This window comes from uncultured Pseudokineococcus sp., assembly GCF_947495735.1.
Classification (GTDB): domain Bacteria; phylum Actinomycetota; class Actinomycetes; order Actinomycetales; family Quadrisphaeraceae; genus Pseudokineococcus.
In genome coordinates this window covers 1-57,159 of record NZ_CANMAA010000004.1, presented here as the reverse complement: position 1 = coordinate 57,159, position 57,159 = coordinate 1, and the positions used below count along the sequence as shown (strand labels likewise).

Below are 57,159 nucleotides of genomic sequence, written 5' to 3'. Positions count from 1 at the left end.
CTGCAGCCCCCGGACCCGCCGGCGTGCCCGGAGGCGGTCGAGGCGGTCCTGGAGGCCGACTGGGTCGTGCTCGGCCCCGGCTCCTGGTTCACCAGCGTCCTCCCGCACCTGTGCGTGCCGGAGCTGGCGTCGGCGCTCACGACGACGACGGCGCGCCGCTGCGTCGTGCTCAACCTCACCTCCTCCCAGCAGGAGACCGCGGGTCTCACCGCCGCCGACCACCTGCGCGCCCTGGCGGCCCACGCCCCCGACCTGGGCGTGGACGCGGTCGTGGCGGACCCGCGCGCCGTCGGCGACCCCGAGCCCCTCGAGCGCCTGTGCGCCGACCTGGGGGCGCAGCTGCTGCTGCGCCGCGTCGCCCGCTCGCGGCGGGACGACGCGCACGACCCCCTGCGCCTGGCCGCCGCCTTCCGCGACGCCTTCGAGGGCCCGGCGACGACCGGCCGGCCCTAGCCGGGCGGCCGCGGCCGGGCGGCTCCCGGCTGCCCGCCGCGCGTGCCGGCGGACCGCGCGGCGGTGGGAGGATGGCGGCATGGCACTGACGGCCCAGGTCAAGGACGAGCTCAGCCGCCTCCCCGTCACGCGCTCGTGCGACCGCAAGGCCGAGACCTCGGCGATGCTGCGCTTCGCCGGAGGCCTGCACATCGTCTCCGGGCACGTGGTCGTGGAGGCCGAGCTCGACACGGGAGCCGCCGCGCGGCGGCTGCGCAAGGACATCACCGAGGTCTTCGGGGCCTCCTGCGACGTCGTCGTCCTGTCGCCCGGCGGGCTGCGCCGCGGCACCCGGTACGTCGTGCGCGTGGTCCGGGAGGGCGAGGCCCTCGCGCGGCAGACGGGCCTGCTCGACGGCCGCGGGCGCCCCGTGCGGGGGCTGCCGCCCCAGGTGGTCGGCGGCGCCGCCTGCTGCGCGGAGGCGGCCTGGCGCGGGGCCTTCCTGGCGCACGGGTCGCTCACCGAGCCGGGCCGCAGCTCCTCCCTGGAGATCACGTGCCCCGGACCCGAGGCCGCGCTGGCGCTCGTGGGCAGCGCCCGGCGCCTCGGCATCACGGCGAAGGCGCGCGAGGTGCGCGGCGTCGACCGCGTCGTCCTGCGCGACGGCGACGCCATCGGCGCCCTGCTCACCCGGCTCGGGGCCCACGACGCCGTCATGGTGTGGGAGGAGCGCCGGATGCGGCGCGAGGTGCGCGCCACGGCCAACCGCCTCGCCAACTTCGACGACGCCAACCTGCGGCGCTCGGCCCGCGCGGCCGTGGCGGCCGGCGCCCGCGTCGAGCGGGCGCTGGAGATCCTCGGCGAGGACGTGCCCGAGCACCTGCTCGTGGCCGGGCGCCTGCGGACCGAGCACCGCCAGGCCTCGCTCGAGGAGCTCGGGGCCATGGCCGACCCCGTCATGACCAAGGACGCGGTCGCGGGCCGCATCCGCCGCCTGCTCGCGATGGCCGACCGCCGCGCCACCGAGCTGGGCGTCCCGGGCACCGAGGCCAGCCTCACGCCCGACATGCTCGAGGCCTGACTCCCACGACCCCCGTCTCGGATGTGACCCGCGTCACACCGGGCGGTGGGTCGCCGCGTCCGCGCACCGGCCCATCCCCTAGGGTCGGAGGCGGAACCCAGCGACCCAGCAGGCAGACCAGCACGACCGTCGGCCCGCCCTCTGCGGGCCCCACCGACCCCAGGGAGACCTGACGTGACCATCCGCGTGGGCATCAACGGCTTCGGCCGCATCGGCCGCAACTTCTTCCGGGCCGCCATGGCCTCGGGCACCGACATCGAGGTCGTCGGCGTGAACGACCTCGCCGACAACAAGTCCCTGGCGCACCTGCTCAAGTTCGACTCCGTCCTCGGCGTGATGGCCGAGGACGTGACGGCGGACGAGCAGGGCATCACCGTGGGCGGCAAGCACGTCCGCGTGCTGTCCGAGCGCAACCCGGGCGACCTGCCCTGGGGCGAGCTCGGCGCCGACATCGTCGTCGAGTCGACGGGCCTGTTCACCGCGGCGTCCAAGGCGCGCGCCCACGTCGAGGCCGGCGCGAAGAAGGTCATCATCTCGGCGCCGGCGTCCGACGAGGACCTCACCGTCGTCATGGGCGTCAACGACGACCAGTACGACGCCGACAAGCACACGATCATCTCGAACGCGTCCTGCACGACGAACTGCCTCGCGCCGATGGCCAAGGCCATCCACGACGCGTTCGGCATCAAGCAGGGCCTCATGACGACGATCCACGCCTACACGGCCGACCAGAACCTCCAGGACGGCCCGCACAAGGACCTGCGCCGCGCCCGCGCCGCGGCGCTGAACATCGTCCCGACCTCCACGGGCGCCGCGAAGGCCATCGGCCTCGTCATGCCCGAGCTCAAGGGCCGCCTCGACGGGTACGCCCTCCGCGTGCCGGTGCCGGTGGGCTCGGCGACCGACCTCACGGTCACGGTCGGCCGCGAGACCACGGTCGACGAGGTCAACGCCGCCGTGCAGGCCGCCGCCGACGGCAGGTTCCTCAAGTACTCCACCGACCCGCTGGTGTCCACCGACATCACCCAGGACCCCGCCTCCTGCATCTTCGACTCGGGCCTGACCAAGGTGATCGGCGACCAGGTCAAGGTCGTCGGCTGGTACGACAACGAGTGGGGCTACTCCAACCGCCTCGTCGACCTCGTCGACCTGGTCGGCTCCAGCCTGTGAGGTCGCTCGACGAGCTCGCCGCGCAGGTCGACGGCCTGCGCGGCAAGCGCGTCCTGGTCCGCAGCGACCTCAACGTGCCCCTCGACGGGCCCGACGACGCGCGGCGGATCACCGACGACGGGCGCATCCGCGCCTCCCTGCCGACGTGGCGGCAGCTGCTCGACCAGGGCGCCCGCGTGGTCGTGTGCGCCCACCTTGGCCGCCCGAAGGGCGCTCCGGAGGCCAAGTACTCCCTCGCCCCGGTGGCCGAGCGGGTGCGCGAGCTGCTCCCCGGCGTGACGGTGCGCTTCGCCACCGACACCACGGGGGAGTCGGCGCGCGCCGAGGCCGACGCCCTGGAGGACGGGCAGCTGCTGCTGCTGGAGAACCTGCGGTTCTCGGCGGCGGAGACCTCGAAGGACGACGACGAGCGCGGGCGCTTCGCCCGCGACCTGGCCGACGCGGCCAGCGCCTACGTCGGCGACGGCTTCGGCGCGGTGCACCGCAAGCACGCCTCGGTGTACGACGTGCCGCAGCACCTGCCGGCGGCCGCCGGCGGCCTCGTGCTCGCCGAGGTGGAGGTGCTGCAGCGCCTGACCACTGAGCCCGCGCGCCCCTACGTCGTCGTCCTCGGCGGCTCCAAGGTCTCCGACAAGCTCGGGGTGATCGAGGCGCTGCTCGGGCGGGCCGACCGCATCCTCGTCGGCGGCGGGATGGTCTTCACCTTCCTCGCCGCCCAGGGGCACGACGTCGGCTCCAGCCTCCTGGAGGCCGACCAGCTGGAGACCGTGCGCGGCTACCTCGCGACGGCCGCCGAGCGCGGCGTGGACGTCGTCCTGCCGACGGACGTCGTCGCGGCGACGGCCTTCTCCGCGGACGCCGAGCACGACGTCGTCGCGGCGGACGCCATCCCGTCCGACCGCATGGGCCTCGACATCGGTCCCGAGTCGTCGGCGGCCTTCGCGGCCGCGCTCGCGGACGCGGGCACGGTCTTCTGGAACGGCCCGATGGGCGTCTTCGAGATGGAGCCGTACGCGGCGGGGACCCGCGCCGTGGCCGAGGCCATCGCGGGCTCGGACGCCTTCTCGGTGGTCGGGGGCGGCGACTCCGCCGCCGCCGTCCGCGCGCTCGGCCTGTCCGAGGAGGACTTCGGGCACATCTCGACCGGCGGGGGGGCGAGCCTGGAGTACCTCCAGGGCGAGGCGCTCCCCGGCCTGCAGGCTCTGGAGGGCTGAGGCGATGGCGAGCACGGCACGGACCCCGCTCATGGCGGGCAACTGGAAGATGAACCTGGACCACCTCCAGGCGGCGTCCACGCTGCAGAAGCTCGCGTGGACCCTGCAGGACGCCAAGCACGACCCGGCCTCCGTCGAGGTCGTCGTCCTCCCGCCGTTCACGGATCTGCGCACGGTGCAGACGCTCGTGGACGGCGACCGGCTGGACCTGCGCTACGGCGCCCAGGACCTCTCGCCGCACGACAGCGGCGCCCGGACCGGCGACGTGTCCGGCGCCATGCTGGCGCGCCTCGGCTGCACCTACGTCGCGGTGGGCCACAGCGAGCGGCGCGAGGGCCACGGCGAGACCGACGAGGTGGTCGCCGCCAAGGCGGCAGCCGCCCTGCGGCACGGCATCACGCCGGTCGTCTGCGTCGGCGAGGGGCTCGACGTCCGGCAGGCCGGTCGCCAGGTCGAGCACGTCCTGGCCCAGGTGGACGGCTCGCTGGCCGGGCTGGACGCCGCGGCCGTGGCCGGCCTCGTGGTCGCCTACGAGCCCGTGTGGGCCATCGGCACCGGCGAGGTGGCGACCCCCGCCGACGCCCAGGAGGTGTGCGGGGCGATCCGCGCCCGCCTCCGGGAGGTGCACGGCGACGCCGCCGCCGACGGCGTGCGGGTCCTGTACGGCGGCTCGGTGAAGCCGAGCAACGTCGCGGCCGTCATGGCCGAGGCCGACGTCGACGGCGCCCTGGTGGGCGGCGCGAGCCTCGACCCCGGCGACTTCGCCGCGATCGTGCGCTACCAGCACCACCACGGCGGCCGCTGAGCCGTCCTCGCGGGGGCGTGGCGCAGCGCGTGCTGCGCCACGCCCCCGTCCGACGTCCGGGGGAGTGGGACGTCCGGGGGAGTGGGACGTCCGGGGGACCCGCGCGGACGCGGCCCGCGGACGCCGTCCGGGGTCTGGCCGCCGCGACCGCCCGTCGCGGGCCCGGGAGGCACCGGGAGTCCCGTACCCTGGGCCCTTCCGCGGGTGCCCGCGCCCCGAGGCGCCGAGACCCGCCGCACCGCTGGTACGCCGACCACAGACCGCCGCCGCCGCGCGCCGGGCACCACCTGCGAGGAGAACCGCCGTGATCGACGTCCTGAGGGTCGTGCTGCTGGTCCTCCTCGGCATCACCGGTCTCTTCCAAGTCCTCCTGGTGCTGCTGCACAAGGGCAAGGGCGGGGGCCTGTCGGACATGTTCGGCGGCGGGATGTCCGCGAGCGTCGGCAGCTCCGGCGTCGCCGAGCGCAACCTCAACCGCCTGACCATCGGCATGGCCCTCCTGTGGGCCGCCGTGGTGATCCTGCTGGGCCTCGTGGAGCGCTTCGACCCCAGCACCTGACCCGCCTCCCGGCGCGGCCGGGGAGCACCGCCGGCCTCCTGGCCGGCTCGCACGGACCAGTGGACGAGCGCGCCCGCAGCGGCGCAGCGAAGGAGGAGGGCCAGGTGGCAGGAGGGAACGCGATCCGGGGCAGCCGGGTCGGTGCCGGACCGATGGGCGAGGCCGAGCGGGGTGACAGCGCCCCCCGCGTCGTCATCTCGTACTGGTGCGCCAACGAGCACGAGACGCGCCCGAGCTTCGCCCAGGACTCCGGTGCGCCGGTCCCGGAGACGTGGGACTGCCCGCGCTGCGGCTTCCCCGCCGGCCAGGACCGCGCGAACCCCCCGCAGCCGATGCGCAACGAGCCCTACAAGACGCACCTGGCCTACGTGAAGGAGCGGCGCAACGACGCCGACGGCGCGGCCATCCTCGAGGAGGCGCTCGAGTCGCTGCGGGCCCGGCGGCTCGTGCCCTGATCGACCTGACGTGATCGTCGACCGGACGTGCTGACCGACCGCTCGTCCTAGGCCGACGCAGAAGGCCCGCTCCCCGAGGGGAGCGGGCCTTCTCGCGTCTCGCGGACCGGCGGGTGCGGCCGGTCAGCCCCGCAGCTGCGAGGCCGCGGCGCGGTCCACGAGCCAGCGCGTGGCGCTGCGCCCGCGGGCGGCCGCGGCCGGCGTCCGGTGCGGGTCCTCCTCGGGGTCGAGCCCGCGCGCGACCGCCTCGGCCTTGTCCTCGCCGGAGACGACGAGCCAGACCTCGTCCGCCGCGCGCACGGCGTCCAGGCCCAGGCTGAGCCGCAGGGGCGGGGGCTTGGGAGCCTCCTCCTCCACCAGGACGGTGGCACCGCGCTGGTCCAGGGACGGGCGGCCGGGGAACAGCGAGGCCACGTGCCCGTCGGGCCCCACCCCGAGCAGCAGGACGTCGAAGACGGGCACGCCGGGCACCGAGACGCCCTGCGGACCGAGGTCGTCCGCGTGCTCGGCGAGGTCCGCCGCGTAGCGCGCTGCGGCGTCCACCGCCTCGCTGCTGCCGCCGGCACCGGCGGCCGGCATGGGGTGCCAGTGCACGGCGTGCAGCGCCGGGGCCCGTCGCAGCGCCGAGCGCGCCTGCACGTCGTTGCGCTCGTCGCTCGTGGCCTCGACGAAGCGCTCGTCGCCGAACCACAGGTGCACGCGCGTCCAGTCCAGCGCCGCCGGTCCCTCGCCGGCGGCGCCGCGGGCGGCCGCGGCGTCGTCGTCGGCAGCGCCGACCGCGTCCGCCACCGCCTCCAGGGCACGGCCGCCGATGCGTCCGCCGGTGAGGACGACGTGGACCGGCGCAGGCGCGGGGCGCGCGTCGAGCGCCGCGGCCACCGACGCCAGCAGGCGGTCGGCGACGTGCTGCGCCAGGGCGTCGGCGTCCTCGAGGACGGCGACCTCCGGCTGCCCCGCGGCCTCCCCGGCGCTCACGCGGAGCCCCCGCGACCGCCGTCGACGCCCAGGACGTCGGGCACGTCCGCGGCCGAGGCGCCGCCGTCGTCGGGCACCGCCCCGCCGCCGGAGCCCTCGACGGCGCGGGCGCCGTCGGTGGAGCCCTCCGGTGCGGGCGGCACCGGCGCCTGCGTCACGACCTCGGAGTCGTCCGTGGGCTCCTCCGCGGGGGGCGCCCCCTGCGGGTCGGCGCCGCGGACGGCGTCGGCCGTCTCGCGCTCGGACGCCCGGTGCCCGGCGAGGCGCTGCTGCGCCTCCCCGCGGGACGTGGCGGCGCCGCGCTCGGCGGCGGCGCCCTCGGTGAGCCGGCGCGCGCGTCCCAGGCGGCGCATCCCCTCGGTGAGCACGTCGCCGTAGACCTCGTCGGGGTCCAGGCGGCGCAGCTCCTCGGAGAGGCAGTCGCGCACGCTGCGGTGCGGCAGGGCGACCTTGCGCTCCGGCTGGCCCGGCGCGGTGAGCAGCGCCGTGTCGCCCTCGGGGCGCACGAGCTCCACGGCCCCGCTGCGCCGCTCGAGACGCACCCCGACCACCCCGGTGCCGCCGGCGCTGCGCACCCGGGTCACCGGGCAGCCCAGGGCGAGCCCCAGCCACGCGGCGAGCAGGTCGGCGCTGGGGGAGTCCTCGGCGCCGGTGACGACGGCGGAGTCCACCGCGTCGTACGGCGCCTGGTCGAGCGCGGCCGCGAGCAGGCCGCGCCACAGGGTCACCCGGCTCCAGGCCAGGTCGGTGTCGCCGGGGGAGTGCCCCGCCGCCAGCGCCTGGAGGGCCTTGAGCGGGCGCCGGGCCGCGCCGGAGTCGGTGATCCGCCGCTGCGCCATGGACCCGATCGGGTCCTGCGACGGCACGGCCGGGGGCTCGCCGGGCCACCAGGCGACGACCGGGGCGTCGGGGAGGAGCAGCGGCACGACGACGGCGTCGCCGTGGCGCGCGAGCTCCCCGTACAGACGGGCGACGACGACCTCGCTCGCGCCGGCGTCCCCGCCGACGCGGATCTGGCCGTCGAGCCGGCTGGCGCCGCGGCGGCTGCCGCGGGCGACGACGAGCACGCGGCACGGGTGCTCGCGGCTGGCGTCGTTGGCGGCGGCGATGGCCTCCTCGGCCTCCTCGTCACCGGTGCAGATGACGAGCGACAGCACCCGGCCGAGCGCCACGGCGCCGCCGGTCTCGCGCAGGTCGACGAGGCGGCGGTTGATGGCGCTCGTCGACGTCGAGGGCAGGTCGATGATCACGGGCGCCTCCACTCACGGCCGTCGCGCGCCATCATGGCGAAGGCGCTCTCGGGGCCCCAGCTCCCCGACGGGTAGCTCTCGGGCTGGCCCTGGGCGGCCCAGTGCTCGATGACCGGGTCCAGGATCCGCCAGGACAGGTCGACCTCCTCGTGGCGCGGGAACAGCGGCGGGTCGCCCAGGAGCACGTCGAGGATCAGGCGCTCGTAGGCCTCCGGGCTCGACTCCGTGAAGGCGTGCCCGTAGCCGAAGTCCATCGTGACGTCGCGGACCTCCATCGCCGTGCCCGGCACCTTGGAGCCGAAGCGCAGCGTCACGCCCTCGTCGGGCTGGACCCGGACGACGAGGGCGTTCTTGCCCAGCTCCTCCGTCGCGGTCTGCTCGAAGGGCAGGTGCGGCGCGCGCCGGAAGACGACGGCGATCTCGGTGACCCGGCGCCCGAGCCGCTTGCCGGCGCGCAGGTAGAACGGCACGCCGGCCCAGCGCCGGGTGTCGATCTCGACCTTGACGGCGGCGAAGGTCTCCGTCGTGGAGTCCGCGGAGATGCCGTCCTCCTCCTCGTACCCCCGCACCGGCGTGCCGCCCTGCCAGCCGGCGGCGTAGCGCCCGCGGGCCGTGGAGCTGTCGAGCCCGGCCGCGGGGTGGCGCACCGCCGAGAGGACCTTCTCCTTCTCGGCGCGCAGGTCGGAGGCCCCGAAGGAGACGGGCTCCTCCATCGCCGTCAGCGCCAGGAGCTGGAGCAGGTGGTTCTGGATGACGTCGCGCGCCGCGCCGATGCCGTCGTAGTAGCCGGCCCGGCCGCCGATGCCGATGTCCTCGGCCATGGTGATCTGCACGTGGTCGACGTGCTGGGCGTTCCAGATCGGCTCGAACAGCTCGTTGGCGAAGCGCAGCGCCAGGAGGTTCTGCACCGTCTCCTTGCCGAGGTAGTGGTCGATCCGGAACACCGAGTCCGACGGGAAGACCCGCTCGACCACGGCGTTGAGCTCCTGCGCCGAGGCCAGGTCGTGCCCGAAGGGCTTCTCGATGACGACGCGCCGCCACGAGCCGTCCTGGGCCCGCGCGAGCCCCGAGCGGTCGAGCTGCTCGCAGACCACGGGGAAGCTCGACGGCGGGACCGAGAGGTAGAACGCCACGTTGCCGCCGGTGCCGCGCGCCTCGTCGAGGTCGTGCACCGTGCGGGCGAGGGCGTCGAACGCCTCGTCGTCGCCGAACTCGCCGGGGATGAAGCGCAGGCCCTCGGCCAGCTGGCGCCACACCTCCTCGCGGAACGGGGTGCGGGCGTGCTCGCGGACGGCGTCGTGCACGACCTTGCCGAAGTCCTCGTCGCGCCAGTCGCGGCGCGCGAAGCCGACGAGGGAGAAGCCCGGCGGCAGCAGGCCGCGGTTGGCCAGGTCGTAGACCGCCGGCAGCAGCTTCTTGCGGGCGAGGTCGCCGGTCACCCCGAACATCACCAGGCACGAGGGCCCGGCGATGCGCGAGAGCCGCTTGTCGCGCGGGTCGCGCAGGGGGTTGGCCTCCCCCCGGGGGCCGAGGCTCCGCCCCGCCCCCCGGGCACCCGTGGTCGGTGCGGTCATCGGCCCCCGCCGTCTCCGCCGGCCAGGGCGGCCCGCACGCGACCCAGCGCCGAGCGCTCGGTCAGGTGCAGGCGCAGCACGGGGCGGCCGTGGTCGGCGAGGACGCCCGCGTCACCGGCGGCCTGCGCGAGCTGGAGACCGCCGAAGGTGAACGGGCGGTCGGGGATGGGCAGGTCCTCGCCGGCGGGGGCGGAGGTGATCTGGAGGTAGACGCCCGTCGCGGGACCGCCCTTGTGGTACTGGCCGGTCGAGTGCAGGAACCGCGGGCCCCAGCCGAAGGTGACCGGTCGCCCGGTGCGGGCGGCGAGCTCCTCGCGGACCTCCTCCAGGTCGGCGTCGGCCTCGCGGTCGAGGTAGGCCATGACCGCGAGGTACCCGCGGTCGTCCTCCACCTGCGAGAGCTGGGACAGCAGCGCCTCGACCGCGGCCTCGAGCGTGGTGGCGCCCTCGAGCTCGGACGTGCCGCGGAGCTCCACGTCGCCGTCGACGGCGAGGGGCTCCTCGGTCTCCGGCGAGCCCTCGAGGAGCTCGCGGGTCGCGTTCTTGGCGCTCTCCACGTCCGGCTGGTCGAACGGGTTGATGCCCAGCAGTCGACCCGCGACGACGACCGCCGTCTCCCACAGCGCCATCTGGGCGCCCAGCGAGCCGGCGACGCGGACCTCCGCCGCCGAGGTCCGGGCCGAGGAGGGGTCCTCGTCCGGGGCGGCGTCGTCGCTGCCGCCCGGCCCGACGAGCCGGACGACGACGGCGTCCGCGGGGGAGGAGGCCACCTCGGGCGAGGACGTGCCGGCCACGACCACGGGCAGCAGCCCGGTGCCGAGCTTCCCGGTCGACTCGGCGACCAGCTGCTCGGCCCAGGCGCCGAAGCCGCGCAGCGGCGTCCCGTCCTCGACGAGCACGAGCTTGTCCCGCAGGGGGTCGGTGCCGCCGAGGGCCGCACCGAGCTGCAGGCCCGGGTTGCCGTCGTCGTCGGCGGCCAGCAGGGCGAGGGCCTCGGCGGCGTCGTCGAGCAGGCCGCGCACGTCCGCACCCGCCAGGCCGGAGGGGACCAGGCCGAAGGCGGTGAGGGCGGAGTAGCGCCCGCCGACGTCGGGGTCGGCCTCGAACAGCGCCCGGTAGCCCTCGTCCCGCGCCATCTGGGAGAAGGGGGAGCCCGGGTCGGTGACGACGACGACGCGGCGGGCCGCGTCCACACCGGCCTCGGTCATCGCCGCCACGAACGCGCGGCGCTGGGAGTCGGTCTCCACCGTCCCGCCGGACTTGCTCGAGACGACCACGACGGTGCGCTCGAGGCCCTCGGCCAGCGCCCGGCGCACCTGGCCCGGGTCGGTGCCGTCGAGGACGACGAGCGGGACGCCCGCGGTCGCGGTGATGACCTCGGGCGCGAGCGAGGAGCCGCCCATGCCGCACAGGACGACGCGGTCGACGCCCTCGGCGGCGAGCTCGGCGCGCAGCTCCTCCACGCGGGCCGGGAGGTCGCCCGAGCGGGCGGCGACGTCCACCCAGCCGAGGCGCTTGCCGGCCTCGTCGGCGGCGTCGGGGCCCCAGAGGTCGGCCTCCTGCGCCGCGACGCGGCTGGCCACGCGGTCCGCGACGAGCGCGGGCACGTGCGCGGAGACGGCGCGGGCGGCGTCGCCGGTGGCCGCGACGGACAGCTCGGGCGCGGGCGCCCCGGTCGCCTCTGCGGTCACTTCTGGTCCTGCGCGTCGTCGCCGGACGGGGACAGGCGCGCGAGCTCCTCGGAGACGGTCTGCTGCAGCTCCGTCCAGGAGTCGGAGAACTTCTTGACGCCCTCGACCTCGAGCTGGTCGACGACCTCGGTGTAGGAGATGCCGAGGCGCTCGAGGTGGTCCATCACCGCGGTGGAGGCCTCCGCCGTGCCGGTGAGCGTGTCGCCGTGCACCTGGGCGTGGTCGAAGGTCTTGTCCAGGGTGGACCCGGGCATCGTGTTCACGGTGCCGCGGGCGACCAGCTCGGTGACGTACATGGTGTCGGGGTAGTCGGGGTTCTTGACCCCGGTCGAGGCCCACAGGGGGCGCTGGACGCGCGCGCCGGCCTGCTCCAGGACCTCCCAGCGCGGGGTGGAGAAGACCTCCTCGTACGCCGCGTAGGCGAGGCGGGCGTTGGCCAGCGCGGCCTGCCCGCGCAGGGCCAGGGCCTCGTCGGTGCCCAGGGCCTCGAGGCGCCCGTCGATCTCGCCGTCGACGCGGCTGACGAAGAAGGACGCCACGGAGGCGATCGAGGTGAGGTCGCGACCGGCCTCGCGGGCCTGCTCGAGCCCCGTGAGGAAGGCGTTCATCACCGCGCGGTAGCGGTCGAGCGAGAAGATCAGCGTCACGTTGACGCTGATGCCCTCGGACAGGGCGGTCGTGATGGCGGGCAGCCCCTCGAGGGTGGCGGGGATCTTCACCAGGAGGTTGGGGCGGTCCACGGCGGCCCAGATGGCGCGGGCGGCCGAGACGGTGCCCTCGGTGTCGTGGGCGAGGCCCGGCTCGACCTCGAGCGAGACGCGACCGTCGTGGTGGCCCGAGCGCTCGTAGACGGGCGCGAAGAGGTCGCAGGCGCGGCGGACGTCCTCGGTCGTGATCCGGAAGACGGCCTCGTCCACGCCGACGCCCTGGCGGGCGAGCTCGGTGGTCTGCTCGGCGTAGGCGTCGCCCTTGGTGAGCGCGCTGGCGAAGATCGTGGGGTTGCTCGTGACGCCCACGACGCTGCGCTCGTCGACGAGCCGCTGCAGCTCGCCGGACTCGAGCAGCTCGCGGGAGAGGTCGTCGAGCCAGACGGACACGCCCTCCGCGGACAGCTGGGCGAGCGGGTCGGTGCCGGTGCTGGGGGTGGTGGTCATCTCGGGTCCTCCGGGAGGTCTGCGGGTGTGCTCTCGCGGGCGCCGCGGCTCGCGGCGCGGGGTCGCGGGGGGCCGGCCGGTCGGCGCGGCCCCCCGCGCTCGCTCACTGCTGGTCGGCGGCGCCGCCCTCGGTGGCCGTGGTGGAGGCGCCACCGGGGGTGGCCCCGTCGCGGACCGCGCGCAGGGAGTCGCGCGCCGCCTCGGCGACGGCCTCGCCCGTCAGGCCGAACTCGCGGTAGAGGGTCTCGTAGTCCGCGGACGCGCCGAAGTGCTCGATGGAGACGGTGCGGCCGGCGTCGCCGACCACGTCGCGCCAGCCCTGGGCCACGGCGGCCTCGACGGAGACGCGCGCCCGGACGCCGGCCGGCAGCACGGAGTCGCGGTAGTCGTCGTCCTGCTCGTCGAACCACTCGCGGCAGGGCATGGACACGACGCGGGCGCGCACGCCCTCGCCCGCCAGCTCCTCGCGGGCGGCCATGGCGATCTGCACCTCGGAGCCCGTGCCGACGAGGATGACGTCGGGCTCGCCGCCGTCGGCCTCGGCCAGCACGTACGCGCCGCGCAGGACGCCCTCGGCGGAGCCGAGGGTCGAGCCCTGCGCCGCGCCGTCGCCCCGCTCGAAGGTGGGCACCTTCTGGCGCGTCAGCGCCAGGCCGGCCGGGCGGTCGGTGCGCTCGAGGAGCCCCCGCCACGCCCAGGCCGTCTCGTTGGCGTCCGCCGGGCGGATGACGTCCAGGCCCGGGATGGCGCGCAGGGCGGCCAGGTGCTCGATGGGCTGGTGCGTCGGGCCGTCCTCGCCCAGGCCGATGGAGTCGTGCGTCCAGACGTAGATCGTCGGCACGGCCATGAGGGCCGCGAGGCGCACCGCGGGGCGCATGTAGTCGCTGAACACCAGGAAGGTGCCGCCGTAGGCGCGGGTGCCGCCGTGCAGCGTGATGCCGTTGAGGATCGAGCCCATGGCGTGCTCGCGGATGCCGAAGTGGAGCGTGCGGCCGCCCTCGTCGCCCGGGAACTTCTTGGTGGCCCTCCCGGCCGGCACGAAGGAGCTGACGTCGGCCATCGTCGTGTTGTTCGAGCCCGCGAGGTCGGCCGAGCCGCCCCACAGCTCGGGCAGCACGGGCGCCAGGGCGGACAGGACGTCGCCCGAGGCCGAGCGCGTGGCGACGCCCTTCCCGGCGGGGAACTCCGGCAGCGCGTCGGTCCAGCCCTCGGGCAGGCGCCGCTCGGACATGCGGTCGAGGAGGTCGGCCCGCTCGGGGTTCGCCTCGCGCCAGGAGGTGTAGCGCTCCTCCCAGGCGGCGCGGGTCTCGCGCGCGCGCTCGGTGGAGCTGCGCGTGACGCCGAGGACCTCGTCGTCGACCTGGAAGGTGCGGTCGGGGTCGAAGCCCAGGATCTCCTTGGTGGCCCGGATCTCGTCGTCGCCGAGCGCGGCGCCGTGCGAGGCGCCGGTGCCCTGCATCGTCGGGGCCGGCCACGCGATGACGGTGCTCAGCTTGATGATCGAGGGACGCCCCGTCTCCGCGCGCGCCGCCGTGAGGGCGGCGTGGAGCTCGGCCGGGTCCTCGGCGTAGGTGCCGCCCTTCGTCCAGTCCACGTGCTGGGTGTGCCAGCCGTAGGCGGCGTAGCGGGCCAGCACGTCCTCGCTGAAGGCGATGTCGGTGTCGTCCTCGATGGAGATCTTGTTGTCGTCGTAGATGACGACGAGGTCGCCGAGCTCCTGGTGGCCGGCCAGGGAGCCCGCCTCGGAGGTGACGCCCTCCTGCATGTCGCCGTCGGAGGCGATCACGTAGATCGTGTGGTCGAAGGGGCTCTCGCCGGGCGCGGCGTCGGGGTCGAGCAGCGTGCGCTCGCGGCGGGCCGCCATGGCCATGCCGACCGCGCTGGCCAGGCCCTGGCCCAGGGGGCCGGTGGTGATCTCGACGCCGTCGGTGTGGCGGAACTCGGGGTGGCCCGGGGTCTTCGAGCCCCAGGTGCGCAGCTGCTGCAGGTCCTCGAGCGAGAGGTCGTAGCCGGCGAGGTACAGCTGGATGTACAGCGTCAGGCTGGAGTGGCCGGCGGACAGGACGAAGCGGTCGCGGCCGTGCCAGTGCGCGTCCGAGGGGTCGTGCCGCATGACCTTCTGGAAGAGGAGGTAGGCGGCCGGCGCGAGGCTCATCGCCGTGCCGGGGTGGCCGTTGCCCACCTTCTGCACCGCGTCGGCCGCGAGCACGCGGACCGTGTCCACGGCGCGCTGGTCGGCGTCGGTCCAGGTGAAGGAGTCGGCCGTCGTCTCGATGTCCATGGGGGGAGCGTCCCTTCGCGGCCCCGCCCGGCGGGTGCGCCGGACGCCGGCCTGCTCTCGCGGTGCGCCCGTGCCGTGCACGAGCTCGGTCTGGAGCCTGGCGGGCCCCGTCGGGAGCGCCGGTCGGCGGCCCGGGAGGGCTGCTGAGCCGAGCGGGCCCGGTGAGCAGGAGCAGCGCGCGGACGGGACCGCGTCTTCCCGGCCGGTCTCCCGGTCGTCGTCCCGTCCTCGGCTCCGGCCCGCGGCGCTCCGTCGAGGTCCGCTCCGACCCTAGTGGGGCGGGCACCCCGACGCTCGCGCGCGACCACCCCTCGGGCGCCCGGCGCGGCGCAGGGCCCCGGGCGCCGACGGCCCGCGGGGCGCACGAGGGCTCCCGGGGGCGGGCGCGTACGATCGGCCCCGAGGACGCACCTCGCCGCCTTCGCGCGGGAGGGGCTCGGCCGGGCGCCGGACCCTCCTCCGCGCCGCAGCCGCGCCAGCTCCTCCCACCACCCCCCGACGGATCGGACGAGGACCCAGTGAGAGCGACCGACCCGGTGCACGCCGAGCACGTCGCGGGCTCCGGGCGCGCCAAGGCACCCGAGGGCCCTGCCGCCTCCGGCCCGCTGCACCCCTCGGAGGCGGGCCGGCCGACGCGGTCCCGCGCCGCCGCGTTCCTGGCGCTGACGAAGCCGCGCATCATCGAGCTGCTCCTCATCACGACCGTGCCGACGATGCTCCTGGCCGCGGGGGGCCTGCCGCCGGTCGGCCTCGTCCTCGCCACGCTGGTCGGCGGCGCGCTGGCCGCGGGCAGCGCCAACACGCTGAACTGCTACGTCGACCGCGACATCGACGCCCGCATGGACCGCACCCGCGAGCGCCCGCTGGTCACCGGCGAGGTGTCCCCGCGCGAGGCCCTCGTCTTCGGCACCGGCCTCGGCGTGCTCTCCACCGCCTGGCTCGCCGTGCTGGTCAACCCGCTCTCGGCCGGCCTGGCGCTGGCCGCGATCGCCTTCTACCTCTTCGTCTACACGCTCGGGCTCAAGCGCCGCACGTCCCAGAACATCGTCTGGGGCGGGGCCGCGGGCTGCATGCCCGTCCTGATCGGCTGGTCCGCGGTGACCGGCGGCCTGGACTGGGAGGCCCTGGTCCTGTTCGGCGTCATCTTCCTGTGGACGCCGCCGCACTACTGGCCGCTGTCGATGCGGTACGCCCGCGACTACAGCAGCGTCGACGTCCCGATGCTCGGCGCCGTCGAGCGGCCCGCGCTGGTCGCGCGGCGCATCATCGCCTACTCGTGGGCGATGGTGGCCTGCTCGCTGCTGCTCGTGCCCGTGGCGGGCACGGGCCCGGTGTACACGTTCGGCGCGGTCCTCCTCGGGGCGTGGTTCCTCGTCGAGGCGCACGGCCTGCGCCGCCGCGCCCGGTTGGCGGACGCCTCGCCCGACCCCGTGGCGACGGCCGGCGCCATGCGCGTCTTCCACGTCTCCATCTCGTACCTGAGCCTGCTCTTCGTCGCCGTCGGCGTGGACCCCTTCGTCCCCTGGTGGTGACGCTCGCCCCCTGGCGGTGACCCCCCGTCGCGGTGACGACCGCGGTCGTCCCGGTGACGACACCACCCCGGGGCGGCCCCGCCGTGGGGGAGCCCGCCTCAGGTGAGGACGTCGACGACGACCCGAGGAGGGTCGGCCAGCCGCGTGATGCGGTAGGGCGCCTCCTCGTCCAGGCCGACGACCACCTGCGCCTGGCCCTCGTGGACGCCGCCCACGAGGACCTCCCGGACCAGCTCGGTGCCCTCGCCGCTCGTGCTGCCGAGCACCTCGTCCTGGCCGGTCTCGAAGGGGTAGCCCAGGCCTCGCACCACGACGGCGAGGTGGCTGCTGCCGGTGACCTGCAGCGGCGCGCCCGAGCCGTCCTGCGTCGGCTCGTCGACGTAGTGGGCGTGCCAGCCGGGCTCGCCGCCGTCCTCCCCGGCGAGCTCGAGCACGACGCGGTCGAAGCCCTCGTGGCGCCCGGTGCGGACGTCCACGACCGACAGCCCGCCCCCGACCGCCTCCTGCTCGGAGGTCCCGGTGCCGGCGTCGTGCTCCTGCGGGGCCCGGAGGTCCTCGGGCGTCGCCCCTGCGTCCGTCGCGGGCGACGAGGCGGGGGTGGTGGACGGGACGGGGGTCGACGCCGCCCCGGTCGAGGGCGCGTCGGGCTCGCCGGCGCCCGTCGTGCCCTCCGCCGTCCCGGCGTCGGCGGCGCCCCCGGTCGTCTCCGGAGCGCGGGGGGTCGTCGCGGCGGCCGGTGAGATGGCGGGGCCCGCGGTCACGCCGTCGCCGCCGCAGCCCAGGAGGAGGGCGAGGAGGCCGGCGGCGACCGCACCGGACGCGGTGGCCCGGGCGGCGCGGGAGCGGGGGACGCGCGTCCGCGGGCCGGGGCGCTGGTCGTGCGGGGTCATGGTCAGATCCTCGGGCGCCGGCGGGGCGTCCTCCAGCACTCTGCGGTCACGATCGGCTCACGACCACGACCCCGTGCGACCGCCGCCGCCCCTCGCCCTCCGACGCGGGCCCCCAGCGCCCGGTGACGACGACGTCAGGGGGTGCTGGCGTCCGGGGGTGCTGGCGTCCGGGGGTGCTGGCGTCCAGGGGTGCTGGGGGCGTCAGGAGGCGGCGGCGCCGGTCGAGCTGCTCAGGTGCTCAGGACCGGTGGTCGTCGTCGCGGCGTCGGGGTCCCGCGTGCGCAGCGCCATGAGGAGCGCGGTGGTGGCCACGACGGCCAGGCCGGCGCCGAGCATGTGCAGCGCGACGAGCAGCTCGGGCAGGTCGGTCGCGTACTGGACCCAGCCGACGAGGCCCTGCGCCAGCAGCACGGCGAGGAGGACGTCGACGCGGCGCCGGGCGCTGCGGGGCGCGCCCGTGCGGCGCAGGAGGACCGCGAGGGCGACGACGACGAGCAGGAGGAGCACGACGGCGTCCGCGTGCACGCGGGAGACGACCTCGGTGTCGAAGCCGAGGCGCGCCGGGTGCTCGGCGTCGCCCGAGTGCGGACCCGCGCCCGTCACGATCGTGCCGAGCACCAGCACCGCGCCGAGCACGGCGCCCGCCGCCTGGGCGAGGCGCCGCACCAGCTGCGGGACCACGGGGCGGGGCGGGGCGTCGGCGTCCTCGCGCACCCGCAGGAGCAGCGCCGTGGAGGCGGCCACGAGCGCCGAGGAGACCAGGAAGTGCGTCGCGACGGTGGCCGGGTGCAGGCGCGTGAGCACGGTGATGCCGCCGATGACGGCCTGGAGCACCACGCCGACCAGCGGGGCCGCACCCAGCAGGAGCAGGGAGGAGGGACGCCGCCCGGTCACGACCAGGCGGCTCACCGCCGCGAGCGAGGCGAGGGCGGCGAGGCCGACGACGAAGGTCAGCAGCCGGTTGGCGAACTCGATGTCGTCGTGGATGCCCAGCTCGGGGGAGTACACCGGGGTGTAGGAGCCGGCGGTGCACGCCGGCCACGTCGGGCACCCGAGGCCGGAGCCGGTGAGGCGCACGGCACCGCCGGTCAGCACGATCAGGACCTGCGCGACGAGGTTCACGGCGAGGACGGCGACGACCCAGCGCGGTGCCCCGCCGCCGCCACCGGGGGCGCGGGAGGAGGCCGCCGGGCGGGCTGCGACCGAGGAGCTGCTCACCCGCTCAGGGTAGGGGAGCCCACGGGCCGGCCCTGCGGCGGGAGGGCGTCAGTCCCAGCGGAACCAGCGCCGGGCCGCGGCCGCCGCGACCACCGCCCACACCGCGAGCACGAGCAGGGCCGGCACGTCGAGCGAGCCGTCCGCGGAGGCCCGGCGCAGCCCCTCCCCGAGAGCGCCCGAGGGCAGGACGTGCACCAGCGCGCCCCAGGCGCCGGGCAGCGCGGCGGCGGGGACCACGACGCCGCCGCCCACCAGCAGGGCCGCCCACACGAGGTTGGCGACCGCCAGCACCGCCTCGGCCCGCAGGACGCCCGCCAGCAGCAGGGCCAGGGCCGTCAGCGCCGCGGTGCCCACGAGCACGAGCAGGGCGCCGGGCAGGAGCCCCACGGGGTCCGGGCGCCAGCCGACGGCCAGGGCCACCGCGCCGAGCACCAGCACCTGCACGACCTCGACCGCGAGGACGCCCAGGACCCGGCCGGCCAGGAGCCCGCCGCGGCCCAGGGGCGTCGTCGCGAGCAGGCGCAGCACCCCGCTGCGCCGGTCGAAGCCCGTCGCGATGGCCTGGCCGGTGAAGGCCGTGGACAGGACGGCCAGGGCGAGGACGCCCGGCGCCACGACGTCCACGGCGCGCTCCCCGGGGGCCAGCCCGAGGTCCACGACCTCGGTCCGGGAGAGCCCCACGAGCACCAGGGCCGGGAGCACCAGCGTGAGCAGCACCTGCTCGCCGTTGCGGAGCATCGTGCCCGCCTCCCACCGCGCCTGCGCGAGGACGCGGGCGGCCGGGCTCGCGGCGCGCGGCGGCACCGGGGCCCGCGGCGTGGCCGGGGCGGCGCTCACCGCAGGCTCCGGCCGGTGAGGTCCAGGAAGACCTCCTCCAGGCTCGGCCGGCCGACGGACAGGGCCTCCGGCATCACGCCGCGCTGGGCGCACCAGGACGTGACGCCCGCGACCACCTGCGGGTCGACGTCCCCCGAGACGACGTAGGAGCCGGGCGCGGGCTCGCTGACGGCGACGTCCTCCGACAGGGCCTGCCGCAGCGGCCCGAGGTCCAGGCCGGGGCTGGCGGTGAAGCGCACCGAGGCGGACGAGCGGGCGGTCAGGACGCCGGGCGAGCCGGTGGCCAGCGCCCGGCCGCCGTCGACGATCACGACGTGCTGGGCCAGCCGCTCCGCCTCGTCGAGGTCGTGGGTGGTCAGCAGCACGCCCGCGCCGTCGGCGACGACCTCCCGCACCAGCTCCCAGACGACGAGGCGGGCTGCGGGGTCGAGCCCGGCGGTCGGCTCGTCGAGGAAGACCAGGCGGGGACGACCCACGAGGGCGGCCGCGAGCGCGAGCCGCTGGCGCTGGCCCCCGGAGAGCCGTCGCACCGAGGTCCGCGCGAAGGCCGGGATCCCCAGCCGCTCGGCGAGGACGTCGACGTCGCGGGGCCGGGCGTGCAGGCGGGCCAGGTGCCGCAGGAGCCTCATCGGCCGCGCGGACGTCGGCAGGCCGCCGTCCTGCAGCATGGCGCCGACGGCGGCCCGGTGGTCAGCGCTGGCGGTGGCCTCGGCGAGCTCGGTCCCGAGCACCTGGAGCGACCCGGCGTCGGGCCGCCGGAGCCCGAGGCAGCACTCGACGGTCGTCGTCTTGCCGGCGCCGTTGGGGCCCAGGAGCGCCGTCACCGAGCCGGCGGCGACGTCGAGGTCGAGCCCGTCGACGGCGAGCCGACCGGCGTACCGCTTGACGAGGCCGCGCACGCGCAGCGCGGCCCCCGCGGACGGGGAGCCGTCCGGAGGACCACCCACGGGCCGGGAGTCTAGGTCGCCCGTGCCCCTCGCCCTCCCGCCCGCCCCCCGCGCACGGGGGCGGGGCGCCGCGGGGCGCTCGCCCGGCGGCCGCTGCGCGAGGGCCCGCTCGTGGCAAGGGGAGCCTCACTGGACGCCCCCCGGCGGGTTTCGTCACACTGGCGTCGTGAAAACCCCGGCGGCGGCCCGCACGAGCGAGGCGACGACGCGCGAGCGCGTCCTCGCCGTCGTCGTCGAGCACGGGCCGGTCACCACGGGCGCCGTCGCGCGGGTCCTGGGCCTGACCGCCGCGGCGGTGCGCCGCCACCTCGACGCCATGGCGGCCGAGGGCCTCGTCGCGGGGCGCGAGCAGCGCCCCGAGGCGGGGGGCGCGCGCGGTCCGGGGCGCCCGGCCAAGGAGTTCGTCGCGACGCGGCGCGCTCCCGGCGGCCAGGACGGCCACGGCGAGCTGGCCGTGGACCTCCTGCACCACCTGGCCGCCACCACGGGCGCTGCGGGCGTCCGGGCCTACGCCGAGCACCGGGCGGACCAGCTCCGGGCGCGGTACGCGGCGGACGTCGAGGCCGCCGGCCCGGGCGTGCCCGCGAGGGTCCACGCGCTCGTCAGCGCCCTCGGCCGGGACGGCTTCGCCGCCAGCACGCGGCCGGTCGACACGGGAACAGGCGTCGCGGCGGTCCAGTTGTGCCAGGGGAGGTGCCCGGTGCAGCAGGCGGCGGCCGCGTTCCCCGAGCTCTGCGACGCGGAGACGGCGGCCTTCTCCGAGCTCCTCGGGGTCGGGACCCGCCGCCTGGCGACGCTGGGCGCCGGGGGGCGCGTGTGCACCACGCACGTGCCGCTCGACCCGCCCCGCAGCACCGCCCGCCCCGGCAGACCCGATCCTCCCCGCAGCACCGCCCTGGACCCCGCGGCGCAGCAGCCCCCCGCACCACCGCACCGCGGGGGCGCCGCGCCGGCCCCGCCGGCGGGCACCAGCACTCGCGATACCACTGGCCACACCCCGAGCAGTCCGGAGGGACCCCGCCGATGAGCACCGACGTCGAAGCACTGAACCCCGAGCTCGAGGGCATCGGCACCTACACCTACGGGTGGGCCGACTCCGACCTCGCCGGCACCAACGCGCGCCGCGGCGTCAACGAGGAGGTCGTCGCCGACATCTCGGGCCGCAAGAACGAGCCCGACTGGATGCTGCGCACCCGCCAGAAGGCCCTGAAGATGTTCGGCCGCAAGCCGATGCCGACCTGGGGCAGCGACCTCGACGGCATCGACTTCGACAACATCAAGTACTTCGTGAAGTCGACGGAGAAGCAGGCGACGTCCTGGGAGGAGCTCCCCGAGGACATCAAGAACACCTACGACCGCCTCGGCATCCCGGAGGCGGAGAAGCAGCGCCTCGTCGCCGGCGTCGCGGCGCAGTACGAGTCGGAGGTCGTCTACCACCAGATCCGCGAGGACCTGGAGGAGAAGGGCGTCATCTTCGTCGACACCGACACCGGCCTGCGCGAGCACGAGGAGCTCTTCAAGGAGTACTTCGGCTCGGTCATCCCGCCCGGGGACAACAAGTTCGCCGCGCTGAACACCGCCGTGTGGTCGGGCGGCTCGTTCATCTACGTGCCGCCGGGCGTGCACGTCGACATCCCGCTGCAGGCCTACTTCCGGATCAACACCGAGAACATGGGCCAGTTCGAGCGCACGCTGATCATCGCCGACGAGGGCTCGTACGTGCACTACGTCGAGGGCTGCACGGCGCCGATCTACAAGAGCGACTCGCTGCACTCGGCCGTCGTCGAGATCGTCGTGAAGAAGGACGCCCGCGTCCGCTACACGACCATCCAGAACTGGTCGAACAACGTCTACAACCTCGTGACCAAGCGGGCCACCGCGGCCGAGGGCGCCACCATGGAGTGGGTCGACGGCAACATCGGCTCCAAGGTGACGATGAAGTACCCGGCGATCTTCCTCATGGGGGAGGGCGCCAAGGGCGAGACGCTGTCCATCGCCTTCGCCGGCGAGGGCCAGCACCAGGACGCCGGCGCCAAGATGGTGCACGCGGCGCCGCGCACCTCGTCGTCGATCATCAGCAAGTCCGTGGCCCGCGGCGGCGGCCGCACGTCCTACCGGGGCCTCGTGCAGGTCCTCGAGGGCGCGCACCACTCCGCGTCCACGGTGCGCTGCGACGCGCTGCTCGTCGACCAGATCAGCCGGTCCGACACCTACCCCTACGTCGACGTCCGCGAGGACGACGTGTCGATGGGTCACGAGGCCACGGTCTCGAAGGTGAGCGAGGACCAGCTCTTCTACCTCATGTCCCGCGGCATGGCCGAGGACGAGGCCATGGCCATGATCGTCCGAGGCTTCATCGAGCCCATCGCCCGCGAGCTCCCCATGGAGTACGCGCTCGAGCTCAACCGCCTCATCGAGCTCCAGATGGAGGGTGCGGTCGGCTGACCGCACCTCCCTCCCACCGCCGGCCTGCCCCTCGGGGCGGCCGGCGGTGGCGCGGCGGGCCCGGACGACGGCCCGCCGCAGCCCCTCGGCCCCGCTGAGCCCCGCGCCGCGGGTCCACGACACCACCTCGACACGGAGGACAGCCATCACTCCCCCCGACACGCGCCCGCACGACACCGAGGCCGCGGGCTCCACCACCACGCCGGCGGACGCCCGCCAGGAGCACGCCGTCGACCACGCCGCGCAGGCGCCCACCGACGTGACGCTGGACTCCTCGCGCTCGGCGGGGCCCAGCTACGACGCCGGCGCGGCCGTCGTCGCCGCTGCGGGCGAGGCCGTGCTCGAGGCGACCCGCGGGGAGCGCGCCCGCTCCTTCGACGTCGCCGACTTCCCCGTCCCCACGGGGCGCGAGGAGGTCTGGCGCTTCACGCCGCTGGACCGCCTCGGCGGTCTGCTCGAGGACGCGCCGGCCGACCCCGACGCGCGCGACGTGGTCGTGCAGGCGCCCGACGGCGTGCACGTCGGGACGCTGGCTGCGGGCGAGGGCGTCCGCGGCACCGCCCTGGTCCCCGAGGACCGCGCGGCGGTCCTCGCCGACGCCGCGTCCCCGAGCGCGACCCACGTCCGCATCCCGCGCGAGGTGGAGCTCGACGGCCCCGTCCACGTCTCCGTCGTCGGTCGCCCGGGCAGCCGCGGCGCCGGTCACCTCGTCGTCGAGGCCGAGCGCCACTCGCGCGCCGTCGTCGTCGTCGAGCACACCGGGGGCGGCGTCCACGCCGACGGCGTCGAGGTGGTCGTCGGCGACGGCGCCGAGCTCACCGTCGTCAGCCTGCAGCTGTGGGACGACGAGGCCGTGCACGTCTCCCAGCAGGAGGCCAGCGTCGGCCGCGACGCCAGCTACCGGCACATCGCCATCACGCTGGGCGGCTCGGTCGTGCGCCTGTCCTCCACCAGCCGCTACGCCGGTCCGGGCGGGAGCGCCGAGATGCTCGGCGTCTACTTCGCCGACTCCGGCCAGCACCTGGAGCACCGCTCCTTCGTCGACCACGCCGAGGCGCGGTGCCGCAGCGACGTCCGCTACAAGGGCGCGCTGCAGGGCGAGACGGCCCGCACGGTCTGGATCGGCGACGTCCTCATCCGCGCCGCGGCCCAGGGCACGGAGACGTACGAGCTCAACCGCAACCTGCTGCTCACCGAGGGCGCCCGCGCGGACTCGGTGCCCAACCTCGAGATCGAGACGGGCGACATCGAGGGCGCCGGCCACGCCAGCGCCACCGGTCGCTTCGACGACGAGCAGCTGTTCTACCTGCGCTCGCGCGGCATCCCCGAGGAGGTCGCCCGCCGCCTGGTCGTGCGCGGCTTCTTCGCCGACGTCGTCCAGCGCATCGGCGTCCCGGCCGTCACCGACCGCGTGATGGCCGCCATCGAGGCCGAGCTCGACCTGGCCGTCGGCCCGGTCGCGGGCGCCGCCGCCGCGGCGGACGCCGTCGCGGCGGAGCCCGTCCTGGCGGGCCGCGCGTGAGCGCGGTCCGCGTGCTCGGCGCCGGCGAGCTGGCGCCGGGCACCCTGCGCGCCGTCGACGTCCCCGACGCCGACGGCACGCTGCTGCCCGTCGTCGTCGTGCGCGACGCCGAGGGCGAGCACCACGCGCTGGCGAACGAGTGCTCCCACCAGTCCGTGGCGCTGTCCGAGGGCGGGGACGACGCGATCGAGGGCTGCGCCCTCGAGTGCTGGCTCCACGGCTCCAGCTTCGACCTGCGCACCGGTGAGCCCTCCGGCCTGCCCGCGACCCGAGCCGTCCCCGTCTACCGCGTCACGGTCGACGGCGACGACGTGCTCGTGGACGTCGAGGACCGCCCCAGCACCGCCGGCGCGCGCGACGCCGCCGGCACCCCCGAGACCACCACGACCCCGGACGCGCCGGCCACCGGCGACGCCCGCAAGGAGAGCTGACATGGCCACGCTCCAGATCCGCGACCTGCACGTGAGCGTCGAGACCGACGGCGAGCCGACGGAGATCCTCCGCGGCGTCGACCTGACCATCGACTCGGGCCAGACCCACGCGATCATGGGCCCCAACGGCTCCGGCAAGTCGACGCTGGCCTACTCCATCGCCGGCCACCCCAAGTACACGATCACCGGCGGCACGGTGACCCTCGACGGCCAGGACGTCCTGGCGATGAGCGTCGACGAGCGCGCCCGCGCCGGGCTCTTCCTCGCCATGCAGTACCCCGTCGAGGTGCCGGGCGTCACGGTGTCGAACTTCCTGCGCACCGCGAAGACCGCCCTGGACGGCGAGGCCCCCGCGCTGCGCCACTGGGTCAAGGACGTCCGCACGGCCATGGCCGACCTGCGGATGGACCCGGCGTTCGCCGAGCGCAACGTCAACGAGGGCTTCTCCGGCGGTGAGAAGAAGCGCCACGAGATCCTGCAGATGGAGCTCCTGAAGCCGAAGTTCGCCATCCTCGACGAGACCGACTCCGGCCTCGACGTCGACGCCCTCAAGATCGTCTCCGACGGCGTCAACCGCGTCCGCGAGGGCGGGGAGGTCGGCGTGCTGCTGATCACCCACTACACGCGGATCCTGCGCTACGTCCGCCCCGACGTCGTCCACGTGTTCGTGGCCGGCCGCGTGGCCGAGACCGGCGGCCCCGAGCTGGCCGACGAGCTCGAGGAGAACGGCTACGACCGCTTCGTCTCGGCGGTCGCGGCCTCCTGACCGCAGCCGGCGCCGCAGCGCCGGCACGCCCGCACACCCGCCCACCCCGGGAGGCACCATGAGCGACACCACGACCGAGCCCACCACCGCCCCCGCGGCACCGGCCGACGCGGCCCCCGCCGCGCCGTCGGGCGCGGCCACCGCGCCGACCCCCGCGGAGGTCGCCGACGTCGAGGAGGCGCTGCGCGACGTGGTCGACCCCGAGCTCGGCGTCAACGTCGTCGACCTCGGGCTGATCTACGGGCTGACGGTCGACGAGGCCAACCACGTCGTCGTCGACATGACGCTCACCTCGGCGGCGTGCCCGCTGACGGACGTCATCGAGGAGCAGATGTCGGCGGCGCTCGTCGACGTCGTCGCCGGGCACAGCGTCAACTGGGTCTGGATGCCGCCGTGGGGCCCGGAGAAGATCACCGACGACGGGCGCGAGCAGCTGCGCGCCCTCGGCTTCAACATCTGAGCGCTCCCGGGGCGAGCGCGCAGGGCGGGGGCGACCCGCCCTGCGCGGACGGCGCCGCAGGGGCGACGCGCAGCGCGCTCGTGCCCGCGGCTCGCGTCCCCGGCTGGTTCACGCGCTTCGGCGAGGGCCACGGCGGGGCGCTCGCGGCCGAGGCCGCGAGCGACGGCCGGGTGCTCGTGCGCGCGCCCGACGGCTCGCGCGCGCTCGTCTCCGCGGTGGGGCTCGACCTCACCGGCGGGGCGACACCGGGGGAGGAGGTCGACCTCGCCGAGGTCGTGCCACGGGCGACCAGCCCCCGCACCGCCGCCGTCCTGCTGCTGCGACGCGGGGGTGCGGTCCTCGGGGTGGTGCGGGTCGACCAGAGCGGCGCCCGGGTCCTGGACTCCCTGGTGCGCACCGCGTACGTGCAGTCGCGCACGGCAGCCGGCGGGTGGTCCCAGCAGCGCTACGCGCGCCGCCGGGCCGGCCAGTCGGCCGGTCTCGTGCGGGACGCCGCGGCGGCCGCCGGACGGGTGTGGGGCCCGCACCGGGCCGCGCTGACCGAGCCCGAGGCGCTGCTGTGCACGGCCGGCGACCGCGGGCTGCTGGACCAGGCGGTCGTCGAGCTGCCCGCCGGCGTGGCCGCGGTCGGCGGCCTGCCCCGGCAGGTGCTCGAGCTGCGCGGCGACCCGCGGCGCCGGGTCCTGGAGGACCTCGCGCCGCAGGTGGGCGCGCTGCACGTCGCGGTGTCCGACCCCTGACGCCCCCCGCGCGGGCGAGCGGGGGGTCCGGTCCTGCGGCACCGCTCCCGGACCGCCCCGCTCCGTACGATCTCCACGCCACCGACGCACCGCGCCCGAAGCGCCGGTGCACCGCCCCGAAGGGTCTGCCGTGATCACTGCACAGGACGTCGAGCTGCGAGCGGGCGCCCGCCTGCTGCTGGGGGGTGCCACCTTCCGCGTCGGCGCGGGCGACCGCGTCGGCCTCGTCGGCCGCAACGGCGCCGGCAAGACGACGCTGACCCGCACGCTCGCCGGGGAGACCCAGCCGGCCGGGGGCACCATCACGCGCAGCGGCCCGGTCGGCTACCTGCCGCAGGACCCGCGCGCCGGCGACCCCGAGGTCCTCGCCCGCGACCGCATCCTCGCCGTCCGGGGCCTGGACACGATCGTCGCCGGCCTGCGCGCGGCCGAGGTCGGGATGGCCAGCGAGGACGACGCCGTGCGCGAGAAGGCCATGAAGCGCTGGGCCCGGCTCGACGCCGACTTCACCACCCAGGGCGGCTACACGGCCGAGAGCGAGGCCGCGACCATCGCGGCCAACCTGGCGCTCCCTCCCCGCGTGCTCGACCAGCCGCTGAAGACCCTCTCGGGCGGGCAGCGGCGACGGGTCGAGCTGGCGCGGGTGCTGTTCTCCGGGGCGGAGACCCTGCTGCTGGACGAGCCGACCAACCACCTCGACGCCGACTCCATCTCGTGGCTGCGCGAGCACCTGGCCCGGTACGCCGGCGGCCTGGTGGTCATCAGCCACGACGTGGAGCTGCTCGAGGCCATCGTCAACAAGGTGATGCACCTCGACGGGACCCGCTCGGTGGTGGACGTCTACAACGTGGGGTGGAAGGCCTACCTCGCGGCGCGCGCCACGGACGAGAAGCGGCGGCAGCGCGAGCGCGCCAACGCCGAGAAGAAGGCCTCGACGCTCATGGCGCAGGCCGACAAGATGCGGGCGAAGGCCACCAAGGCCGTCGCCGCCCAGAACATGGCCAAGCGCGCCGAGCGCCTCGTCAGCGGACTGGAGGACGTGCGCCAGCAGGACAAGGTCGCCAAGCTGCGCTTCCCCGAGCCGGCGGCCTGCGGGCGCACGCCCGTCACGGCGGAGAACCTCAGCAAGACCTACGGGTCGCTCGAGGTCTTCACCGGCGTCGACCTCGCCATCGACCGCGGCAGCCGGGTCGTCATCCTCGGGCTCAACGGCGCCGGCAAGACCACGCTGCTGCGGATGCTCGCCGGGGTGGAGAGCAGCGACGGCGACGGTCGCGTGGTGCCCGGGTACGGCCTGCGGCTCGGGTACTACGCGCAGGAGCACGAGACCCTCGACCCCGAGCGCACCGTGCTGGAGAACATGCGCACGGCGGCGCCCGACCTGGGCGACACCGAGGTGCGCAGCGTCCTCGGCTCCTTCCTGTTCACCGGCGACGACTCGGGCAAGCCCGTGTCGGTGCTGTCCGGCGGGGAGAAGACGCGTCTGGCCCTGGCCACCCTCGTCGTCTCCGCGGCGAACGTGCTGCTCCTGGACGAGCCCACGAACAACCTGGACCCGGCCTCGCGGGCCGAGGTGCTGTCCGCGCTGCAGCGCTACGCGGGCGCCGTGGTCCTCGTCACGCACGACGAGGGCGCCGTGGAGGCGCTCGAGCCCGAGCGCGTCGTCGTCCTGCCCGACGGCACGGAGGACCTGTGGAACCCCTCCTACGCCGAGCTCGTGCAGCTGGCCTGAGGGACGGCGGTGACGCGGGGCAGCTCGTGCCGGACGCCGTCGGCTGGCCGCCGACCCGGTCGCGGGTCATGATCGCTCGGGCGAGGACGGCCGTCGGGGTCGTCCGGGACGAGGAGCCCGAGGAGGTCGGTCGTGGCAGGCACGCCGGACGAGTCGCACGAGCACGACCAGGGGACGGGCGCTCGGCGCCGGCTGAGCCCCGAGGAGCGCTCCGCGCTCCAGCAGCGGCTGGGGGCCCGCTACGGCGAGGGCTCCAGCATCCGCCAGCTCGCCGGCGAGGAGGGCCTGTCCTACGGGTTCGTCCACCGGCTCCTCACCGAGAGCGGCACCGCGCTGCGCGGGCGCGGCGGGAGCACCCGCCGGCGCGCGGCGTCCTGACGGCCCTGGGCGGCGTCCCCGGGCTGCCCCTCCGGGGCGCGCAGCCGCTCGGACGGCGGCGGTGAGCGGGCACGGGGCGGTGTCGTGGACGACCCTGCGGAGCTTCTCGCGCGACCCGTCGGTGCGCCGCACGGGCGTCGACCGCGCCACCTGGGGCCGCATCGCGGGCCTCGCGCGCCCCTACCGCGGGCAGCTGGCCGCCTTCCTCGGGCTCGTGGTGCTCAGCTCGGCCGCCGCGGTGGCGACGCCGCTGCTGCTCGGCGCCATCATCGACCGCGGCGTCGTGCCGGGGGACCGCGGCGTCGTGGTGGCCCTCGCGGGGGTGGTGGCCGTCCTGGCGCTCGTGGAGGGCGGCATCACCCTCGCCCAGCGCTGGTACTCCTCCCGGATCGGGGAGGGGCTGATCTACGACCTGCGGACGTCGGTGTTCGCCCACGTCCAGCGCCAGCCGGTGTCCTTCTTCACGCGCGCGCAGACCGGCGCCCTCGTGACGCGGCTCAACACCGACGTCGCCGGGGCCCAGCAGGCCTTCACCTCGACGCTGCAGTCGGTGGTGTCCAACGTCGTCCTGCTCGTGCTGGCCGGCGGGGTGGTCCTCAGCCGGGCACCGGTCCTGCTCCTGGCCGCCCTGGTGCTGCTGCCGCTGTTCTGGATCCCCGCGCGCCGCGTGGGCCGTCGGCTGTCCGGGCTCACGCGCCGGTCGATGGAGCTGAACGCCGACCTCGGCAACCGGATGACCGAGCGGTTCAACGTCTCCGGCGCCCTGCTGGTCACGCTCTTCGGCAGGCCCGAGGAGGAGGACGCGCAGTTCCGCGAGCGCGCCGACCGCGTGCGGCGCATCGGCACCTCGATCGCCATGTCCAACCGCGTCTTCTTCACGGCGCTCACGACGGTGACCGCGCTGGCGGCAGCCCTCGTCTACGGCGTCGGCGGCCTGCTGGCGATCGGCGGCCAGCTCGAGGTGGGCGAGGTCGTGGCGCTCGCGGCGCTGATGACGCGCCTCTACGGGCCGATCACCTCCCTCGCGAACGTCCGCGTCGACGTCATGAGCGCCCTGGTCAGCTTCGAGCGGGTCTTCGAGGTGCTGGACCTGCCCTCGCCGCTCGTCGAGGCGCCGGACGCCGCCGAGCTGCCCGCGGGGCCCCTCGACGTCCACCTCGACGGCGTGGGCTTCACCTACCCGCGGACGGGCGACGGCCTGCGCTCCCTCGAGGGCGTCACGGCCGACGCCACGTCACCGGCGAGCTCGCCGACCTCGGCGACCGGTTCCGAGCCCGCCCTCACCGGCGTCGACGTGCACGTCGCCCCCGGCCAGGTGCTCGCGCTCGTCGGGCGCAGCGGCGCCGGCAAGACCACCATCACGGCCCTCGTCGCGCGCCTGTACGACCCGACCGAGGGCGCCGTGCGGATCGGGGGCGTCGACCTGCGGGACGCGCGGCTGGCCTCGGTGCACGACCGCGTCGGCGTCGTGACGCAGGACGCCCACATGTTCCACGACACCGTCCGCGCGAACCTCCTCTACGCGCGCCCCGAGGCCTCGGAGGCCGACCTCGTCGCCGCGCTGGAGGACGCCCAGGTCCTCGACGTCGTCCGCGACCTCCCCGAGGGCCTCGACACCGTGGTCGGCGACCGCGGCCACCGGCTCTCCGGCGGGGAGAAGCAGCGCGTGGCGCTCGCGCGCCTGCTGCTCAAGGCGCCCGACGTCGTCGTGCTGGACGAGGCGACCGCCCACCTGGACTCGCGCTCGGAGGCCGCGGTGCAGCTCGCCCTGGAGCGGGCGCTCGAGGGCCGCACGAGCATCGTGATCGCCCACCGGCTGTCCACGGTGCGCAGCGCCGACCTCATCGCGGTGGTCGACGACGGGCGCGTCGTCCAGACCGGCACCCATGAGGAGCTCCTGGCGCAGGGCGGGCCCTACGCCGTGCTGCACCGCACCCAGCTCGCCGACCCGCCCGCGGCGGCGCGCCCCGCCCCCGGCGGCGACCCGGCCGACCGGGCGCCCGCACCGGCGTCGAGCTAGACCGCGCGACTCCTCACCGGCACCGCGCGTCGCGGCAGCCCGGCCGACGCGGTCGACGACGACGGCGGCTCGGTCGCCCAGGTCGACGGGCACCACCTCGGGCGCCGCGGCCTCGGTCCCGGTCGGCGACCCGGGCCGGACGTCGCGCGGTGCGCCGCGGTCGCTCCCTCACTCGGTGGCCCCGACCGGTCGGTGCTGCTGACCGGTCGGTGCTGCTGACCGGTCGGGGCCTCTGACCGGTCGGGGCCTCTGACCGGTCGGGGCCGCTGACCGGTCGGGGCCGCTGACCGGTCAGGGCCGCTGACCGGTAGCGGCCGCTGACCGGTAGCGGCCGCTGACCGGTCTAGCTGCCGCCCCGCGTGCGCTCGGCGGCGTCGACGAGCGCGTCTTCCTCGTCCTCGGCGGTCGGCCGTCGCCGGGGCGCCTGCGCGCGCCGTCGGCGGCTGCCGGTCGGCGTCCGCCCCGACCGGGGACCGGTCCGCTCCGCCGCACCGGCGACGGGGTCGTGGACGCGGTCCGGGGAGTCGTCCGGAGGCGGACCGCCGTCTCGGTCGCGGTCGGCCTCGGCGTCCTCGCGCAGGTCCGCCGCGTGGCGGCGGGCGACGACGCCGTAGCCGACGAAGCCGCCGGCGGCGAAGACCCACCACTGGAAGGCGTAGGACAGGTGGGGGCCCTCGTCGACGGGGGGCGCGGGCAGCAGCTGCGGCGCAGCACCGGCCGTCGGCTGCTCCTGCGCCAGGACGCCGTAGGCGCCGTCCACGAGCTGGGCGCCGGCGAGCGCGGCGCTCGTGGGAGCCCGGGCCGCGAGCCCCTGCGGGTCGATGCTGCGGGTCTGGCCCTCGGGCGCCTCGCCGTAGGCCTCCTCGGCGGGCCGCAGGTGCACGACCGCGGTGACCTCGCCCCCGGGCGCCGGCGGGACGTCCACGGCCCCGGCCTCGTCCCCCGAGGGGAGGAACCCGCGGTCGACGAGCAGGGCCCTGGGCGCGCTGCCCTCCACCCCCTCCAGGAGGAGGGGCACCAGGACGTGGAACCCGTTCGTCCCGTCGAGCGGCCGCTGGCGCAGCAGGACGGTGCCGTCCTCCAGGTAGCGCCCGGTCGCCACCACGGGGCGCCACTCGTCGCCCGCGGGGAGGTCGACCCCCTGCGAGGGGAGGAGCTGCCCCGGGGGAGCCGGCTGCTGCCCGTAGTTGGCCGTGATGATCATGTTGGCCTCGTGGCGCGCCGTCCTGCGGTCCCACTGCCACAGCCCGAGGGACACGCAGACGACGGCGAAGGCCACGGCGAGGGCGAGGCCGGCGAGCCACCGCCGCGAGAGGAGGAAGCGCACGGCCTACTCGCGCCCGCTCGTGAGCTCGTCGACGGGCACGACCTCGCGCAGGAACCGCCGCACGGCGAGGTGGGACGACAGGCGCTCACGGTGCTCGTCGCAGGCCAGCCACGTCTTGCGCCGCTCCGGCTGGTGCAGCGAGGGGTTGTTCCACCGCAGGCCCCACGCAGCCGCGGCGCGGCAGCCGCGGGCGCTGCAGACGAGCGCCGGAGCGGGGGTCACCGGCTCGGGGGACTCGTGGGGGAGGTCGGGCACGGCTCCAGTGTCCTCCGCGGCGGGCGCGGCGTCGTCGCCGGGGCGCACGGGCCGCGGTGCACACCGGCCGGAGACGCAGACGGGCGCCGGGCGACGACGGGGGGGACGCCGCCCGGCGCCCTCGGCGCACGCCCGACGGGGGGGACGGGCTGCGCCGGAGAGGAGTATGGCACGCGGGCGCGCACGGCGAGGCCTCCGACGAGCTCCGGTCCACCGACGGGTGAGGAAGTCGCCCGACCGGTGGGGACGCCTACGCGACGCGGCGCGGGTCGTCCGCGGCGCCGGCGCCACCGGGCGTGCGGCTGCCCTGCGCCGGCGGTCGGAGCCGCTCGGTGTCCCAGCGGCGGGAGCCGTCACTCCCGCCCGGCGCGTCGGACCAGGTCGCCCCGACGTCCTGCGCTCCCTCGCCCGGGCGCGGCCCCTCCGCGACGTGCCCGACGAGCGGCTCCTCCGCGGGGCGGGCCGGCGCGCTCGTGAGGGCGGGCTGGAGGGGCGCCGTCACCTGGGTGCTGGTCGGCTTGACGGTCTCGCGGCCGGCGTTGGCCACCAGGACGGCCACGTAGGGCAGCACCACGGCGAGCCCGACGAGGACCCACGTCAGCCACATGAGGGCGCTGCCGCCGGAGACGGCGACGAGGACGGCGAGGACGAAGCAGCCGGTGCGGACGCCCATCGAGAGCAGGTAGCGGCCGATCTGCTGCTGCTGGTGCACGCGCTGGCCGACCGGGGCGGTGGTGATGCGCTGGACCGACGCGTCGTCGCGGCGGAGCCAGGGGCCGCGCTGGCCGGACGGGGTCCGGCCGGAGGAGGTCCGGCCGGAGGAGGACTGGGGCGAGGGGGGCAGGACGCGCCCGGACGTGCCCGGGGCGGTGCGATGAGCGCCTGCGGCGCTGGTGTTTCCCACGACACCTATGGTATGCGGCCCCCTGGCGACCCTGCGTGCCGGGGTCGCGGACGGACGAGACCCGCGACCACCCGTCCGCGCGGACGTCCCAGGAGCGGTCGGGCCGCCTCCGGACCGGGGGTCGCCGCCGACGGCCGGCGGCGCCGCGACGCGGCGCCGGGCACCCGCCCCGCCGCCCCGTGTCGCGACGCGGCGCGGCGGCGCCGCCTCCGGTAGCGTCCCCGCAGCGCGGCAGCGGCCCGCCGGCTGCCCGGGCGCCCCGTGCTCCCGGGAGCGGTGAGCCGCCCCGCCGTCCTCACCCGCCCGCGCTGGTCCGTCCGACCGGCGCTCCGCCGACCGTCCCCGTCGAGAGGCCCCCGCGTGCCCGAGCCCCGCAGCGTCCTGGTCACCGGCGGCAACCGGGGGATCGGCCGCGCCGTCGCCGAGGCCTTCCTCGCGGCCGGCGACCGCGTCGCGGTGACGACCCGGTCGGGCGAGGCGCCCGAGGGCGCCCTCGGCGTCGCCTGCGACGTCCGCGACGGCGCCTCGGTCGACGCGGCCTTCACGCGCGTGGAGGAGGAGCACGGCCCCGTCGAGGTGCTCGTCGCCAACGCCGGCGTCACCAAGGACCAGCTCCTCCTGCGGATGACCGAGGAGGACTTCACCGACGTCGTCGACACGAACCTCACCGGCGCCTTCCGCTGCGTGCGCCGCGCCACCCGCGGCATGGTCCGCCTCCGCCGGGGGCGGGTGCTGCTCATCTCCAGCGTCGTGGGGCTCTACGGCTCCCCGGGCCAGGTGAACTACGCGGCCAGCAAGGCCGGCCTGGTCGGGATGGCGCGCTCCGTGACGCGCGAGCTCGGCGGTCGGGGCATCACGGCCAACGTCGTCGCGCCCGGCTTCGTGGAGACGGACATGACCGCCGCGCTGACCGAGGAGACCCGCGCCGGCTACCTGGCGGCCATCCCCGCCGGTCGCCTCGCGCGCCCCGAGGAGGTCGCGGGCGTCTGCACGTTCCTCGCCTCCGACGCCGCCGCCTACATCAGCGGCGCCGTCGTGCCCGTGGACGGCGGCCTGGGCATGGGCCACTGACCCGCGCCCCACCCGCACGGCGGGCCGGGCCGGGGCACCGCCCGTCCCAGCACCGAGCTCGACAGACCCGCAGCACCGACAGGCACGCTGCACCGACGCACACGCTGCACCGACGAGAGGGACGAGACGCGCATGGGGATCCTGGACGGCAAGCGGCTGCTCATCACGGGGGTCCTGACGGACGCCTCGATCGCCTTCCGCGTGGCCCAGGTGGCCCAGCAGGAGGGCGCCACGGTGGTGCTGACCTCCTTCGGCCGCCAGATGCGGATCACGCAGGCGATCGCCCGGCGCCTGCCCGAGCCGGCGCCCGTCGTGGAGCTGGACGTGTCGAACCAGGAGCACCTCGACGCGCTGGCCGACCGCGTCCGCGAGCACGTCGAGGGCATCGACGGCGTGCTGCACTCGATCGGCTTCGCCCCCCAGGGCGCCTTCGACTTCATGAACGCCAGCTGGGAGGACGTCTCCGCGGCGCTGCAGATCTCCTCGTACAGCCTGAAGTCGCTGGCCGTCGCCGCCAAGCCGCTCATGGCCGAGCGCGGCAGCATCGTGGGCCTGACGTTCGACGCCAGCTTCGCCTGGCCGGTCTACGACTGGATGGGCGTGGCCAAGGCCGCGTTCGAGTCCGTCGCCCGGTACCTGGCGCGCGACCTCGGCCCCGAGGGCACGCGCGTCAACCTGGTCTCGGCCGGGCCGCTGCGCACGATGGCCGCCAAGTCGATCCCGGGCTTCGAGGCCTTCGAGAACAGCTGGCCGCAGCGGGCACCGCTCGGCTGGGACCTCGCGGACACCGAGCCGGCCGCCCGCGCCTGCGTCGCGCTGATGTCGGACTGGTTCCCCGCGACGACCGGCGAGATCGTCCACGTCGACGGCGGCGTCCACGCGATGGGGAGCTGACGCTGGCCGTCCTCGTCGTCCTGCGCCACGCCTCTGCCGCCCCGGCCGGGTCGGGGCCCGACCACGCGCGGCCGCTGACGGAGGCCGGTGAGCGGCAGGCGCTCGCGGCCGGGCACCTCCTGCGCCGGCGCGGGCTGGTGCCGGACGTCGTGGTCAGCTCGGACGCGCCGCGGGCCCGCCGCACGGCCGAGATCGTCGTCGCCGACGACGCCTGGCCGCTGCAGGTCGAGCCCGACGTCTACGAGGCCAGCCCGGCGCGCCTCGCCGCGCTCCTCGAGCGGCTGCCGGAGGGGGCGCGGACGGCTCTGCTCGTGTGCCACGAGCCCGGCGCCTCGGGCCTGGCCGTCGCGCTGGCCGGCCCCTCGCGCGACGACGAGGCCGCCCGGCGCCGGGCTCGGGTCATGGCGGGGCTCGGGACCGCCGAGGCCGCCGTCCTCCAGGTCGACGGGACCTGGGACGACCTGACCGCCGCCGCCGCCGAGCTCGCGGACGTCCTCACGCCGTAGGCGACCGGCGGCGGCGCCGTCCCCGCCCGCACGGGTGCCGGGGCGGCCCGACGGCCGGCGCCCGGCCGACGGCCCGTCAGCCGGCCCCGACGAGGTGGGCGACGGCGGTGAGGTCGCGTCGTCGCAGCACGACGTCGGCGGCGGCCTCGAGCACCGGCTTGGCGCAGAAGGCCACCCCCGTCCCGGCGGCCCTGACCATGGCGAGGTCGTTGGCCCCGTCGCCGACGGCGACCGTCCCCTCGAGCGGGACGTCGTGCCGCTCGGCCAGCTCGCGGAGGAAGACCTCCTTGGCGGGCGCGTCGACGACGTCGCCGAGGACGCGCCCGGTCAGCCGCCCCCCGACCGCCTCGAGCCGGTTCGCCCGGGCGGCGGGGATGCCCAGCGAGGCCGCCAGCGGCTCGACGACCTCGGCGAAGCCGCCGGAGACCACCCCGACGGGCACGCCGGCGTCGGCCAGCGAGCGCGCCATCGCCGCGGCGCCGGGGGAGGGGACGACCTCCGCGCGCACCTCGTCGAGGACCGCCACGGGCAGCCCCTCCAGCAGGGCCACCCGCCGGTGCAGGCTCCCGGTGAAGTCCACCTCGCCGCGCATGGCGGCCTCGGTGACCCGGGCGACCTCCTCCTCGACGCCGGCCCGCGCGGCGAGCATCTCGACCACCTCACCGGTGATGAGGGTGGAGTCGACGTCCAGGACGACCAGGCGGGGCAGGCCCTCCCGGCGGTCCGTGACGACGACCTCGGCGCGCGGGCCCGGAGCAGCGCCGGCCACGACCGCCCGCAGGTCGTCGAGGAGCTCGGGGAGCGACTGCCCGGGGCGAGGGCGGACGAGCCACTCGACGCCGGCGGCCACGCCCCGCTCGGGCGGGTCCCCCAGCGCGGGGAGCGCCCGCGGCGCGGCGGCCCGCGCACCCCGCGACCCCAGGCGGGACCCGAGCTCGTCGGCGGCGCCGGGCAGCACCTCGCCGAGCAGGAGGACCCGCGCCGCGAGGCCGCCCCCCGACGTCGGGGCCGCGGCGTCGCCGCGCCCCGCGTCGGGTGCGCTCAGGGCTGGACCACCGCGTTCTTGCCCGCGACGGTGATGCCGGACGGCGTCACGACGAAGCCCCGCGCGCGGTCCTCCTCCGGGTCGAAGCCGATGCGCGCGCCCTCGGGGACCACGACGTTCTTGTCGAGGATCGCGCGGCGGACGGCGGCGTGGCGACCGACCTGGACGCCGTCGAGCAGCACCGAGTCCGTCACCGAGCTCCAGGAGTGCGCCGTGACGCCGGTCGCGAGGACCGACCCCTCCACCGTGGCGCCGGAGACGACGACGCCGGGGGCGACGATCGAGTTGACCGCGGTGCCCGCGCGCCCGTGCCAGCCGTGGACGAACTTCGCCGGCGGCAGCGGCCGCTGCTGGGACAGGATCGGCCAGCTGTCGTTGTAGAGGTTGAACACGGGCAGCGCCGAGGTGAGGTCCATGTGGGCGTCGTAGTAGGAGTCGATCGTCCCCACGTCGCGCCAGTAGCCGCGGTCGCGGTCGGTGGCCCCGGGGACGTCGTTGCGCTGGAAGTCGTAGACAGCGGCGCCCCCGCGGGAGACGAAGTCCGGGACGATGTCGCCGCCCATGTCGTGCTTGGAGGAGTCGTCCGCGGCGTCGCGGGTGACCGCCTCGACGAGGGCGTCGGTGTCGAAGACGTAGTTGCCCATCGAGGCGAGGATCTCGCCGGGGGAGCCGGGGATCGTCGTCGGGTCGCTCGGCTTCTCGCGGAAGGCCGTGATCCGCGGCGTCGTCGCCAGGTCCTCGCCCGCGCCCACCTCGATGACGCCGAACTGGTCGGCCATCCCGACGGGCTGGCGGATGGCCGCGACGGTGCAGCCGGCGCCGGCGGCCACGTGGGCGTCGACCATCTGGGAGAAGTCCATGCGGTACACGTGGTCGGCGCCGACGACGACCACGATGTCGGGCTTGGCGTCGTCGATGAGGTTGAGGCTCTGGTAGATGGCGTCGGCGCTGCCGAGGTACCAGTTCTTGCCGACGCGCTGCTGCGCCGGCACCGGCGTGACGTAGTTGCCGAGCATGGTCGACATGCGCCACGTCATGGAGATGTGCTTGTCGAGGCTGTGCGACTTGTACTGCGTGAGCACGACCATCTGCAGGTAGCGCGAGTTGGCGACGTTGCTCAGGGCGAAGTCGATGAGCCGGTAGGTGCCGCCGAACGGCACGGCCGGCTTCGCGCGGTCGGCCGTCAGGGGCATCAGTCGCTTGCCCTCGCCGCCGGCGAGGACGATGGCGAGGACGCGAGGGCTGGACATGGGGCGACCCTAGGGGTCCGTCCCCAGCGCGCAAGGCGTCAGGTCGCGGGCCGTCCCACCCCGCCGCCGGAGCCGCCCGGGCGCTACGGTCCGCCCATGGTCAGCGACGCCTCGTCCACCGCCGCCTCCCCGGGCACCGGACCCGGTGCCGAGCCGGGTCGACCGCAGTCCCCGTCCGGCGCCGCCGCGGCCGACCGCCTGCGCGTGGACCTGCTGACCCGCGAGTACCCGCCGGAGGTCTACGGCGGGGCCGGCGTCCACGTCGCCGAGCTGGCGCGGGCCCTGCGACCCCTCGCCGACGTGCGCGTGCAGTGCTTCGGCGCCCCGCGCGACGAGGACGGGGTGACGGCCCACCCCGAGCCCGAGACGCTCGCGGGCGCCAACGCCGCGCTGCGGACGCTGGGGGTCGACCTCGGCATGGTGGCCGCGGCCGAGGGCACCGACCTCGTGCACAGCCACACCTGGTACGCCAACACCGCGGGCGTCCTGGCGGCGAAGCTGCACGGCGTCCCGCACGTCGTCAGCGCCCACAGCCTGGAGCCGCTGCGGCCGTGGAAGGCCGAGCAGCTCGGCGGCGGCTACGCCCTCTCCAGCTGGGCGGAGGAGCAGGCCATGACGACGGCCGACGCCGTGGTCGCCGTCAGCGCCGGCATGCGCGCCGACATCCTGCGCTGCTACCCGGGCGTCGACCCCGAGCGCGTCCACGTGGTCCACAACGGCATCGACGCCGACGACTGGCAGCGGGACGACTCGGCGGGGGCGACCGAGCACGTGCGCTCGCTGGGCATCGACCCCGACGCCCCCAGCGTCGTCTTCGTCGGGCGGATCACCCGGCAGAAGGGCCTGCCGCACCTGCTGCGCGCCGCCGCCCAGCTGCCGCCGGAGGTCCAGCTCGTGCTGTGCGCCGGCGCCCCGGACACCCCGGAGATCGCCGCGGAGGTCGACGAGCTGGTCTCCGCGCTGGCGGAGCAGCGCAGCGGCGTGGTCCGGATCGACCGGATGCTCCCGCGCGCCGAGCTCTGCCAGGTGCTCTCGGCCGCCACGGTCTTCGTCTGCCCGTCGGTCTACGAGCCGCTCGGCATCGTCAACCTCGAGGCGATGGCCTGCGGCACCGCCGTCGTCGGGACGGCGACCGGCGGCATCCCCGAGGTCGTCGACGACGGCCGCACCGGCTGGCTCGTGCCCCTCGACCAGGTGCAGGACGGCACCGGCGCCCCCACCGACCCCGAGGCCTTCGCGGCTGACCTCGCCCGCGTGCTGACCGAGGCGACGTCCGACGTGGCCGAGGCGCGCCGCCGCGGCGCGGCCGGGCGCGAGCGCGCGGTCGCGGAGTTCTCCTGGAGCGCCATCGGCGAGCGGACCCTGGAGGTCTACCGCTCCGTGCTCGGGGACCGCCGGTAGCCGTCCCGGCCTGCGACGGCCGGGCTCAGCGGCGCGCGGGCTCCAGGACGGCGTTGACGGCCGCGACGACGGCGTGGCGGGCGACCGCCTCGACGCCCCGCAGCGCCTCGGTGCGGCCGCGGGCCTCCCACCCGGTGACGACGGCGCCGTCGTCCTCCGAGGCCAGCGCGACGATCCCGCGCAGGCGGACGGCGGTGCCGAGGACGCGCTGCGCGCGCGGCGGCGTCGAGGCGGGGACGGCGTCGCGCGGCAGCCCGCCGTCGCGCACGAGGGCGATGCGGTCGGCGGCGTCCTCGCGCCAGCGCGCGACGTCCAGGCGGTGCAGCGCGTCCAGCGCCTGGCGCAGCGAGCGGTCCAGCTGGCGCTCGGCGTCGGCCAGCGTCGTCGACGGGGGAGCGGCGGGCCGCTGCACGAGCTCGGCGCGCCAGGTGACCATCGCGCCCGGCTCCAGCGCCGAGCCGAACTCGGTGACGTCGGGCCAGGCGCCCCAGCGCCGCCCCGCGCCGTCCTCGTCGTCGGTCAGGACGGCCTCGCCCGCGTCCAGGGCCTCGACGTTGAACGACGCCGGGCCGGGGAGGCCCGCGACGTCCCCGGGGGCGGGCAGCACCACGCGGAGCCCCCGGTGGCCGGCGGCGCGCCAGCCCTCGAGCAGCTCGGGCAGGTCGGTCGCGGAGGCGTCGCCGGCGGTGGTGTGGGGCTCGTCGTCGCGCTGGACGGCGCGCACGGCCGCGGCGAGCGGCACGTCGCCGCGCAGCGCCGCCGTGCCCCAGGCGGCCAGGCGCGCGGACCGGGGGAGGTCGATCACGCCGACGAGGGTACGAGGCCCTCGGGGCAGCTCCGGAGCGGCCGGCGCGCCCTCCCCGGCGCGGCGGCGCGGGCGGGGGAGGACGGCGCCGCGGCAGTAAGGTCGCGCGCATGAGCGAGGGCACCGGCCGCACGAGCACCGCACCGGGTCCCGGAGCCCCCCGTCCCGAGGCGCCCGCCCGACGACCGGCCCCCCGTGCGGCGGTGCCGACGGCGAAGGGCGCGCCGGAGGAGCCGGTGCTGGACCTCACCGACGTCACGGTCGTGCGCGACGGTCGCCCGCTGCTCGACGAGGTCTCCTGGGCCGTCGGGGCCGACGAGCGCTGGGTCGTCCTGGGCCCCAACGGCGCGGGCAAGACGACGCTCCTGCAGGTGGCCTCCGGGCGGATGCACCCCACGCGGGGGCGGGCCGAGGTCCTCGGCGAGGAGCTCGGGCTCGTCGACGTCTTCGAGCTGCGCCCGCGGATCGGCCTGGCCAGCGCCGCCCTGGCGGAGCGCGTGCCGGCCGCGGAGAAGGTCGTCGACGTCGTCCTGACGGCCTCCTACGGGATGGTGGGCCGCTGGCGCGAGGAGTACGAGGGCCCCGACCACGAGCGCGCACGCGAGCTGCTCGTCACCCTCGGGGTCGGCGGCCTGGAGCAGCGCACCTACGGGACGCTCTCGGAGGGCGAGCGCAAGCGCGTCCAGATCGCTCGCGCCCTGATGTCCGACCCCGAGCTCGTGCTGCTCGACGAGCCGGCGGCCGGCCTGGACCTGGGCGGCCGCGAGGACCTCGTGCGGCGCCTCGCCGCGCTCGTCGCGGACCGGGCGGCCCCGGCGCTGGTCCTCGTGACCCACCACGTCGAGGAGATCCCGCCCGGCGTCACCCACGCGCTGCTCCTGCGCGCGGGTCGCGTCGTGGGCCAGGGCCCGGTGGACCAGGTGCTGACCGCCGAGGCGCTGGGGGAGGCCTTCGGCCTGCGCCTGCAGGTCGAGCGCGCGGGCGGTCGCTGGTCCGCGCGCTCGGCGATCGCGTGAGCGAGGCGCTCCTCGGCGACCTCACCGGCTGGCAGCTGCTGGTCCTCGCCGTCGCCGCCGTGTGGGCCGGCGCCATCAACGCCGTCGTCGGCTCCGGCACGCTCGTCACCTTCCCGACGCTGGTGGCCCTCGGCGTGCCTCCGGTCTCCGCGACCATGTCCAACGCCGTCGGCCTCGTCACCGGCGGCATCTCGGGCACCTGGGGCTACCGCCGCGAGCTGCGGGGGCAGGGCGCACGGGCGGCGCAGCTCATCCCCATGTCCGTGCTGGGGGCCCTGCTCGGGGCCTTCCTGCTGCTGCACCTGCCCGCGACCACCTTCGAGACGGTGGTGCCGGTCCTGGTCGTCCTGGCCATCGCCCTGGTCCTGCTGCAGCCGCGCCTGCAGGCGCGCACGAAGCGGCGCCTGGAGCGACGGCTGGCCTCGGCCGGGAGCGAGCAGGCCGCCGGCGCCGGGGCCCCGCCGTCGGCGAGCGGGCCGGGACGCACCGGCCAGGTGGTGCTGCTGCTCGTCACCTTCCTCATCGGGATCTACGGCGGGTACTTCACCGCCGCGCAGGGGATCCTCCTCGTCGGCGCCCACGGCGCCCTGCTGGTCGAGCCGATCCAGCGGCTCAACGCGATGAAGAACCTCCTGTCCCTCGTCGTCAACGTGGTCGCCGCGACCGCGTACGTCGTCGTCGGCTTCGACCGCATCGTGTGGGAGGCCGTTCTCGTCATCGCGGTGGGCTCGCTCGTCGGCGGGCTGCTCGGCGCCTCGATCGGTCGTCGGCTGCCGAACGGGGTGCTGCGGGCGACCATCGTGGTCCTCGGCGTGGTGGCGCTCGTCGCGCTCTTCGTGCGGTGAGCGACGACCGCGAGGGACTCGTCCCCGACGGCGTCGAGGTGCCGGCCGGCGTCGTCGTCGACCGCGTGGAGGACCCGGCCGACCCGCGCCTGGGCGACTACACCGGGCTGACCGACGTCGCCCTGCGCCGCCGGCGCGAGCCGGCGGAGGGCTTGTACATGGCCGAGTCGCACACCGTGCTGGAGCGGGCGCTCGAGGCGGGCCACCGGCCCCGCTCGCTGCTGCTCGCGTCGCGGTGGCTGCCTGACGTGCTGCCGCTGCTGGCGCGCCACGGCGTCGGCGCGGACGGGACGCCCGTGCCCGTGCACGTCGCCGACGAGCCGGCGCTGCGCGCCATCACGGGGTTCCACCTGCACCGCGGGGCCCTGGCGGCCATGCAGCGGCCGGCGCTTCCCGCGCTGGACGACGTGCTGGCCGGCGCGCGGCGCGTCGCGGTGCTGGAGGACGTCGTCGACCACACGAACGTGGGCGCCGTCTTCCGCTCGGCCGCAGCCCTGGGCGTGGACGCCGTCCTGGTGACCCCGCGCTGCGCGGACCCGCTGTACCGGCGCTCCGTGCGGGTCTCGATGGGCACGGTGTTCCAGGTGCCGTGGACGCGGCTCGACCCGTGGCCCGGCGGTCTCGACCTCCTGCGCGAGCGCGGCTTCGCCGTCGCCGCGCTCGCGCTCGCCGAGGACGCCGTCAGCCTCGACGACCTCGCGGCCGACCCGCCCGAGCGCCTGGCGCTCCTGCTGGGCACCGAGGGGGACGGCCTGTCCCGCGCCGCCGTGGCCGGCAGCGACGTCGTCGCGCGCATCCCGATGGCCGGCGGCGTGGACTCCCTCAACGTCGCCGCCGCCAGCGCCGTGGCGTTCTGGGCGCTGCGGCCCCGGACCTCGTAGGTCTCCTCCGCCTGAGCAGGCCGACCGGCGGATCTCGCAGCCCTCGTCCGCTTGAGACGCGTGCCCTCAGGAGGGACGGCCGAGCCCGTCGAGCACCTCGGCGCCGGGGAGCCGCGCGAGCAGCGCTCCGGGCAGGGCGAGCTTCGAGCGGCGCACGCCGCTGCCGACGACGGCGCGGGGGAGCGCCGCCACGCCCGCGTCGACCAGCACGCGCCAGCCGGCCGGCAGCCCGACGGGCGTGATGCCGCCGTGCTCCATGCCCGAGGCGGCGACCGCGTCGTCGTGGGGCAGGAGGGACGCCTTGCGGACGTCGAGGGTGCGCTTGACCAGGCCGTTGACGTCGGCGCGGTCGCTGCCCCGCACCATCGCCGCGGCCACCCGCTGCTCGCCGTCCCGCCTCCCGGCGACGAGGACGCAGTTCGCGCACTCCTCGAGCGCGACGTCCGAGGCCTCGACGAGCGCCGCGGTGTCGGCGACGCCGGGGTCGATCTCGGCCACGAGCACCTGCGCGGCGTCGTCGGCGGGCAGGGCGCGCAGCGCGGCGACGACGGGCTCCGCCAGGAGGTCCGGGCGCTCCAGCGCGGGCACCCAGGTCAGCGTCGTCTCGCTCGTGGTGGTCTCGCTCATGGGCGCCACGGTAGGTCCGCGGCGAGGGAGCGCCCCGGGTCAGCCCCGGCCGAGGGTCGTGCCGTCGCCGGCGGGCCGTCCGGAGGAGCGGGCGGGCTCACAGGTGCCCGGGCCCGGCCTCGGGGGGCCGGGGGGCGTCCTCGGGGTGCATGCGGATGGCCAGCACGGCCACGTCGTCGCTGGTGCGGGGGTCGCGCGCCGTGGTGTCGGCGTGGACGAGGTCCTCGAGCAGGGCGTCGACGAGGGCGGTGAGCTCGAGGGGGGCGTGCCGCTCGGCAGCCCGCCGGAGCGCCTCCAGGCCGTCGGCGAGCGGGCGGCCGCGCCGCTCGACGAGGCCGTCGGTGTGCAGGAGCAGCGTGGAGCCGGGCGGGAGGTCCGCCAGGTGGTCGTGGCGGTCCGCGGAGGGGGCCACGCCGAGCAGCAGGTCGCTGTCGCCGGGGAGGTGGGTGGCGGTGCCCTCGGCGGTCAGCAGCAGCGGCGGCGGGTGCCCGGCGCTGGACCACCGCAGCCGGCGCAGGCCCTGCCGGGCGGCGGCGGGGTCCTGCTCGATGCGGGCGAGCAGGCAGGTGGCCATGGTGTCGAGGCGCAGCCCGGCGATGGCCTGGTCGACCCGGGTCAGCACGTGCGACGCGGGCTCGGCGAAGGCCCAGGCCATCGCCCGGGTCGTCGCGCGCAGCTGGCCCATCGCGGCTGCAGCTCTCATGTCGTGGCCGATGACGTCGCCGATCACCAGCGTGGTGGCGCCGTCGGGCATCACGACGGCGTCGTACCAGTCCCCCCCGACCTGCTCGGTGTCGGCGGCGGGGACGTAGCGGGCGTGCAGCTGGAGGTGGTCGGGCTGGGGCAGCTCGGTCAGCATCGCCCGCTGCAGCGTGACCGACGCCGCGACCGCCTGCGCCGCACGGGCGCGCTCGGCCTCGCGGGAGCGGATGCGGTGCAGCGCCTGCGCGCACTGCGCGGCGAAGGCGTCCAGGACCTCCACGACCGGCGCGGGGAAGGACTGCGGCCGCGCGTACCCGACCGACAGCGAGCCCCGCGGCACGCCCCCGACCAGCAGGGGCAGGAAGGCCCACGCCTGGCACCCGGTCAGCCTCACCGCCTCGGGCATCCCGTGCCCGTACGCGCGGCAGGCCGCCTCGTCGGTCAGGAAGGTCCTGCGCCCGGTGGTCGCGGCCACGGGGGTGGGCAGGGGGTCGTCGGCCGCCATCTCGGCGTAGGTCAGCGGCGCCCGCGGCCCCAGCCCGCTCATGGACAGGCGCACCGCGTCGCCGTCGCGGATCGCGACGGCCCCGCCCTGGGCGCCGAGGGCGCTCAGGCCCTGGCGCGTCACGACCTCGGTGAGGTTCTGCACGGTGTCGACCCGCGCGAGCTGGAGGGTCACCTCGGCCAGCGCGGTGACGGTGCGGGCCGCAGCCCGCTCGGCCTCGCGGGCCGCCTGGAGCTCCTGGACGCGGGCGCGCAGCTCCGCCTCGACCTCGGCCAGCCGCGCGCTCCCCGGCTGCTCGCCCCCGCCGCCCTGCGCGAGCGCCTGGCTGGCCAGGACGTAGTCGGTCACGTCCTCCACCCGCTGCAGCACGGCCGTGGCGCGCCCGTCCTCGTCCAGCAGCGGCGCCGCGATGAGCGACCAGTGGCGCTCGACGACGCGCCCGGTGGCCGGGTCGGCCACGCCGTAGGTGTACAGCGGCAGGGCGTCCGGCTGCCCGCTGTCGCGGGCGCGCTCGAAGGAGACCTGCAGGGTGTTGCGGCCCTGGTCGTCGAGCGCCTCGGGCGAGGGCGGGAAGGCGTCGAAGACGTAGCGGCCGACCAGGTCCTCCCGGGTGCGCCCCAGCAGGTGGCAGTACGCCCGGTTGACCTCGACGATCACCAGGTCCGTCGACATCACCAGGTAGGCGGTGGGCAGCCCCTCGAACAGCGCGCGGAAGTCCGTGGGGGAGGGAGTCGTCGGGGAGGGCCCCGTCGGGGAGGGCGCAGGGACGTCCACAGCCGGCGGTCACCCTCCTCAGCGAGCTCTGACCCGATATGGCCAGGTCGCACGCTATCCGCACCACTGAGCGGGGCTGGACGTCACCCCTCGTCGCGGGACCCGGGCGTCGTCGCTCGAGACCCGCGGCGGGGGAGCGGCGCGAGCGATCAGTCCTGCGGGGCGCCACCGCTCTCCCGGTGCAGCGAGAAGACGAAGGGCCTGTCCAGGCCGCGCGCGTCCATCACCCCCAGGAGCGCGTCGTCGCCGAGCGCGCGGAAGTGGTCGTCGACGGCCAGGGCGTCGTAGGTCATCGTCGCGGTCTCGACGCCGCGGTGGCGGACGGTGCGCAGCCGCGCCCTCGGCCTCCTCGTGGCGCGCAGCCTCCGCGCCCCGCGCAGCACCCCGGCCACCCGCTCGTCGTGCAGCGGCCCGCTCAAGCGGACCAGCAGGCGCAGCGGGACCAGGGCGGGGTCGACGGCGAAGCGCCCGCGGGCGTCGGCGAAGACCAGCGGGTGCACGACGTCGGCGCTGTCGAAGCGCTTGCCGTGCCAGCCGTAGAGCTCCAGCAGCCCGTCGAGGGGGTGGCCGGTCCCCACGGTCGCCCCGCACCAGGAGCCGAGCACGTCATCGACCTCCACGGCGGGCAGCGCGTCGAAGAGCGCCAGGGCGTCCTCGGGCGTGCGGACGCGGGCGAGCGCCGTCCGCGCGTCCCGCGCCCCGTCGTCCCGCGCCCCGTCGTCCCGCGCCCCGTCGTCCCGCGCCCCGTCGTCCCGCCCCCCGTCGTCCCGCACCACGTCGATCCCCCCGTCCGCGCCAGCCCGCACCCTGTCGGCACTTCGCCGCCACGGGCCTCGCCTGACGGCAGTGTGCCGACAGAGTGCGGGAAGGGCCCGTGCGGGAAGGGCCCGTGCGGGAAGGGCCCGTGCGGGAAGGGCCCGTGCGGGAAGGGCCCGTGCAGGAAGGGCCCGTGCAGGAAGGGCCCGTGCAGGAAGGGCCTGTGCTGGACGGCGGTGCGGCGGCAGAGTGCGGGCAGGGCGGCCGCGGGCCGGGCGCGCCGGGGTCAGCCGGTGTTGCGCATGCCGGCGGCGATGCCGTTGATCGTCAGCAGCAGCGCGCGGCGCAGCACCGGGTCGACGTCGTCGCCCGCCGCCCGCGAGCGCTGCAGCAGCTCCACCTGCAGGGCGTGCAGCGGCGCGAGGTAGGAGTCGCGCAGGTCGAGGGTGCGCCGCAGGACGGCGGACCCCTCGAGCAGCTCGGACTGCCCCGTGACGGCGAGCACCTCGGCCGTGGTGCGCGCGTGCTCGGCCCGCAGCTCCTCCATCAGCGCCGCCTGCTCGGGGTCGGCGAGGGTGTCGACGTAGCGCTGGGCGATGGACAGGTCCGTCTTGGCCAGCGTCATCTGCACGTTGCCGAGGAAGCTGCGGAAGAACGGCCACGTCTGGAACATCTGGCGCAGCGCGTCCTCGCGCCCGGCCTCGCGCGCGGCGGCGAGCCCGCTGCCGACGCCGAACCAGCCGGGGACGTTGATGCGGCTCTGGGTCCAGCCGAAGACCCAGGGGATGGCGCGCAGGTCCTCCAGGCCCCCGGTGCCGCCGGGACGGCGGGCCGGGCGCGAGCCGATGTTCAGGTGCCCGAGCTCCTCGACCGGGGTCGCCGCGAGGAAGAAGGGCACGAGGCGCTCGTCCTCCACCAGCGCGCGGTAGCGGTCGCGCCCGGCGGCGGCGACGACGTCCATCGTCGCGTCCCAGGTGTCGAGGACCGAGCGCTCGACCACGGGGGTGCTGCGCAGCACCGACGCCTCGAGCACCGCGGACAGGGCGACGTCGAGGTTGTGCACGGCGAGGCCGTGCAGCAGGTACTTGTCGGAGATGACCTCGCCCTGCTCGGTCACCTTCATGGCGCCGTCGAGGCTGCCCGCCGGCTGGGCGAGGATCGCCTCGCCCGTCGGGCCCCCGCCGCGGCCGACGGACCCGCCGCGGCCGTGGAAGAGCCGCAGCTGCACGCCGTGCCCCCGGGCGACGTCGCGCAGGGACCGCTGGGCGCGGTGGATCTGCCAGCGCGAGGCCGCGATGCCGCCGTCCTTCGAGCTGTCGGAGTAGCCGAGCATGATCTCCTGCACGTCTCCCCGCGCCGCCACCAGGCGCCGGTAGGAGGGGTCGCTCAGGAGGGTGTCGAGCAGGGGGCCGGCGGCCTCGAGCTCGGTGATGGTCTCGAAGAGGGGGGCGAAGCCCACCCGGGCCACGGCCGCGACGTCGGGGTCGGCCGGCAGGTCGACCAGGCCCACCTCGCGCGCCAGGACGGCGACGGCCAGCAGGTCGTCGACGCCCTTGGTCATCGACACGACGTAGGTCTCGACCGCGTCGTCGCCGAAGCGGTCCAGGGCCGCGCGGACCGTCCGGAAGAGCTCGACGACCTCCCCGGCCGTGCCCTCGACGGCGTCGAGCGTCGCGGCGCTCGCCAGCGGGCGGCCGCCGGCCAGCTCGGCCGACAGCAGGGCCCGGCGCTCCTCGCGGTCCATCTCCCCGTAGGGGCCGCTCGCGGCCCGGGCCCGGTCCACCAGCGCCTCGAGCGCGGTGTGGTGGCGCTCGGAGTGCTCGCGGACGTCGAGCACCGCGAGGCCGAGCCCGATGGCCGAGGCCGTGCGGATCGCCCGGGCGACGACGCCGCTCGCGACGAGCTCGCAGCCGTTCTCGGCGAGGGATCGCTGGACGAGCTCCAGCTCGTCCAGCAGGTGCCCGACGTCGGCGTAGTCCTGCCCCGGCGCGTGGGCGCCGCCGCCGGCGACCCGCCGGGCCGTGCCCTCGAGCCGCGCCCTCACGTAGCTGAGCTTGAGCCGGTACGGCTCCTCGCTGTTGAGCCGGTGGCGCAGCTCCCAGACCTGCGGGAGCTGCTCGCGGTCGCGTTCGAGGCTCGTGACCAGCTCGTCGGAGACGGCCACGACCTGGGTCGAGGACGCGAGCTGGACGACGAGCTCGTCGACCAGGCGCAGCAGGACCTCGACGCCGGTGGCGTGCTGCTGGGCGAGCACGTCGAGCGTCACGGCCGGGGTGACGTTGGGGTTGCCGTCCCGGTCCCCGCCGACCCAGCTCCCGAAGCGCAGCGGCCGTGACCGCGCACCCAGCGAGACGCCGAGGCCCGCCAGGCGGTGGTCGAGCTCCTGCAGCAGGTCGGGCAGCACGCCGGTCGCCAGCGAGGAGAGGTAGTACAGCGCCGAGCGCGCCTCGTCGGCGGGCTGCGGGCGCTCCACGCGCAGCTCGTCGGTCTGCCACAGCAGGTCCACGAGCTCGACGACGCGGCGCTCGTCGGCCTCGACGTCCGCGGCGCGCCGGCGCGGGTCGCTGATGGAGTCCAGCGCCGCCGCGGTGCGCGAGAGCAGGTCCAGGACGGAGCGGCGGCTGGACTCCGTCGGGTGGGCGGTGAAGACGGGCCGCAGCTCCATCTTGTCGACGACGGCCTGCACGGCGGCCACGTCCACGTCACCGGCCTCGATCGCCTCGGCGATGCGGGGCACCGTGTGGGCGAGGCCCGCTCCCGGTCGGCTGGCGAGCTCCTGCGAGCGGTGCAGCTGCTCGGTGATGTTCGCGAGCTGGAAGTAGGCGGTGAAGGCGCGCGCCAGGACCACCGCGGTGCCGTCGTCGACGTCGGCGAGGACGCGGCTGAGCTCGGCGCCCTCGTCGGGCCGGCGGGCGAGGTGGCGCACGCGCTCCACGAGCGCCAGCAGGTCGGCGCCCTCGTGCCGCTCCAGGGCCTCGCCCAGCAGGGCGGCGAGCCGGCGCACGGAGGCGCGCAGCTGGGCGTGGGCCTCGTCGGAGGACACCCCGTCCGCCTGGGAGGCCGCGGGACGGGCTCCCGCGGTCTCGGAGCCGGTGCCGGCGTCGGCGAGCTCGCCGGCGGTCGGGTCGACGCGGTCGTCGGGGCGGGACGGTGCCGTGCTCATGGGGCTCCTCGGGGGCGGGGCCCGGCCGCTGCGCCCGCGCTGACGCGGGGCGCCACCGGCCGCGCCGGGTCCGGGTGACGGGCGCCAGTGTGCTGCAGACCACACCCGCGCGGGGACCGCGCCGCCCCGGAGGTCCGCTGCCCGCCCCGGGCCTCGCCCCGCCCGACGCGCTGCGCGCACCTAGCCTCCGCAGGTGAGCCACCCGACGCCGCCTCCGCCGCAGCCGGTCGGCCCGGGCGGCGTCCCCGGCCACCACGAGCCCGGCCCGCACCACCACCAGGGCCGTCAGCCCAGCCAGCACGACGACCGGCGGGGAGGGCACCGGGCGGCCGTCGAGGCGCCCGTCGGCGGGCTGCGCACGGGCACGGCCCAGGGGAGGGCCGTGCTCCTCGTCCTCGTCCTCGGCTCGGGCATGGCCTTCCTGGACGGCACGGTGGTCAACGTCGCGCTGCCGAGCATCGGGCAGGACCTGGGCGCCGACGTCGCCGGCCTGCAGTGGACGGTCACGGCCTACCTGCTCGCCCTGTCCTCCCTCGTGCTCCTCGGCGGCTCCCTCGGGGACCGGTACGGCCGACGCCGCGTCCTGCTCGTGGGAGCGGTCTTCTTCGCGCTCGCCTCGTCCGCCTGCGCCCTGGCCCCGGACGTGCCGACGCTGGTGGCCGCCCGGGCCGTCCAGGGCGTCGGCGGCGCGCTGCTGACGCCCGGCGGCCTGGCGGTCCTCCAGGCGAGCTTCGCGCCGCAGGACCGGGCCCGGGCCATCGGCACCTGGTCCGGCCTGACGGGCGTGGCCGGGGCCGCCGGCCCCCTCGTCGGCGGGTGGCTGGTCGAGTGGGACTGGCGAGCGGTCTTCCTGCTCAACCTGCCCCTCGCGGCGGTCGTCGTCGTCCTCGGCCTTCGGCACGTGCCCGAGTCGCGCTCGCCGGAGCGCGCGCCGTCGCTGGACGTGCCGGGCGCCCTCGCCAGCGCCGTCGGGCTCGGCGGGGTGACGTACGCCCTCGTCGCAGGACCGGACGGCGGCTGGGGGCCGGGTGCGCTGCTGGCGGCCGCGGTCGGCGTCGCGGGGGTGGCGGCCTTCGTCGTGCGCGAGCGCCGCACCGCCTTCCCCGTCGTGCCGCCGGCGCTCTTCGCCTCCCGCGTCTTCACCGCGGTCAACGCGGGCACCTTCGCCGTCTACGCCGCGCTCGGGGGCGTGATGCTGCTCCTGGTGCTGCAGCTGCAGGTCTCCCTCGGGTGGAGCGCGCTCGCGGCGGGCGCCGCGAGCGCGCCCTCGACCCTGCTCATGCTGCTGCTCTCGGGACGCTCGGGCGCCGCGGCCGCGCGCACCGGGCCCCGCCTGCCGCTGGTCGTCGGCCCCCTCGTCGGCGCGGTCGGCGTGGCGCTGCTCGCCCTCGTCGGCCCGGGGGACACCTACCCCGTCGACGTGCTTCCGGGTGTCCTGCTGCTCGGCGCCGGCCTCGTCATCACGGTGGCCCCGCTGACGGCCACCGTGCTCGCCGCGGCGCCGGACGCGCTGTCGGGCACCGCCAGCGGGGTCAACAACGCCGTCGCCCGCTCGGCCGGGCTGCTCGCCGTCGCGGCGCTGCCCGCCCTCGTCGGGCTCACGGGGGACGCCTACGCCGACCCGGCCCTGCTCACGCCCGCCTTCCGCGCGGCGATGCTCCTGTGCGCCGGGCTGCTGGCCCTCGGAGCGCTCGCGGCCGCCGTCGGCGTGCCGGGAGGCCGTCTCGACCGGGCCGGGCGACCGGCGGGCTGAGCGGCCCGGGAGGACGAGCCCCCGGGAGGACGAGCGGGCGGCGGACGAGGACGGGCCGCCCTCCGCGTGGGGGACGGCCCGTCTGCTGGTGTCCGGAGGGGGACTTGAACCCCCACGCCCGATAAAGGGCACTAGCACCTCAAGCTAGCGCGTCTGCCATTCCGCCACCCGGACAGGTGCCGTGCGACCCGAGGGCCGCGAGCGGGAGAAAAGTTACCACGCACCGGGGGGCGGCCCCGACCGCTCGAGGGCGGCACCGGGGCCCGGCCGGCTCCACCCGACTCGGCGGGCCGGGCGCTCGGGGCTGCCGCGAGTAGCGTGCGAGACATGCCCCAGACGACGGACCAGCAGCAGGCGGACCAGCAGGCGACCGACCAGCAGCCCGCGGGCCGGGCCGCGGGCGGGGCCGTCCCCCCGGCCGCGGAGGAGGTCGTCGAGATCGCCCGCGACCTCATCCGCATCGACACGTCGAACTACGGCGACGGCAGCGGGCCGGGGGAGCGGGCCGCGGCGGAGCACGTCATGGGCCTGCTCGACGAGGTGGGCCTGTCCGCCGAGCTGCTCGAGAGCGACCCGGGACGCGCGAGCGTCGTCCTGCGCATCCCCGGGCAGGACCGCAGCCGCGGCGCCCTGGTCGTGCACGGCCACCTCGACGTCGTCCCGGCGCGCGCCGCGGACTGGAGCGTGGACCCCTTCGCCGGGGAGGTCCGCGACGGCTGCCTGTGGGGCCGCGGCGCCGTGGACATGAAGGGCATGGACGCGATGATCCTGTCCGTCGTCCGGCAGATGACCAGGGAGGGCCGCACGCCCCCGCGCGACCTGGTCGTGGCCTTCACCGCCGACGAGGAGGCCGGCAGCGCCAAGGGCGCCGGCTTCCTCGTGGAGACCCGCCCGGACCTCTTCGAGGGCGCCACCGAGGCCATCAGCGAGGTGGGCGGCTTCTCCCTCGACATCGCCGGGCAGCGCTGCTACCTCCTGCAGACGGCCGAGAAGGGCATCGCGTGGGTCCGGCTCGTGGCGCACGGCCGGGCCGGGCACGGGAGCCAGGTCAACGACGACAACGCCGTCACGCGGCTAGCGGGGGCGGTGGCGCGGATCGGCGCCCACCGCTGGCCGCTGGAGCTGCGCCCGACCGTCCGCGCCTTCCTCGAGGGCGTGCAGGACGTCACCGGCGAGCCCCTGGACCCCGAGGACTTCGGCGCGCTCACCGAGGTCCTCGGCACCACGGCGAACTGGGTGGGGGCGACGCTGCGCAACACGTCCAACCCCACGCAGCTCGAGGCCGGCTACAAGCACAACGTCATCCCGGGCACCGCGACGGCGCTCGTCGACTGCCGCACGCTGCCCGGCCAGGGCGAGCACGTGCTGGAGGTCGTGCGCGAGCTCGCCGGCCCGGGCGTCGACGTCGAGGTCGTCCACGCCGACACCGCGCTCGAGACCGACCTCGAGGGCGCCCTGCCGGACGCCATGGTGGCTGCGCTGCTGGCCGAGGACCCGGGAGCCCGGGTCCTGCCGTACTGCCTGTCCGGCGGCACCGACAACAAGGCGCTGGCTCGCCTCGGCATCCGCGGCTTCGGCTTCGCCCCGCTGCAGCTGCCGCCCGAGCTCGACTTCGCGGGCATGTTCCACGGCGTCGACGAGCGCGTCCCCACCGAGGCGCTGCGCTTCGGCACGCGCGTGCTGGACCGGCTCCTGCGCACCTGCTGAGGCCCGTCGCGGCCCCGGCCCCGCCCCGTCACTGACGGGGTGGGGCCGCCGGCGCCCCCGTGCGGCAGCTCGACGTCGAGGGGGCGCCAGCAGGTGGCCTCACGACGTCGAGGTACCGGCAGGGGCGCCACCGGGTGGCACCTCGGCGTCGACGCGCGAGGGGGACCGTCGTCGGGGGGCGGTCCGGCACCGACGTGCGGGGCGCGCTCGGGGCCCTAGGCCGTCCGCTGCATGCGGATGATGCGGCGGCGCAGCACCACCCGTCGCAGGCCGCCCATGTACAGGCGCACCCCGGCGAGCTCCCACTTGCCGTACTCGGCCTCCTCGGTGAGGAGCGCGCGGGCCTGGCCCCGGGACGTGCCCCGGGGCAGGACCACCTCGCGGTACTCGTAGGAGGAGGCCCGGAGCCGCTCGGGCCCGGCGCCGGCCTCGCGACGGTCGGCGACCTCGTGGGTGGGCCGCTCGGAGGGCTGGTCCCCGCCTCGCGGGGTGCGTCGGCTGGCGTCCATCGCGCGCCATCGTGCCACGACGCGCGCGCCGCGCGGGGGTGCGCGGGCCGGGCCCGCGCCGCGTCGTACCACCACTGCGCGCCCGCGCCCGCCCGACCCCGGGAGGGCCTCGCCGCAGGGGGTCGGGGAGCGCGGGACCAGCGCCTCGCCCAGCCGTCGCCCCGCACCCGGTCGCGCGGCTACGGTCCTCCCATGAGCACCGAGCCCCGCGCGGCCCTGGCACGTCTCGTCGGGGCGCTCGAGGCGCACCTCGACGCCGTCGAGCGACGTCGCTCCGAGACCGACCGCGTGGTCAAGGACGCCTACCAGTCCCTCGCGGACGCCTTCGAGGTCTACGACGAGGCGCTCTACGACGTCTTCGACGAGGTCACGCCCTTCGTGCTGTTCGACGACTCCGACGAGGACGACGACGACTCGGACGACGAGGACGACGACGACGACTCGGACGACGACGACTCGGACGACGACGACTCGGACGACGACGACTCGGACGACGACGAGGACGAGGACGAGGACGACACCCGCCCCCGCCTCTGAGCCCGGGCGGGCGACGTCCGGTCCGGTCTCGGGCGACCGCGGACGACGGCCGGGCGCGACCTAGCCGCGGACGACGGGACGGCCGACGGCCGTGCGGCCCGCCGAGACCTCGTCCAGCGCAGCGCGGATCTGCCCCGGCAGGCGCAGGTCGTCCCCGGCGAGGGCGGCCCGCAGCTGCGCCGCCGTGCGAGCGCCGGTGACCGCGCTGGCCACGCCGGGGCCGTCGGCCGCCCACGCGAGGGCCACCTCCAGCGGGGAGCGCTCCAGCCCGTCGGCGGCGGTGCAGACCGCCTCGACGACGCCGCGCGCCGAGGGGTCCAGGTGCGGCTCCACCACGTGGACGAGGTGCGGCGAGGCCGCGCGGGAGTCCGCCGGCAGCGCGTGGCGGTACTTGCCCGTGAGCACGCCGCCGCCCAGCGGACTGCGCGCGAGCAGCCCGAGCCCGGTGGCCGCCGCCGCCTCGCGCAGGTCGACGTCGGCCCAGCGCGCCACGAGCGAGTGCTCCGCCTCCACCGCCACGAGCGGCGTCGACGCCAGCGAGGCGGCGCGGGCCGCCTGCCAGGCGCCGTGCTCGGCCAGGCCCGCGTAGCGGGCGCGGCCGGAGCGCTGGGCGTCCTCGAGCGCCGACAGCGACTCCTCGACCGGCGCGGAGCCGGAGCCCTCCAGCAGCAGCAGGTCCACGTGGTCGGTGCGCAGCCGCGCCAGCGAGGCGTCCAGGTCGGCGAGCAGCGCCCGCCGCGAGCCGTCGGCGCGGCGCTCGCGGCCCGCACCGCGGGCGCCCACGCGCAGGGCGAGCACCAGGTCCCGGCGGGGGACGACGTCGTGCAGCAGCGCGCCGAGCAGCTCCTCGGCCTCCCCGGTGCCGGAGGCGGCCGAGCTGACCAGGGTCCCGCCCGCGTCGGCGAAGTCGCGCAGCTGCTCCGAGGCCTCGTGCTCGTCGGTGTCCCGACCCCACGTCAGGGTGCCGAGCCCGAACCGGGAGACCCGCAGACCGGACCGTCCCACGCGCCGGGTCTCCATGGGGGTCGAGCGTAGCCACCGCCCCGAGAGCCCCTGCACCAGCGGCCCCTGCACCCGCGAGGTGGTCGGCCGCCGCCGGGACGGGCGGCAGGGGGCGCCTGCCGGCCGGCGCGGGCGGACGGGTGGACGTGGGGGCGCGACGTGCCGCGGCCGCCGTGGTGCGGCTCGTCGCAGGCCCTGCGGTCGCTACTGTCGGGTTCGTGCAGCTGGGTGTCGACCTCGGTCAGGGACCCGCTCCCGGGACCTCGGGGACGGCAGGCCCGGGAGGGCGCGGGACGGACGAGGACCCCTGGGCGCGAGTGCGTCTGGCCCAGCAGGCCGAGCACCTGGGCTACGACGTCGCCTGGGCGTCCGAGGCCTACGGGAGCGACGCCGTCACCGTCCTGTCGTGCGTCGCGGCGACCACCACGCGGATCGACGTGGGGAGCGGCGTGCTCCAGATCCCCGCCCGCAGCGCCGCCATGACCGCCATGACCGCCGCGTCGCTGGACGCCCTGTCCGGCGGGCGCTTCCGCCTCGGCCTGGGTGTCTCGGGGCCGCAGGTCTCCGAGGGCTGGCACGGCGTCCCCTTCGCCGAGCCGCTGCGCCGCACCCGCGAGCACGTCGACGTCGTGCGGATGGCCCTGCGCCGCGAGGAGGTCCGCTACGACGGCCGCCACCTGCGGCTGCCGCTGCCGGACGGGCCCGGGCGCGCGCTGCGGCTGTCCACCCGGCCGCTGCGAGCGGACGTCCCGGTCTACCTCGCGGCCGTCGGGCCGAGGAACCTCGAGCTCGCGGGCGAGATCGCCGACGGCTGGCTCGGCGTCCTCGTCTCGCCGGAGCACCTGGGGGAGAGCCTGTCCCACCTGCGCGCCGGCCGCGCCCGCGCCCAGGGCCCGAGCGCGCCCCTCGACGTCGTCGCCTCCGTCGCCGCGGCGCCGTCGGCCGGCACCTCCGCCCGCGAGGACGACGAGGCGGGTCGCCTCGACGCGCTGAGGGCCCGGATCGCCCTCTACGTGGGGGGCATGGGCAGCCGCGACCAGAACTTCTACAACGCCCTGGCCGTCCGGCTGGGCTACGAGCAGGAGGCCGCCCTCGTGCAGGACCTGTACCTCGACCGCCGCCACCGCGAGGCGGCCTCCGCCGTGCCGCGCGGCCTCGTGGAGGCCACGAGCCTCGTCGGGCCGCCCGCCGCGGTGCGCGACCGCCTGGTCGCCTACGCCGAGGCGGGCGTGACGACGCTGTCGGTGCTGCCCGACGGGCGCACCGAGGCCGAGCGCGTCGCCGTCCTGCGCACGGTCGCCGAGGCGCTCGACGCCAGCGGGGCCGGCTCCTGATGGGCTGGGTCGAGGCGCTCGTCCTCGGTCTCGTGCAGGGGCTCACGGAGTTCCTGCCGATCTCCTCGAGCGCGCACGTCAGCATCGTCGGCCAGCTGCTGTTCGACGGCCGCGACCCCGGGGCCGCGTTCACCGCGATCATCCAGCTCGGCACCGAGGCCGCCGTGGTCCTCTACTTCTGGCGCGACATCGTGCGGATCGTCCGGCAGTGGTCGCTGTCGCTGGTGGGGCGCGCGCCGCGCGACGACCCGGACGCCCGGATGGGGTGGCTCGTCATCCTCGGGTCCGTCCCGATCGGCGTGCTCGGCCTCGTCTTCCAGGACGCCATCGAGACCCAGCTCCGGAACCTGTGGATCACGGCGGTCGCCCTGGCGGTCTTCGGCGTCCTGCTCGGCGTGGCGGACGCGCGCGCCACCACCCGCAAGGACCTGTCCGACCTCTCCTGGCGCGACGGCCTGCTCTACGGCTTCGCCCAGGCGCTGGCCCTCATCCCGGGCGTCTCGCGCTCGGGCGGGACCATCACCGCGGGCCTCCTGCTCGGGTACCGCCGCGAGGCGGCCGCGCGCTACGCGTTCCTGCTGGCCATCCCGGCGGTCGTCGCCTCCGGCGGCTTCCAGCTCGTCTCCGAGCTGGGGGAGGGCGGGGCCGGGTCGGTGTCGTGGGGTCCCACCGTCCTCGCCACGGCGGTCTCGTTCGTCGTGGGCCTCGCGGTCATCGCCTGGCTGCTGCGCTACATCAGCACCCACACGTTCCGCCCGTTCGTGCTCTACCGGCTCGCGCTCGCCGCAGCCCTCGCGGTGCTGCTGCTCACCGGAGCCGTCGACGCCAGCCCCGTGCCGACGCCCCTCGGGCCCTGAACCCCGTCCGGCACCGGACCCGTCCGGTGCCGGACGCGAGCCGGCCCGGGCGCCCCCCCCCGCCCCGGGCCCGGGCGCCGCCCGCTGCGGGGGGCGGCGCCCCCCGGCCGGGCCCCCCGGGGGCGCCCCGCCGGGGGGGGGGGGGGGGCCGCCGCCCGGACCCAGCCCCGCACG

Annotated in this window: 50 protein-coding genes, 1 tRNA gene and 2 pseudogenes (1 of these 53 only partly in view); 30 read left to right on the top strand and 23 right to left on the bottom strand. The window is 76.6% G+C overall.

Annotated features, from left to right (window positions below):
- The 7 genes from yvcK to Q0848_RS07630 form a co-directional block, all read left to right on the top strand.
- A protein-coding gene (gene yvcK, locus Q0848_RS07660; protein WP_366146481.1) for a uridine diphosphate-N-acetylglucosamine-binding protein YvcK crosses the window boundary here: on the top strand, positions 1–453 show its end. The gene continues 528 nt to the left of window position 1, outside the view; 453 of the gene's 981 nt are visible here — the last part of the coding sequence; its start codon lies off the left edge, out of view; its stop codon occupies positions 451–453.
- Between the two features lie 79 nt (positions 454–532).
- Positions 533–1,513 (top strand): DNA-binding protein WhiA, encoded by a 981-nt coding sequence (whiA, locus tag Q0848_RS07655; protein ID WP_299036501.1) that lies wholly within the window; start codon positions 533–535, stop codon positions 1,511–1,513.
- A gap of 174 nt (positions 1,514–1,687) precedes the next feature.
- The gene (gene gap, locus Q0848_RS07650; protein ID WP_299036500.1) at positions 1,688–2,683 is read left to right on the top strand and encodes a type I glyceraldehyde-3-phosphate dehydrogenase; all 996 of its coding nucleotides are present in this window, start codon (positions 1,688–1,690) and stop codon (positions 2,681–2,683) included.
- Positions 2,680–3,897 (top strand): phosphoglycerate kinase, encoded by a 1,218-nt coding sequence (locus tag Q0848_RS07645; protein WP_299036499.1) that lies wholly within the window; start codon positions 2,680–2,682, stop codon positions 3,895–3,897. Before gap ends, Q0848_RS07645 begins: the two co-directional genes overlap by 4 nt.
- A 4-nt stretch (positions 3,898–3,901) precedes the next feature.
- Entirely contained in the window at positions 3,902–4,702 is an 801-nt protein-coding gene (gene tpiA, locus Q0848_RS07640) for a triose-phosphate isomerase (RefSeq protein ID WP_299036498.1), read from the top strand.
- A 307-nt stretch (positions 4,703–5,009) separates the two neighbouring features.
- Entirely contained in the window at positions 5,010–5,261 is a 252-nt protein-coding gene (secG, locus tag Q0848_RS07635; protein ID WP_366146480.1) for a preprotein translocase subunit SecG, read from the top strand.
- Positions 5,262–5,365: 104 nt separating this feature from the next.
- Positions 5,366–5,716: an RNA polymerase-binding protein RbpA gene (locus tag Q0848_RS07630; RefSeq protein WP_299036496.1), complete on the top strand. Its 351-nt coding sequence runs from the start codon at positions 5,366–5,368 to the stop codon at positions 5,714–5,716.
- 123 nt (positions 5,717–5,839) lie between these two features.
- Here the strand turns inward: Q0848_RS07630 and pgl are convergent, their stop codons facing one another.
- From pgl to tkt, 6 genes are all read right to left on the bottom strand, one after another.
- A complete protein-coding gene (gene pgl, locus Q0848_RS07625) occupies positions 5,840–6,691 on the bottom strand; it encodes a 6-phosphogluconolactonase (protein ID WP_299036495.1) in 852 nt (283 codons plus the stop codon).
- Complete coding sequence (locus Q0848_RS07620; protein WP_299036494.1) at positions 6,688–7,941, bottom strand: glucose-6-phosphate dehydrogenase assembly protein OpcA; 1,254 nt, start codon at positions 7,939–7,941, stop codon at positions 6,688–6,690. The genes pgl and Q0848_RS07620 overlap by 4 nt, the downstream gene beginning before the upstream one ends.
- On the bottom strand, positions 7,938–9,515 hold the full coding sequence (zwf, locus tag Q0848_RS07615; RefSeq protein ID WP_299036493.1) for a glucose-6-phosphate dehydrogenase: 1,578 nt from the start codon (positions 9,513–9,515) through the stop codon (positions 7,938–7,940). The genes Q0848_RS07620 and zwf overlap by 4 nt, the downstream gene beginning before the upstream one ends.
- Positions 9,512–11,206 carry a glucose-6-phosphate isomerase gene (locus tag Q0848_RS07610; protein WP_299036492.1) on the bottom strand — a complete coding sequence of 565 codons (1,695 nt, stop codon included), beginning with the start codon at positions 11,204–11,206 and terminating at the stop codon, positions 9,512–9,514. Before Q0848_RS07610 ends, zwf begins: the two co-directional genes overlap by 4 nt.
- Positions 11,203–12,360 carry a transaldolase gene (gene tal, locus Q0848_RS07605; protein WP_299036491.1) on the bottom strand — a complete coding sequence of 386 codons (1,158 nt, stop codon included), beginning with the start codon at positions 12,358–12,360 and terminating at the stop codon, positions 11,203–11,205. Before tal ends, Q0848_RS07610 begins: the two co-directional genes overlap by 4 nt.
- Positions 12,361–12,463: 103 nt before the next feature.
- The gene (tkt, locus tag Q0848_RS07600) at positions 12,464–14,641 is read right to left on the bottom strand and encodes a transketolase (RefSeq protein WP_299036490.1); all 2,178 of its coding nucleotides are present in this window, start codon (positions 14,639–14,641) and stop codon (positions 12,464–12,466) included.
- 605 nt (positions 14,642–15,246) lie between these two features.
- Here tkt and Q0848_RS07595 point away from each other — a divergent pair.
- Entirely contained in the window at positions 15,247–16,173 is a 927-nt protein-coding gene (locus tag Q0848_RS07595; protein WP_366146479.1) for a heme o synthase, read from the top strand.
- Positions 16,174–16,271: 98 nt separating this feature from the next.
- Here Q0848_RS07595 and Q0848_RS07590 read toward each other — a convergent pair whose 3' ends face one another.
- The 4 genes from Q0848_RS07590 to Q0848_RS07575 all read right to left on the bottom strand — a co-directional run bounded on the left by Q0848_RS07590 (position 16,272) and on the right by Q0848_RS07575 (position 20,065).
- On the bottom strand, positions 16,272–17,063 hold the full coding sequence (locus tag Q0848_RS07590) for a hypothetical protein (protein ID WP_299036488.1): 792 nt from the start codon (positions 17,061–17,063) through the stop codon (positions 16,272–16,274).
- A gap of 201 nt (positions 17,064–17,264) precedes the next feature.
- A complete protein-coding gene (locus Q0848_RS07585) occupies positions 17,265–18,281 on the bottom strand; it encodes a heme A synthase (RefSeq protein ID WP_299036487.1) in 1,017 nt (338 codons plus the stop codon).
- Positions 18,282–18,329: 48 nt separating this feature from the next.
- Complete coding sequence (locus Q0848_RS07580; protein WP_366146478.1) at positions 18,330–19,019, bottom strand: ABC transporter permease; 690 nt, start codon at positions 19,017–19,019, stop codon at positions 18,330–18,332.
- A 95-nt stretch (positions 19,020–19,114) separates the two neighbouring features.
- Positions 19,115–20,065 (bottom strand): ABC transporter ATP-binding protein, encoded by a 951-nt coding sequence (locus tag Q0848_RS07575; protein WP_299036485.1) that lies wholly within the window; start codon positions 20,063–20,065, stop codon positions 19,115–19,117.
- Positions 20,066–20,231: 166 nt separating this feature from the next.
- Between Q0848_RS07575 and Q0848_RS07570 the strand changes: the two genes are divergently transcribed.
- The 10 genes and pseudogenes from Q0848_RS07570 (at position 20,232) to Q0848_RS07525 (ending at position 30,559) form a co-directional block, all read left to right on the top strand.
- On the top strand, positions 20,232–21,092 hold the full coding sequence (locus Q0848_RS07570) for a metalloregulator ArsR/SmtB family transcription factor (protein WP_299036484.1): 861 nt from the start codon (positions 20,232–20,234) through the stop codon (positions 21,090–21,092).
- On the top strand, positions 21,089–22,510 hold the full coding sequence (gene sufB, locus Q0848_RS07565; protein ID WP_299036483.1) for a Fe-S cluster assembly protein SufB: 1,422 nt from the start codon (positions 21,089–21,091) through the stop codon (positions 22,508–22,510). The genes Q0848_RS07570 and sufB overlap by 4 nt, the downstream gene beginning before the upstream one ends.
- Positions 22,511–22,847: 337 nt before the next feature.
- The gene (sufD, locus tag Q0848_RS07560) at positions 22,848–24,032 is read left to right on the top strand and encodes a Fe-S cluster assembly protein SufD (protein WP_366146477.1); all 1,185 of its coding nucleotides are present in this window, start codon (positions 22,848–22,850) and stop codon (positions 24,030–24,032) included.
- Positions 24,029–24,358 (top strand): annotated as a pseudogene (locus tag Q0848_RS07555) (Rieske 2Fe-2S domain-containing protein); the annotation flags it as partial. The gene sufD and the pseudogene Q0848_RS07555, both read left to right, overlap by 4 nt.
- Before the next feature lie 106 nt (positions 24,359–24,464).
- Entirely contained in the window at positions 24,465–25,229 is a 765-nt protein-coding gene (gene sufC, locus Q0848_RS07550) for a Fe-S cluster assembly ATPase SufC (RefSeq protein WP_299036480.1), read from the top strand.
- 58 nt (positions 25,230–25,287) lie between these two features.
- Positions 25,288–25,689 carry a metal-sulfur cluster assembly factor gene (locus Q0848_RS07545; protein ID WP_299036479.1) on the top strand — a complete coding sequence of 134 codons (402 nt, stop codon included), beginning with the start codon at positions 25,288–25,290 and terminating at the stop codon, positions 25,687–25,689.
- Positions 25,690–25,769: 80 nt separating this feature from the next.
- A complete protein-coding gene (locus tag Q0848_RS07540) occupies positions 25,770–26,429 on the top strand; it encodes an acVLRF1 family peptidyl-tRNA hydrolase (RefSeq protein WP_299036478.1) in 660 nt (219 codons plus the stop codon).
- A 130-nt stretch (positions 26,430–26,559) separates the two neighbouring features.
- Positions 26,560–28,161, top strand: a complete 1,602-nt coding sequence (locus tag Q0848_RS07535) for an ABC-F family ATP-binding cassette domain-containing protein (protein WP_299036477.1) — start codon at positions 26,560–26,562, stop codon at positions 28,159–28,161.
- 192 nt (positions 28,162–28,353) lie between these two features.
- Positions 28,354–28,539 carry a helix-turn-helix domain-containing protein gene (locus tag Q0848_RS07530; RefSeq protein WP_366146476.1) on the top strand — a complete coding sequence of 62 codons (186 nt, stop codon included), beginning with the start codon at positions 28,354–28,356 and terminating at the stop codon, positions 28,537–28,539.
- A 61-nt stretch (positions 28,540–28,600) separates the two neighbouring features.
- Positions 28,601–30,559 (top strand): ABC transporter ATP-binding protein, encoded by a 1,959-nt coding sequence (locus tag Q0848_RS07525; RefSeq protein WP_299036475.1) that lies wholly within the window; start codon positions 28,601–28,603, stop codon positions 30,557–30,559.
- Positions 30,560–30,902: 343 nt separating this feature from the next.
- Here Q0848_RS07525 and Q0848_RS07520 read toward each other — a convergent pair whose 3' ends face one another.
- The 3 genes from Q0848_RS07520 to Q0848_RS07510 all read right to left on the bottom strand — a co-directional run bounded on the left by Q0848_RS07520 (position 30,903) and on the right by Q0848_RS07510 (position 33,045).
- The gene (locus Q0848_RS07520; protein WP_299036474.1) at positions 30,903–31,886 is read right to left on the bottom strand and encodes an SURF1 family protein; all 984 of its coding nucleotides are present in this window, start codon (positions 31,884–31,886) and stop codon (positions 30,903–30,905) included.
- A gap of 3 nt (positions 31,887–31,889) precedes the next feature.
- Positions 31,890–32,141 (bottom strand): hypothetical protein, encoded by a 252-nt coding sequence (locus Q0848_RS07515; protein ID WP_299036473.1) that lies wholly within the window; start codon positions 32,139–32,141, stop codon positions 31,890–31,892.
- 250 nt (positions 32,142–32,391) lie between these two features.
- Entirely contained in the window at positions 32,392–33,045 is a 654-nt protein-coding gene (locus Q0848_RS07510) for a DUF3099 domain-containing protein (protein WP_299036472.1), read from the bottom strand.
- Positions 33,046–33,405: 360 nt separating this feature from the next.
- Here Q0848_RS07510 and fabG point away from each other — a divergent pair, with 360 nt between their 5' ends.
- The 3 genes from fabG to Q0848_RS07495 all read left to right on the top strand — a co-directional run bounded on the left by fabG (position 33,406) and on the right by Q0848_RS07495 (position 35,516).
- Positions 33,406–34,116, top strand: a complete 711-nt coding sequence (fabG, locus tag Q0848_RS07505; RefSeq protein WP_299036471.1) for a 3-oxoacyl-ACP reductase FabG — start codon at positions 33,406–33,408, stop codon at positions 34,114–34,116.
- Between the two features lie 132 nt (positions 34,117–34,248).
- Positions 34,249–35,010, top strand: coding sequence for an enoyl-ACP reductase FabI (fabI, locus tag Q0848_RS07500; RefSeq protein ID WP_299036470.1), 762 nt, complete (start codon positions 34,249–34,251; stop codon positions 35,008–35,010).
- Entirely contained in the window at positions 34,923–35,516 is a 594-nt protein-coding gene (locus Q0848_RS07495) for a histidine phosphatase family protein (RefSeq protein ID WP_299036736.1), read from the top strand. Before fabI ends, Q0848_RS07495 begins: the two co-directional genes overlap by 88 nt.
- A gap of 76 nt (positions 35,517–35,592) precedes the next feature.
- Here Q0848_RS07495 and serB read toward each other — a convergent pair whose 3' ends face one another.
- Positions 35,593–36,474, bottom strand: coding sequence for a phosphoserine phosphatase SerB (gene serB, locus Q0848_RS07490; RefSeq protein ID WP_299036469.1), 882 nt, complete (start codon positions 36,472–36,474; stop codon positions 35,593–35,595).
- Positions 36,475–36,557: 83 nt separating this feature from the next.
- Positions 36,558–37,811, bottom strand: coding sequence for a glucose-1-phosphate adenylyltransferase (gene glgC / locus Q0848_RS07485; RefSeq protein WP_299036468.1), 1,254 nt, complete (start codon positions 37,809–37,811; stop codon positions 36,558–36,560).
- A gap of 198 nt (positions 37,812–38,009) precedes the next feature.
- Between glgC and glgA the strand changes: the two genes are divergently transcribed.
- Positions 38,010–39,212 (top strand): glycogen synthase, encoded by a 1,203-nt coding sequence (glgA, locus tag Q0848_RS07480; protein WP_366146475.1) that lies wholly within the window; start codon positions 38,010–38,012, stop codon positions 39,210–39,212.
- Between the two features lie 25 nt (positions 39,213–39,237).
- On the opposite strand, the gene Q0848_RS07475 is transcribed toward glgA, so the two are convergent.
- Positions 39,238–40,017 carry a hypothetical protein gene (locus Q0848_RS07475; RefSeq protein WP_299036466.1) on the bottom strand — a complete coding sequence of 260 codons (780 nt, stop codon included), beginning with the start codon at positions 40,015–40,017 and terminating at the stop codon, positions 39,238–39,240.
- Positions 40,018–40,127: 110 nt separating this feature from the next.
- Here Q0848_RS07475 and Q0848_RS07470 point away from each other — a divergent pair, with 110 nt between their 5' ends.
- Genes Q0848_RS07470 through Q0848_RS07460 form a run of 3 tightly spaced genes read left to right on the top strand, consistent with a single transcriptional unit; the run spans position 40,128 to position 42,759 of the window.
- Complete coding sequence (locus tag Q0848_RS07470; protein ID WP_299036465.1) at positions 40,128–41,033, top strand: ABC transporter ATP-binding protein; 906 nt, start codon at positions 40,128–40,130, stop codon at positions 41,031–41,033.
- Positions 41,030–41,878: a sulfite exporter TauE/SafE family protein gene (locus tag Q0848_RS07465; RefSeq protein ID WP_299036464.1), complete on the top strand. Its 849-nt coding sequence runs from the start codon at positions 41,030–41,032 to the stop codon at positions 41,876–41,878. The genes Q0848_RS07470 and Q0848_RS07465 overlap by 4 nt, the downstream gene beginning before the upstream one ends.
- 38 nt (positions 41,879–41,916) lie before the next feature.
- Positions 41,917–42,759: an RNA methyltransferase gene (locus Q0848_RS07460; RefSeq protein ID WP_366146474.1), complete on the top strand. Its 843-nt coding sequence runs from the start codon at positions 41,917–41,919 to the stop codon at positions 42,757–42,759.
- A gap of 66 nt (positions 42,760–42,825) precedes the next feature.
- Here Q0848_RS07460 and Q0848_RS07455 read toward each other — a convergent pair whose 3' ends face one another.
- From Q0848_RS07455 to ppc, 4 genes are all read right to left on the bottom strand, one after another.
- A complete protein-coding gene (locus tag Q0848_RS07455; protein ID WP_299036462.1) occupies positions 42,826–43,386 on the bottom strand; it encodes a YbaK/EbsC family protein in 561 nt (186 codons plus the stop codon).
- 97 nt (positions 43,387–43,483) lie between these two features.
- Positions 43,484–45,367 (bottom strand): SpoIIE family protein phosphatase, encoded by a 1,884-nt coding sequence (locus Q0848_RS07450; protein WP_299036461.1) that lies wholly within the window; start codon positions 45,365–45,367, stop codon positions 43,484–43,486.
- 149 nt (positions 45,368–45,516) lie between these two features.
- Positions 45,517–46,140, bottom strand: coding sequence for a GXWXG domain-containing protein (locus Q0848_RS07445; RefSeq protein WP_299036460.1), 624 nt, complete (start codon positions 46,138–46,140; stop codon positions 45,517–45,519).
- 269 nt (positions 46,141–46,409) lie between these two features.
- The gene (gene ppc / locus Q0848_RS07440; protein ID WP_299036459.1) at positions 46,410–49,286 is read right to left on the bottom strand and encodes a phosphoenolpyruvate carboxylase; all 2,877 of its coding nucleotides are present in this window, start codon (positions 49,284–49,286) and stop codon (positions 46,410–46,412) included.
- A 193-nt stretch (positions 49,287–49,479) separates the two neighbouring features.
- Here ppc and Q0848_RS07435 point away from each other — a divergent pair, with 193 nt between their 5' ends.
- On the top strand, positions 49,480–51,039 hold the full coding sequence (locus Q0848_RS07435) for an MFS transporter (RefSeq protein WP_299036458.1): 1,560 nt from the start codon (positions 49,480–49,482) through the stop codon (positions 51,037–51,039).
- A gap of 86 nt (positions 51,040–51,125) precedes the next feature.
- Here the strand turns inward: Q0848_RS07435 and Q0848_RS07430 are convergent.
- Positions 51,126–51,213 (bottom strand) — tRNA-Leu (locus Q0848_RS07430).
- A 153-nt stretch (positions 51,214–51,366) separates the two neighbouring features.
- Here Q0848_RS07430 and Q0848_RS07425 point away from each other — a divergent pair.
- The gene (locus Q0848_RS07425) at positions 51,367–52,746 is read left to right on the top strand and encodes a M20/M25/M40 family metallo-hydrolase (protein ID WP_299036457.1); all 1,380 of its coding nucleotides are present in this window, start codon (positions 51,367–51,369) and stop codon (positions 52,744–52,746) included.
- A 215-nt stretch (positions 52,747–52,961) separates the two neighbouring features.
- Here the strand turns inward: Q0848_RS07425 and Q0848_RS07420 are convergent, their stop codons facing one another.
- Positions 52,962–53,255, bottom strand: a complete 294-nt coding sequence (locus Q0848_RS07420) for a DUF5703 family protein (protein WP_299036456.1) — start codon at positions 53,253–53,255, stop codon at positions 52,962–52,964.
- A 192-nt stretch (positions 53,256–53,447) separates the two neighbouring features.
- Here Q0848_RS07420 and Q0848_RS07415 point away from each other — a divergent pair, with 192 nt between their 5' ends.
- The gene (locus Q0848_RS07415) at positions 53,448–53,792 is read left to right on the top strand and encodes a primosomal protein (RefSeq protein WP_299036455.1); all 345 of its coding nucleotides are present in this window, start codon (positions 53,448–53,450) and stop codon (positions 53,790–53,792) included.
- A gap of 60 nt (positions 53,793–53,852) precedes the next feature.
- Here Q0848_RS07415 and Q0848_RS07410 read toward each other — a convergent pair whose 3' ends face one another.
- Positions 53,853–54,812, bottom strand: a complete 960-nt coding sequence (locus Q0848_RS07410) for an aldo/keto reductase (protein ID WP_299036454.1) — start codon at positions 54,810–54,812, stop codon at positions 53,853–53,855.
- Positions 54,813–55,084: 272 nt separating this feature from the next.
- On the opposite strand from Q0848_RS07410, the pseudogene Q0848_RS07405 reads away from it, so the two are divergent.
- Both Q0848_RS07405 and Q0848_RS07400 read left to right on the top strand, forming a co-directional pair.
- Positions 55,085–56,128 (top strand): annotated as a pseudogene (locus Q0848_RS07405) (LLM class F420-dependent oxidoreductase); the annotation flags it as partial.
- Positions 56,128–56,985 (top strand): undecaprenyl-diphosphate phosphatase, encoded by an 858-nt coding sequence (locus tag Q0848_RS07400; RefSeq protein WP_299036452.1) that lies wholly within the window; start codon positions 56,128–56,130, stop codon positions 56,983–56,985. The pseudogene Q0848_RS07405 and the gene Q0848_RS07400, both read left to right, overlap by 1 nt.
- Positions 56,986–57,159: the final 174 nt, after the last annotated feature.

Excerpts from the sequence above, each read along its gene's own strand:
- Q0848_RS07470 (WP_299036465.1), top strand. The coding sequence starts at position 40,128 with ATGAGCGAGGGCACCGGCCGCACGAGCACCGCACCGGGTCCCGGAGCC.
- fabI (WP_299036470.1), top strand. The coding sequence starts at position 34,249 with ATGGGGATCCTGGACGGCAAGCGGCTGCTCATCACGGGGGTCCTGACG.
- Q0848_RS07455 (WP_299036462.1), bottom strand. The coding sequence starts at position 43,386 with ATGAGCGAGACCACCACGAGCGAGACGACGCTGACCTGGGTGCCCGCG.
- Q0848_RS07590 (WP_299036488.1), bottom strand. The coding sequence starts at position 17,063 with ATGACCCCGCACGACCAGCGCCCCGGCCCGCGGACGCGCGTCCCCCGC.
- whiA (WP_299036501.1), top strand. The coding sequence starts at position 533 with ATGGCACTGACGGCCCAGGTCAAGGACGAGCTCAGCCGCCTCCCCGTC.
- ppc (WP_299036459.1), bottom strand. The coding sequence starts at position 49,286 with ATGAGCACGGCACCGTCCCGCCCCGACGACCGCGTCGACCCGACCGCC.
- tal (WP_299036491.1), bottom strand. The coding sequence starts at position 12,360 with ATGACCACCACCCCCAGCACCGGCACCGACCCGCTCGCCCAGCTGTCC.
- Q0848_RS07580 (WP_366146478.1), bottom strand. The coding sequence starts at position 19,019 with ATGCTCCGCAACGGCGAGCAGGTGCTGCTCACGCTGGTGCTCCCGGCC.
- Q0848_RS07410 (WP_299036454.1), bottom strand. The coding sequence starts at position 54,812 with ATGGAGACCCGGCGCGTGGGACGGTCCGGTCTGCGGGTCTCCCGGTTC.
- tkt (WP_299036490.1), bottom strand. The coding sequence starts at position 14,641 with ATGGACATCGAGACGACGGCCGACTCCTTCACCTGGACCGACGCCGAC.
- Q0848_RS07425 (WP_299036457.1), top strand. The coding sequence starts at position 51,367 with ATGCCCCAGACGACGGACCAGCAGCAGGCGGACCAGCAGGCGACCGAC.
- zwf (WP_299036493.1), bottom strand. The coding sequence starts at position 9,515 with ATGACCGCACCGACCACGGGTGCCCGGGGGGCGGGGCGGAGCCTCGGC.
- sufB (WP_299036483.1), top strand. The coding sequence starts at position 21,089 with ATGAGCACCGACGTCGAAGCACTGAACCCCGAGCTCGAGGGCATCGGC.
- glgC (WP_299036468.1), bottom strand. The coding sequence starts at position 37,811 with ATGTCCAGCCCTCGCGTCCTCGCCATCGTCCTCGCCGGCGGCGAGGGC.
- Q0848_RS07420 (WP_299036456.1), bottom strand. The coding sequence starts at position 53,255 with ATGGACGCCAGCCGACGCACCCCGCGAGGCGGGGACCAGCCCTCCGAG.
- tpiA (WP_299036498.1), top strand. The coding sequence starts at position 3,902 with ATGGCGAGCACGGCACGGACCCCGCTCATGGCGGGCAACTGGAAGATG.
- sufC (WP_299036480.1), top strand. The coding sequence starts at position 24,465 with ATGGCCACGCTCCAGATCCGCGACCTGCACGTGAGCGTCGAGACCGAC.
- Q0848_RS07545 (WP_299036479.1), top strand. The coding sequence starts at position 25,288 with ATGAGCGACACCACGACCGAGCCCACCACCGCCCCCGCGGCACCGGCC.
- Q0848_RS07400 (WP_299036452.1), top strand. The coding sequence starts at position 56,128 with ATGGGCTGGGTCGAGGCGCTCGTCCTCGGTCTCGTGCAGGGGCTCACG.
- Q0848_RS07415 (WP_299036455.1), top strand. The coding sequence starts at position 53,448 with ATGAGCACCGAGCCCCGCGCGGCCCTGGCACGTCTCGTCGGGGCGCTC.